Raw genomic sequence first — 57671 nt, 5'->3', positions numbered from 1 at the left:
GCGCCCGGTAGCCGGTGGCGTCGGGGACGCCGCCGCTGACCGTACCGAGGCCGGCGGCGAGGGCCTGACCTGCGGTGGCCGTCTGGTCCTCCGCGGCGGCGACCGCCAGCTCGGCGGCGGGCGTCCCGTCGTCGGCGATGGCGAAGACGTGGATCCGGCCGGCCGAGCCGGGGTCACCGGTCTGCGTCGGCAGGGTCACCGAGACCAGCGTCTTGCCGTCCGGGATCTGGTACGGCGCGGTGGCGAAGAGGAACGGCTGGGCGCCGTCCCGGCTCGTGCCGTGCAGCCGGTACGCCGTCTTGGCGACGACCAGGTTGCCGTAGGACGGCGTGCCGTTGGGGTTGCCGCCCAGCGTCCAGTCGCTCATCTGGATCGGGATGGCGGCGGTGCTGCCGTCGCTGAACGTCGCCGTCCCGGTCGTGCTCTGGTTGCCCTGCGTGCCGGCGCCGACGAACGAGATGCTCCGGGCGTCGTCGGGCAGGTCGAGCGCGATCGTGCGTCCGTTGCCGGTGGCGTCGTCCGGCTGCCCCGCCGGGATGGCCGGCAGCGTGAAGTGCAGCGACGTGCCCGGCACCTGGTGCCGCTCGCCCTGCGTCACACCGGCCGCCGTCAGGGCGGCCCGCGAGTACGCCCACTGCTTGGCGTCGCAGTTCGCCGCGAGGACGCCCTCGTCGCCGACGCAGACGGTGTCGAAGGACGCGACGAGGCCGCCGCTCGGGGCGTAGGCCACGTCGACGCCGACGGTCGCGGAACCCTGGCCGTCGCCGTCGGTGATGGTGACGCTCGCCTGGTGGTGACCGGGCGTGGCGTAGGTGTGCGAGCCGCTGACCCGGTAGACGGCGCGCGAGCTGAGGGTCAGGGTGCCCTCGGTGACCGGGGAGCCGTCACCCCAGTCGATGGTGGCCCGGTAGCCCTCGGCGTCGCCGCCGGTGACGGTGGCCAGCGGCACCGAGACGGGCGCGCCGGCGTACGCGTCGACGCTGCCCGCGGCGGTCACCGCGATGTCGCCGCCACCGAGTTCGAGGTCACCGCCGGCGAGCAGCTCGATCTCGGCGAGGTTCGGCTGTGCGGCGCCGACGGTCTTCGTCACGACGAGGCGGAACGCGGCGTACCGGCCCGGCTTGTCGATCTTGAAGGGACGCGTCTGGTTCCGCCACCGGAACACCTCGCCCTTGCGGGAGTCGACGGTGCTCCAGGTGATGCCGTCGTTGGAGCCCTGGAGTCGCCACTCGGCCGGGTCGCCCTGGGCCGCCCCGGAGGTGAGGGTGTAGTACGCCGGCTTCTGCTTCTTGCCGCGGTACGCCCAGCTGACCTGCGGCGTCGCCGAGGTGAAGGTCAGCTGCGTGACCGACGAGTCGTCGAAGAGCTTCGCCGCGTCCTGACCGCCGGTCGCGGTCGCGGTGCCGAGACCCGGTCCGGTGGTGTCCTGCAGCGGCTCGGGCGCGTCGTTGCCCTTGGTCAGCGACGGCGGCGCGTCGTTCTTGCCGCTGCCCCAGGACGACGGGTTGGCGCCCATCCGGAAGTCGATCGTGCCGCCCCGGGCGAACGCGGAGACGTCGACGGAGAGCCCGCGCTGCTTCTTGCCGTTGACCTCGACGTCCTGCACGTAGACGTTCTTGGTGCTGTTGTTCGGCGCGTTGACGACGATGTCGCCGTTCGTGCGGTGCACGACCATCCGGGTGAACTGCGGCGAGCCGATGGCCCACTGGGACGAGCCGGCCTGCAGCGGGTAGATGCCCAGCGAGCTGAGGACGTACCAGGACGACATCTCGCCGTTGTCCTCGTCACCCAGGTAGCCCTGGCCGATCTCGCTGCCGACGTAGAGGCGCTGCAGGATCTCCCGGACGCTCGCCTGCGTCTTGGCCGGCGCGCCCGCATAGTCGTACATGTACGGGATGTGGTGCGACGGCTGGTTGCTCATACCGAGCTGCCCCATCCGCACGGCACGCGCCTCGAGCATCTCGTGGATGATGCCGCCGTAGCCGCCGGGACGGTCGGCCTTCTCCGGGGTGGCGAAGAACTCGTCGAGCTTGCGCTCCAGGGCCTTCTGCCCGCCGTACAGGTTGGCCAGGCCCTGACCGTCCTGCTGCGCGGTGAACGCGAAGTTCCACCCGTTGGTCTCGGTGTAGACGCCACCCCAGTCCAGCGGGTCACCGTCGAGGAAGTTCCCGGCAGCGTCCCGGCCCTGGAAGAGCTTCGTCTCCGGGTCGAAGAGGTGGACGTAGTTGCGGGCCCGCTGCAGGAAGTACTCCGACTCGTCCTTGAGCCGGTCGCGCTCCGACTTCGGCGTGGCCGGATCCTTCGCCAGGGCCGCGGCCATGTTGCCGATGCCGTAGTCGTTGATGAAGCCCTCCAGGGCCCACGACACCGACTCACCGGTGGAGGTCGGCGTGTAGCCGAGGAAGAGCGAGGTCTCCACGCCCTTGCGGCCGACCTCGCTGCGCCCGGACGCGACGGTCGCGTCCTTGACGGCGGCGTCGTACGCGGCGAGCGGGTCGGGCAGCTTCACCCCGCTGAGGTACGCCTGCGCCACCGCCACGTTCGCGCTGGTGCCGGTCATCAGGTCGGCGTAGCCGGGCGACGACCAGCGGGCGATCCAGCCGCCGTCGCGGTAGTGCTGGACGAACCCGTCGGCGATCCGGGCCGCCACGTCCGGGTAGAGCAGCGAGTACGCCGGCCACACGGTGCGGTAGGTGTCCCAGAATCCGTTGTTGACGTAGATCTGCCCGTCGACGATCTTCGCGCCGGTGTGCGTGGCGGTCGAGGAGCCGGTCGGCGCCGACACCGGGCTGGCGTACTGCCAGTGCGGCTTGGCGGCGGTGCCGGTGTTCTCCGACTGCGAGTTCGGGTACAGGTTCAGCCGGTACAGGTTCGAGTAGAGCGTCACCAGCTGCGTCTCGCTCGCGTCCCGTACCTCGATCCGGCCGAGGCGCTCCTGCCAGGTGGCGGTGGCGGCGGCGTGGACCTGGTCGAAGCTCTTCCCGGTGACCTCCAGGTCGAGGTTCTTGCGGGCCTGGTCGACCGAGAGGAACGAGGTCGCGATGCGCATCGTCACCTGACGGTTCGACGAGACGTCGAAGGTGGCGGAGGTCGCGGCGGAGGCGGTCGGCGCCCGGTCGAAGGAGCCGGCCACGAACATCCGGCTGCGACCGGCCGAGAAGCCGCTTCCGTTGTCGACCCAGCCGGTGAACGTGCCGTCCGTGCCGATGGTGAAGGTGCCGTTGTAGAAGACGAGGCTTCCGGTGGCCTGCCCGGACGGGAAGGTGAACCGCATGGCGCCGGCGTGGTCGGTGGGCGACACCTCGGCGACCAGGCCGTTCTGCAACGAGACCCGGTAGTGGTCGGGCCGCGCCGTCTCGTCGTCGTGGCTGAAGGCGACCGCCCGGCTGGCCGGCGACCCGGTGAGGGGTCCGTCGCCGGCGACCGGCATGACCGACATCTGGTTGCGGTCACCCATCCACGGGCTCGGCTCGTGGGAGATCGCGAGGCCCTGCAGGGTGGGCAGGTTGGCCTCGTTGTTGTAGCGGGCGTAGTGGTACTGCCACGAGTCGGAGACCGCGTCGGTCACCGGCGTGAAGAAGTTGAAGCCGTTCGGCACCGAGGTGATCGGCAGGTTGTTGCCGCGCGAGAAGCCGCCCGTCGAGTTGGTGCCACGCCGGGTGTCGACGTAGTTGGTCAGCTTCGAGCCGTCGATCCGCTCCGGCGAGCCGGTCAGCTCGACGTCGTCGAGCCAGCCCTGGAACCGGGTCTTCCCGGTGGCCTGCGGGTTGTCGTACGCGAGCAGGATCCGGTCGATCGTCTTGCCGTTCGCGATCGCGCCGACGTCGGTCTGCACCGCGTTCCACTGCTCGGCGTAGAGCACCTTCGCCGCGCCCTGACCGGCGGCGGTGAGCTGGTAACCGTGCTGGTCGAGCGGGGAGCGACCGCTGAGGTACGTGCCGTCGGTGAAGTGCAGGTCGACGGCCGCGTAGGTCGAGGGGTACTGCCCGTCGTCGCCGGTGAACTCGGGGAAGATCTTGTAGGAGAGGCGGGTCTTCGGCCCGACCGGGATCCGGACGTCGAAGAGCTTGTTGGTCGCGTACGCCCGGCCGTCGCCCTCGGCGCCACCCGCGTAGCGCAGGGCGGCCGTTCCGGTGAAGCCCGCACCCGGCTTGGTGGTGTAGCCGTCGGCCGGACCGCCGCCGAGCACGCTGAACATCGGGTTGGACGGCGGCCGGACGTCCGAGCCGTCGCCGATGTTCCAGTCGGCGAGCTGCAGCAGCGCGTCACCGGAGTTCGCGGTGACGTTCAGCCGGTAGTAGCCGTAGGCGGTCTTGTTGGTGAAGCTGTAGACCTTGGCGGCGTACCGGCCGTCGAACTTCTCGTCGGCGCGCTTGTCCAGGTCGGTCCAGGTCTCACCGTCGTTGGACCCCTGCAGGACGAAGTCCTTGGGGTCGCGGCCCGGTGCGTCGTTCGCAGAGGTCAGCGCGTACCGCGCGACCACAGCGGGCGCGGAGAGCCGGTAGGTCACCCAGCCGGTCTTCTCGAACGCGAGCCACTTGGTCGACGAGTCGTCGTCCTTGAGCATCGCGGCGATCTCGTTCGGCGGGTTGTCGGCGCTCGCGGTCACCGCGGCGACCTTGCCGAGCAGGCTGTCGGGCAGGGTGGCGACCTTGCCGCTGAGGTTCGCCTGGACGGGCTTACCGTCCTTGCCGACCTCGACGGTGCTCGTGACGGGCTGGGGATCGGCGGCCTCGAACGAGGAGCTGAAGTCTCCGGGCGTCGTCGTGGGCGCGGCGTTCGCGAGGGGCGCGCCCACGAGCAGTCCCACCGGCAGCATCGCCGCGGTCACCGCGGCGAGCAGTCGGCGCGACGAGGGGCGCGCGAATGAGGGGTACGACATGCAGGTAGGGCCTTTCGACTCGATCCGCGTCGAGTACGTCGAGGGTGGTGGCGAAGCGGACCGCGATCGCGCGGCCCGTCTGGTGTGGATGGTGTGGCGAGGTGCTCAGGCCGGTCGAACCGACCGTCGGAGTGCACGTCAGGCCGTCATGGCACCGCCGGACAGGATGCTCGCAGTCCTGCTGCGGGACCCGCCGATCTCGGCATGGCGCTCTCCTTCACGGTCGCGGCCTGACATCGTTGTCATGCGGACCGGTGACCCACCGAACGCAGGCCACTGAACCGTCGCTGATAGTCCCGGCCGAAACACCGCCGTGTCAACGAGTTGATCAAACCGCAACATCGGGAACCGTTGTCCGGTCGTTCGCGGCGGGTCCACCGCAGAGGCCTCGAGCAATTACGATCCGACTCCATGCGTCGTGTCGTGCCGGTGTTGGCCTCCGTGCTCCTGCTGACCCTGTCCGGTTGTACCACCGAGCCGGCGGAGTCCGCGCACACCACGGTGACCGTCATCCTGGACCAGGATGTGACACCCGAGCAGAAGAGCGCGGTGGAGCAGCGGCTGCGCTCGATGCCGAGCGTCGAAGGCGTCGCCTTCGAAACGCGCGAGCAGGCGTACGCCCGCCAGAAGGAGACCCTGGAAGACGAGCCCGACCTGCTCGCGCAGCTGAATCCCGAGTACGTGCCGGAGTCGTTCCACGCCACCGTCACCGACCCGCTGGCCGCCGAGGCGATCGAACTCGTCATGGGCACGGTCGACCAGGTCGGCTCGGTCGTGCTCCGCATCGCCGAAGCCGATCCGCTGCCATCGCGGATCGGGGTGATCGTCCGGATGGAAGCAACGGCCACCGCAGAGCAGCTGGGCGCCGTGGAGAGGGCCGTCCGGGCGCTGCCGCACGCGGAGTCGGTCGAGGCCGAGAAGCGCGACGCGGCGTACGAGCGCCTGCGTGAGCAGTGTCAGGGCAAGGGTGATCTGGCCACGCAGCTCGACCGGCAGTCGATGCGCGACTCGGTGCGGTTCGAGCTCCCCCTGGACAAGAAGTCGCCCGGGATGTCAAAGCTGATCGGGCTTGACGGCGTCGACGTCCTGGAGATGGTGCCGGCGACGATGCTCTGACGTACCAGATCTCCTGGTCGTAGTGGGGGCTCAGGTGGGCAGCTCGGTGCCGGCCTGCTCGCTGATCATGTACTGCGCGTACCAGCCGGGCCAGTCCGGGTCCGTCTTCCCGGTGCGCTTCTCGTGCTCGCCGTGGGCGGCCTCCGCCCGACGAAGCGCGCTCGCCAGGTCGCTCTTCGAAGCGAACGACGTCTCCGCGGCCTCGACCCGGCCGGGGAGCCGGGTCGTGATCTCCTGCACCAGCCAGGTGTTGCCGTCGGGGTCGCTGAACGTGGCGCGCGAGAAGTAGCTGCGCCGATCGGGATCCAGCCCACTCGCCGGGCCCTGCGGGGTGACGTGCATGATCTCGCCGACGTCGACCCCGGCGCCGACCAGGGCGTCGCGGGCCGCCTCGAGATCGGACACGACCAGGTAGTTGCTCGCGGAACCGGGTGCGGCCGGCGTGAGGTCCGGGCCGAACTGGACCGAGCACCCGGAGCCGTGCGGCGTCAACTGGACGATCCCGGGCGGAGTCTGGTCGAGCCGCCACCCGAGGCGCAGGTAGAACTCCTTCGCGCGGTCCACGTCCGCGACCGGCAGGATCACGACCTCGAGCTTCATGTCCACGTTCTCGATGCTCGCCGCGTCACTCCGGGCACCCGGCATCGTGGCCTCCCTGGCTCGGTCACCGCACCTTCCGCAACATCAACCTACTGCGTCCGCGGCCGCCGGGTGCCCCGTTCCCCGCATCGCCCCGCCCCCCGCCGGACCGCCCCCCGATCAGGACGGACAGCGGTCGGAGAGGGCGTAACGGACCAGCACCACGTCCCCGATCTGGCGGACCTCCGCCACGGCGGCGCGCCGCCCCGGATGCCACGGGTACCGGCCGTCGGCGACGAACCGCGGCGCCCGGCAGTCGCCCACGAAGAACGGCGCGAGCACCAGGTGCAGCTCGTCCACCAGCCCCGCCGCGAGGAACTGCGCGTGCACGCTGCCGCCGCCCTCGACCATCAACCGGCCTACGCCCCGGGCGGCGAGGTCGGCGAGCACCTCGGCGAGGCCCAGCGGCTCGCCGCCGTCGATCACGGTCGCCAACGCGCCGACCCGTTCGGAGGTCTTCTCCAGCGCGCCCGAGGCGCAGTAGACGAGCCGCTCCGCCTCCCCGGCGGTGAAGAAGCGGGCCGCCGGGTCCAGGTCACCGCGGGCCGTGATGGTCACCTTGGCGGGCGTACCGGGCAGACCGGCAGCCACCCGTTCGCTGCGCCGCCCCGCCGAGCGGATCAGCAGCCGCGGGTCGTCGCGGCGTACCGTGCCCGCGCCGACGAGGATCGCGTCGCAGCCGGCCCGCACCTCGTCGATCCGGTCGAAGTCGTCGTCGTTGGAGAGCAGCAGCCGCTGGTCGGTCGCGTCGTCGATGTAGCCGTCGATGGAGGTCGCGCAGCTCAGCAGCACGTACGGCCGCGCCGGCCCGGCGGTCACCGAACGGCCGGCAGGTCGGGGGTGCGGGCCGCGCGGCTGGCCTTCGCCGCGAGGTACTCGGCGTTGACCGGGGAGAGGTACACCCCGGTCGGCACCCGCTCGGTCACCGTCACACCCAGCCGGTCGAGCCCGGTGGCCTTCTCCGGATTGCTGCTCAGCAGCACGATGCCGGGGACGCCGAGGGCGGCGAGCATCTGCGCGGCGGCACTGTAGTCACGTTCGTCCTCGCCGTGACCCAGCGCCACGTTCGCCTCGTACGTGTCCAGCCCGGCGTCCTGCAGCGCGTACGCGTCGAGCTTCGCGTACAGGCCGATCCCCCGCCCCTCCTGCCGCAGGTAGAGCAGGAAACCCCCGGCCTCGGCGATCCGCTCGACCGCCTCGCGCAACTGCGGGCCGCAGTCACAGCGCTGGCTGCCGAACACGTCGCCGGTCAGGCACTCGCTGTGCGGACGGACCAGCGGCGCGGGGCCGCCGTCGGCGTACCGGTCGAGCGCTCCCGCCCAGTCGCCGAGCCCGAACGCCAGGTGTTCCCGGCCGTCGACCAGCCCCTTGAAGGTGAACACCCGGGCGCTGGTGGCGTACCCGTCCGGGAACCGCAGCGGCACGGTCACCTGGGTACGGATCGTCGCGACTGGGAGTGCTTCCGACATGCGTCTCCTTACGTCCGGCGCGGCCTGGCCCGGCCGCGCGTACCGCCCCGTTCAACACTCAACCACGCTGCGCAGCTTCCCGCCGTCCCAAGAGCGGCAGGGTCCGCCGGCCGAGCTGAAGCGGATTCGGGATCCGTCGACCGAGCAGCACCGCCGCGCCCGGCAGGCTCGCGACCAGCACCAGCGCCCCGTACACCGTCGCGGTCGCCACCCCCTGGGCGGCGGTCAGGCCGGCGGCGCCGAACGCCCAGGCGGCCACGCCCTCCCGGGGGCCGAACCCGGCGACGTTGAGCGGCAGCCCCATCGCCAGCAAGGCGAGCAGAGTCAGCGGCAGCAGCCGCGACAGCGGCGCGGTGGCCCCGGCGGTGCGCGCCGCGAGCAGGAAGGTGGCCAGGTGCCCGGCGACCATGGTCGCGGAGGCGAGCAGGACGCCCAGCCAGGTGCGCCGGGCGAGCAGACCGGCCCGGACGTCGCCGGCGACCGCGCGCGCCGCCCGCGCCCAGCGGGACCTCCCCGCCCGCGGCAGCACCCGGGCCGCCAGCGCCGCGCCGAGCACGGCGGCCACCAGCAGCCCACCCACCACCGGCAGGTACGAGCGCACCGGTGACGGGAGGAGGGCGAGCAGCACCAGCGCCAGCACCACCTGGACGACCTGGCCGGCGGTGCGCTCCCACACCACGGCGCGTACGCCGCGGCCGACGTCCCCCGCGTCCCGCCCGTGGCTGACCGCCCGGTGCACGTCGCCGAGCACCCCGCCGGGCAGCGTCGCGTTGAGGAACACCGCCCGGTAGCTGTGCGCGACCGCGGTGCGCAGCGGCAGCCGTACGCCCAGCCCGCCGGCGACCAGGCTCCACCGCCACGCGCCGCAGACCGTGGTGACCGCACCGATCACGACGGCCGCCGCCAGCGCCCGACCGTCGATCAGCGCCAGACCGTCGAGGACCGCGCCGCCGCCCACCCGCCACAGCAGTACGCCGAGCAGCCCGAGGACGCCGAGTGTCCGCGCCCAAGCCCAGAACATCCGCGCCGGCCCCCCATCGAAAGATCGCTCTCCCTGATAGGCACGGGCGGCGGGCCCGAACGGTTCAGCCGGCCAGCAGGTCCTCGTGCTCGACCAGCACGGTGAGCCGGCCGGCGGCCGCCTCGGCGAGCCGGCGGCGCGCGTACCCGGCCGCCCGTCGCGCCAGGGCGGGGCGCTGCTCACCGGCTGCCGCGAGCCAGCCACGGAACCACTCGGCGGTCAACTCCGCCTGGTCCGGGCCGAGCCGCCACGGGCTGGGTCGAGTCACGACGGGCACGCCGTGCCGGGTGAACGCCTCGACCGCGGCGTCGACCGCGTCCGGTCCGAGCAGCCGCCGGCCGCCGACGCTGCGGCGCTGGTGGTCGTTGAACGCCTCGGCGATCTCCGCGTCGAGCGGGTCCGCCGGGCTGAACCGCACCCGCCCGACCACCGAGATCATGAAGAGGGTGGGCCGGCCCGCGCAGGCCGCCACCACCCGCTCGACCTCCTCGGCGGTGAGCATGTCCAGCAGCGCGGAGGCGGTGACCAGGTCGGCTTGCGCGAGGTCGGCGTCGGTGAGCCGGGTCAGGTCGGCACACCGGGTCGCCACGGTGACCTGGCTTCCGTCGGCGGCGCTGACCCTGGCCGGTACGGCGGCGGTCGTGGCGCCCGCGCCGGCGGTGGTCGCCACCTCCGGGGTGACGGTGGCCGTCCCCACGGTCGGGGCGGTGGCGACGGCCGCACCGGTGGCGGCCAACGAGAGCAGCGCCGGGTCACGGTCGTAGAGGGTCCAGTGCTGCGGGCCGGGCAGGCGCGGGGCCAGCCAGCGCAGCATCGAGCCGGTTCCGCTGCCCAGGTCGTGGATCGTCAGCGGCCCGGCGGGCAACCGCTTCCGGAGCGCGTCGACCAGTTCACCGGAGCGGGCCGCCGCGTCGGCGGCCTCCCGGAGCCCGAGCCACACCGCGAACGGCGACACGACAGTGGTCACGCCGCCACCCCCGCCAACACCGTCGCCACCCGCGACGCCGTCACCGACCAGCCGGTGAGCGTGCCCCGCCGGTCCCGAGCGGCCCGGCCGAGCCGGGTGCGCAGGTCGGCGTCGCCCAGCCAGCGGCGCAGCCCGCCGGCCAGCGCCGTCGGATCGCCCGCCGGGACCAGCAGCCCCGGCGGCTCGCCGCCGGACGTCCGGCCCAGCGCCTCCGGCAGACCACCGACGGCGGTGCCGAGCACCGGGACGGCGCGGGCCAGCGCCTCGGTGACCACCATGCCGTACGTCTCCGCGCGCGACGGCAGCACGAGCAGGTCCGCGGCGTCGTAGGCGGCGTCGAGCCGGTCCCCCGTGCACGGCCCGGCCAGCCGGACCCGGTCGGCGAGCCCGGTGGCGGTCAGCCGCGCCCGCAGCTCGGCGACGAAGCCGGGATCCCGGGTGAGCGCACCCACGCAGACGCACGTCCACGACAGCTCGGCGACCTGCGCCAACGCCTCGACCAGCACGTCGTGGCCCTTCGTGGCGGTGACCGCGGCGACGCAGAGCAGCGCCCCGCCGGTGCCGCTGCCGGTGGCCGGCGACGCCGGGTCCACCCCCGGCTCGGCGACCCGCACCCGGTCGGCCGGCAGGCCGTACCGGTCGAGCAACCGGTCCCGCGTCCAGCCGCTGGTGGCCACCACCGCCCGCGCCACCGCGAGGGCCCGCGCCTCGGTCTCGTCGTCCAGCGGCATGTGCACCAGGACGACGAGCCGCAACCGGTCGCCGTGCGACGCCAGCACCTCCGGCGTCGCCGAGGCGATCAGGCCGTCGGTCAGGACCGTCGCGCCGTCCGGCAGCGCCGCGAGCTCCTCGTCGAGCGCGGCCCGGGCAGAACGGTCCGGCCGGGGCCACTCCCCCGCCACCGCGTGCTCGCGCACCGTCCAGCCCTGCTCGGCCAGGCCCCGGCAGAGCCGCCGGTCGTACCGGTTGCCGCCGCTCGGCGAGCCCGGGTCGTCGATGTCGTTCGGCAGTACGACGTGCACCTCACCGGCGCCCCCGGTGCCACCCGCCGCGGCGGCCGCCCGTGTCGCCGCCCCCGTCACAGTGCGTGCCCTCGGTTCGCGACTGCGGCGCTCGCAAGCTCACTCCTCGCGCTCACCGAACTTGCCCTCCGTTCGCGACTGCGGGGCTCGCAAGCTCACTCCTCGCGCTCACCGAACTTGCCCTCCCTTCGCGACTGCGGGGCTCGCAAGCTCACTCCTCGCGCTCACCGAACTTGCCCTCCGTTCGCGACTGCGGGGCTCGCAAGCTCACTCCTCGCGCTCACAGGGACCGCTCGTAGCTGGCCCACGCCACGTGCGACTCGTGCAGCGTGACGGTGATGCCGTCCAGGTGGCGCGCCCCCGCGCCGAGCTGACCGGCGTGCACCCGCTCGACGAGCCGGTCGGCGACCGTCCGGGCGAGCACCTCGGTGGTGGTGTTCACCCCGGCGAAGGCCGGCTCGTCGTCCAGGTTCCGGTAGGTCAGCTCGCCGAGGACCGCCTTGAGCTGGTCGGTGGCCAGGCCGATGTCCACCACGATGCCGTCCTCGTCCAGCTCGGCGCGGCGGAACGTGGCGTCGACCACGAACGTCGCGCCGTGCAGGCGCTGCGCGGGACCGAAGACGTCCCCACGGAAGCTGTGGGCGATCATCATGTGATCACGGACGGTCACACTGAACACTTATTACTCCTCGTCGTAGGTGATGAGGTGGCAGAGCGCGGGCAACTCGCCCGACGTCAGGCGGCCCAGCACGTCCGGCAGCTCCGCGAAGCGGGAGGTGCCGGTGATCAGGGCGTCGAACACGGGATCGGCGAGCAGGTCCAGGGCGAGACCGAGCCGGTCGGCGTAGCTGCGGCTGGCCCGCCGGGCCGGCGCGACCATGCCCACCTGACTGCCGCGGACGGTCAGCCGTCCGCTGTGGAACGCCCCGCCCAGCGACAGCTCCACGGGCCGGTCGCCGTACCAGCTCAGCTCCACGACCGTGCCCTCGGGCCGGAGCAGCTCCAGCGAGCGTTGCAGCCCGGCGCCGGTGGCGCTGGCGTGCACCACGAGATCCCGCGAGCCGCTCGCCCGCTGCGGCGACACGAAGTCCACCCCGAGCGCCTCGGCGACCCCCGCCCGGCCGGGATCGGTGTCGACCAGTTCGACGTGCACGCCGGGGAAACGGGCGAGCAGGGCCGCGACGGAGCAGCCGACCATGCCGGCGCCCACCACCGTGACCCGGTCGCCGACCAGCGGCGGGGCGTCCCAGAGCGCGTTCACCGCCGTCTCCACCGTGCCCGCCAGCACCGCCCGCCCGGGCGGCACCCCGTCGGGCACCGGCACCACCGCCGAGGCCGGCACCACGTACGCGGTCTGGTGCGGGTAAAGGCAGAAGACGGTGCGGCCCAGCAGGTCGACCGGCCCCTGCTCGACGACACCGACGTTGAGGTAGCCGTACTTCACCGGCGCGGGAAACTCGCCCTCCTGGAACGGGGCGCGCATAACCGCGTACTGGTCGACCGGCACCCGACCGGCGAAGACCAGCGTCTCGGTGCCCCGGCTCACCCCGGAGCAGCGGGTACGCACCAACACCTCGTCCGGGCCGGGATCCGCCAGCCGTACCGGACGGATCTCGCCGTTCCCGGGCGTGTCGAGCCAGAAGGCGTGGGCCTCACGGGTCACCGGCTGCTCCTCACTGCGCGGCCGGTCGAACCGAACGGCCACCAATTCCGTGTCCCCTGGCAGGGGCGTCGATCATAAACACGGAGGCACGGTGCGAACGGTTCGAACTGGTCCCTTGGTCGGTCTGGTCAGCCAGGTCGTCATCCTCGCCGCGCTGGCCGGGACGGTCGGTCTGGGCGGCGCGGGCTGGCTGGCCGGCGTCGGCTACGCCGTCCTGAGCTGCGCCGCGCTGACCCGCGGTATGCGCCGCGCCGGAACCGAGAGACTCGGCCCGGCGGACCGGGTGACGCTCACCCGGTCGGTGCTGGTCGGCGCGGTGACCGCGCTGACCGCGGACGCTATCGGCCGGCCCGCGCCGACCGGGCTGCTGGTGACCCTCACCGCCGTGGCGCTGCTGCTCGACGCCGTGGACGGGAAGGTGGCCCGCCGCACCGGCACCGCCAGCGAGCTCGGGGCGCGCTTCGACATGGAGGTCGACTCGTTCCTGCTGCTCGTGCTGAGCGTGCACGTCGCCCCGTACGCCGGGATCTGGGTGCTCGCCATCGGCGGGATGCGGTACGCGTTCGTCGTCGCCGGCTGGGCGCTGCCGTTGATGCGGGGAACGCTGCCGCCCCGGCACTGGCGCAAGGTGGTCGCGGCCACCCAGGGGATCGTGCTGACCGCTGCCGCCCTGCTGCCGGGCACGCCGACGACGCTGCTGATCGTGGTGGCGCTGGCCCTGCTCGTCGAGTCGTTCGGCCGTGACGTGCTCTGGTTGTGGCGGCACCGCCCGCTGCGCCCCGGCTCCCGCCCGACGCTGCCCGCGCAGCCGCACCCGGAGACCACGTCGGCGCGACCGCCGGCGCTGGCCGGGTCCCGTGGCGACGGGTGGGTGCTGTGATGTCGTCTCGGGCCTCCCGCCGCCGCACCGACGACCGGGTCTCCGAACCGGCGACCGCCGCGCCCGGGGAGGGCGTGACCGTGGCGGACGCGCAGCCCTTCCCGGCCGGGAAGAGCGCGCCCGACGGTGGCGTCGCCCGGCCGCTGTGGCGGCGGATCGCCTCCGGCGCGCTCACCGGGCTCGCCGCTCTCCTGCTCTTCGCGGTGCTGGTCGGGCCGGACCGCGCCGACCGGCTCACCGTCGGCACGTTCCTGCGCATCCCCCTGGAGGGGCTGCTGGGCCTCGCCCTGCTGCTCGCCCTGCCGCCGCGCGGGCGACGGGTGGCCGCGCTGGTGGCCGGCCCGCTGCTCGGCGCGCTGGCCGTGTTGAAGGTCGCCGACCTGGGCTTCCACACGACCCTGGCCCGGCCGTTCGACCTGGTGCTCGACTGGTCGCTGCTGGACGACGCGTTCGGCTTCGTCAGCGAGGCGGCGGGCCGGACGGGCGCGATCGGCGCCGCGGTGGGGGCGGCGCTGCTCGCCGCCGCCCTGCTGCTCTCCATGACTGTCGCGGTGCGGCAGGTGGCCCGCGCGGTCGCGGGGCACGACCGCGCCGCGACGCGGGCGGTCGCCGTGCTGACGGTGGTGTGGGTGGCGTGCGCCGCGTTCGGCGTGCCGGTGGCCGACTCGGGGACGAGCACCCTGGTGGGGGCGCACGCGGCGCAGGTACGGGAGCGGCTGCGCGACCGGGACGCCTTCGCCACCGAGATCGTCGCCGACCCGTTCCAGGACGCCCCGGGCGACCAGCTGCTCACCGGTCTGCGCGGCAAGGACGTGGTGCTCACGTTCGTGGAGAGCTACGGGCGCAGCGCGATCGAGGACCCGGGGCTCGCCTCGGAGGTCAACCCGGTGCTCGACGCCGGGTACGACCGGCTGCGGGCGCAGGGGTACGCGGCGCGCAGCGGCTTCCTCACCTCCCCGACCGCGGGCGGCGGGAGCTGGCTGGCCCACGACACCCTGCTGTCGGGGCTCTGGATCGACAACGAGCAGCGCCACCGGGCCCTGCTCGCCAGCGACCGGCTCACCCTCAACGGCGCGTTCCGCCGGGCCGACTGGCGGACGGTCGGGGTGCTGCCGGCGGCCACCGAGCCCTGGCCGGAGGGGGTCTTCTTCGGCTACGACCGCTACTACGACTGTGCCGCGCTCGGCTACCGCGGCACGAAGTTCGCCTACGCCCCCATGCCCGACCAGTACACCCTGGCACACTTCCAGCGCACCGAGCGCGCCGAGGCGGACCGGCCACCGGTGATGGCGGAGATCCCGTTGATCTCCAGCCACTCGCCCTGGACGGCGGTGCCCCGGCTCGTCGGCTGGGACGAGGTCGGCGACGGTTCGCTCTTCGCGCGGGACGCGAACCGTATCGAGAGCGCACCGGACGAGGCCCGAACCGGCTACCGGCGGGCGATCGCATACTCGCTGGCGACGCTGATCTCCTACGTCGAGACGTACGGCGACGAGGACCTGGTGCTGATCTTCCTCGGCGACCACCAGCCGGCGCCGGTGGTGACCGGCCCGGACGCCGGCCGGGACGTGCCGATCACGATCGTCGCGCGGGATCCGGCGGTGCTCGACCGGATCGCCGACTGGGGCTGGCAGGACGGGCTGCGGCCCGGGCCGGACGCCCCGGTCTGGCCGATGAACGCGTTCCGCGACCGGTTCCTCACCGCGTTCGGGTCGACGCCGGGCGCGGCGCTCGCCCATCCGGGGCGGTGAACTGCCGGCTGTTCCACGGCTCACAGTCTTCAGTCTGGACTGTGCAGTCTGAGCTGATGGTTTTACCGTGAAGCGGTGACCGGGCCCGCGATCTCCGCCGAAGCCGTACGCGCCGCGCACGAGCTGCGCGTCGTGTTCAGCCGGCTCCGCCGCCAACTGCGTGAGGTCGCCGACCGCAACGGACTCACGCCCTCCCAGGTCTCCGTGCTGAGCCGCCTCGCGACCGGTGGCCCGGCCTCCGCCAGCGACCTGGCCGCCGCCGAGCGGGTCCGGCCGCAGTCGATGGCCGCGATCCTCGCCCCGCTGACCGAGCAGGGGCTCATCGCCCGTACGCCCGACCCGACCGACGGCCGGCGGCAGCTCGTGTCGCTGACGGCCGCCGGGCAGGCGCGCGTGGCGGGCGACCGGCAGGCCCGCGAGGAGTGGCTGGCCCGCGCCCTCCAGGAGCGGTACACCGACGCCGAGCGAGCCGCCATCGTCGAGGCGCTCGCCCTGCTCGACCGCCTGACCGGATCGTGACCGCCCCCGCCACCGGAGCGGAGGCGGCGAGGAGGAGCGACCGCCGACCGACCGGCTTCGACCGCCGACTCGTCGCGCCGATGATCCTCGGCGCGGTGCTCAACCCGATCAACTCGTCGATGATCGCCGTGGCGTTGATCCCGATCGGGGCGGCGTTCGGCGCGCCCCCGTCGCGTACGGCCTGGCTGGTCTCGGCCCTCTACCTCGCCACCGCGGTCGGGCAGCCCGTCGTCGGGCGGCTCGTCGACCGGTACGGACCGCGCCGGCTCTACCTCGTGGGCACGGCGCTGACCGGCGTGGCCGGCGTGCTCGGCACCGTCGCACCGTCGCTGGGGGTGCTGGTGGTGGCCCGGGTGCTGCTCGGCATCGGCACCTGCGCCGGCTACCCGGCCGCCATGTCCCTGCTGCGGCACGAGTCGCGGCGCACCGGGCAGGACAACCCGGGCGGGGTGCTCACCGCGCTGGCGATCTCCGCGCAGACCGTCTCCGCCGTCGGGCCCTCCCTCGGCGGCCTGCTGATCGGGCTCGGCGGCTGGCACACCATCTTCGCGGTCAACATCCCGCTCTCGGCGGCCTGCCTGATCCTCGGCGCGATGCGGATGCCGAGAAGCACCGCCACCGCGCCGGGCGGCGGGCCGGACCTGCCGGGGATGGCGCTCTTCGCCGGCCTGCTCGGCGCGGTACTGCTGCTCCTGATGAACCCCCGGGTGGAGTACCTCTGGCTGCTCCCGGTCGCCGTGGCCGCCGGCGCCGGGCTGGTCGTACGCGAACTGCGCACCACCGACCCGTTCCTCGACCTGCGGGTGCTCGGCGGGAACCTGCCGCTGATCGCCACGTACGCACGCAACCTGCTCACCTTCACCGTCTCGTACGCCTGGCTCTACGGCTACACCCAGTGGCTCGAGGAGGGCCGGGGGCTCTCCGCCTCGACGGCCGGGCTGATCCTGCTACCGCTCTTCCTGACCGCGATCGCGGTCTCGGCGTTGACCGGCCGGCGGCGCGGGGTGCGCGGCAAGCTGCTGGTCGGCGCCGTCACCCAGCTCGCCGCCTGCGGCCTGCTGCTCGTGGTGCATCCCGGCAGCGGCACCTGGCTGCTGGTCGCCGTCGCGATGCTCGCCGGCGTGCCCCAGGGGCTGCTCGGCCTGGCCAACCAGAACGCCCTCTACCACCAGGCCGAACCGGCCCGGATCGGGTCCTCGGCCGGGCTGCTGCGCACCTTCACCTACCTCGGCGCGATGGTGGCCGCAGCCGCCAGCGCGGCCACCTTCGGCGACGGCGCGGACACCGCCGGGCTGCACGAGCTGGCGCTCGTGATGCTCGTCAGCGCCGTACTGCTGCTGCTCGTGGTCCTGGTGGACCGCTCGCTGCGGCGGATCGGCAGGCCGACCGACTCGACGACGGCGGCCTGACCCACTTCGGGGCGGCTCCGGCCGGCCCCGCCCACCGAACCGGAAGGAACGAACCGATGGCCCTCACCACTCTCGACCCGCGTACCGCGCTGGTCCTGATCGACCTCCAGCGCGGCATCGTCGCCGCGCCCACCGCCCCTTACCCGGCGGCGGAGATCGTCGCCCGTGGCGTCCAGCTCGCCGACGCCTTCCGCGCGCACGGCGCTCCCGTGGTGCTGGTCCGGGTCACGACCGCTCCCGACGGCGCGGACGCCGCCCCGGGGCGAACCGATCGCGGACCGGCCGGCGGCAGCCGCCCGAAGGGCTGGGACGTGCTCGTCGACGAGCTCGGCGGCCACCCGGGCGACCTCGTGGTCACCAAGCGCAACTGGGGCGCCTTCTACGGCACCGACCTCGACCTGCAGCTGCGCCGCCGGGGCGTGACCCAGATCGTGCTCGGCGGCATCGCCACCAGCATCGGCGTGGAGTCGACGGCCCGCGCCGCGCACGAGCACGGTTACCACGTCACCCTGGCCACCGACGCGATGACCGACCTCGACGCCGAGGGGCACCGCAACAGCGTCGAGCGGATCTTCCCCCGACTCGGCGAGACCGGCACCACCGCCGAGATCATCGAGCTGCTGGCACGTACCCGCAGCTGATCGGCGAAGATTTCCGTCCGGGCGCTGTCCGGAACGGGCCGACCCGTTCGTCACCCTGGTGAAGGCACCACACCGAGGAGTGAGCGATGAAGTACCTGATGTTCGTCTGCACCGACACCGAACCGGACACCGACCCGACCGCGGCGCCCGACATCGAGAAGTGGGTGGCCGAGCGCGACGCGAACGGCCAACGGCTGATGGGCGACCGGCTCGCACCCCCGACCGCGGCCACCACGGTCCGCGTCCGGGGAGGTGAGCTGCTGCTCAGCGACGGCCCGTTCGCCGAGACCACGGAGGTGATCGTGGGATTCGACCTGCTGGAGTGTGCCGACCTGGACGAGGCGATCGACGTGGCCCGTAGCCACCCGATGGCGTACGCGGGCCGGATCGAGCTGCGCCCGTTCTTCGACCCGAACGCCTGATCCGTGTCGGACGCGTCCCGGGCGCTCGCCACGGCAAGTCAGGAGTCGTTCGGTCGGATCGTGGCCGCGCTGATCCGGGTCACGGGCGACTGGACGCTCGCCGAGGACTGCGCCCAGGACGCGCTGGCGCTCGCGGTCGAGCGCTGGCCCCGGGACGGTGTGCCCGCGAATCCGGGCGGCTGGCTCATGACGGTCGCCCGGAACCGGGCCGTCGACGTGCTGCGCCGCGCCGACGTCGAACGCCGCAAGCTGCGCGAACTGGCGCTGCTCGCCGATCAGGAAACCGTACCGCCGGCCACCGGTGAGGAGGATGTGGTGGACGACCGGCTGCGGCTCATCTTCACCTGCTGCCACCCGGCACTCGCGCTGGAGGCCCGGGTCGCACTCACCCTGCGGACCGTCTGCGGGGTGCCCACCGCCGACATCGCGCGAGCCTTCCTCGTGACCGATTCGACGATGACCCGGCGGCTGACCCGGGCCAAGACGAAGATCGCCCAGGCCGGTGTTCCCTACCGGGTGCCGACCGGGCGGACGCTGGTCGAGCGGCTGCCCGGGGTACTGGCCGTGCTCTACCTGCTCTTCACCCGGGGCTACGACGCCGATGGCGAGCCGGCGTTCGCCGACGAGGCGATCCGCCTGGCCCGGATGGTCGAGCGGTTGCTGCCCGGCCAGCCGGAGGTCTCGGGCCTGCTCGCGCTCTTCGTGTTCCAGCACTCCCGCCGCGCCGCCCGCCGCGACGCCGACGGCAACCTGCTCACCCTCGACCGGCAGGACCGCTCCCGCTGGGACCACGCCGCCGTCGCCGAGGGGCTCGACGTGCTGTCGCGGGCCGGCCAGGACGGCCCGTACGCCGTGCAGGCGCAGATCGCGGCCTGCCACGCCACGGCCCGCAGCAGCGCGGAGACGGACTGGACGGCCATCGCCGGCTGGTACGACCGGCTCGTCGAGCGGCAACCCACCCCGGTCGTACGGCTCAACCGCGCCGTGGCGCACGGCTACGCGTACGGACCGGCAGCCGGCCTGGCCCTGCTGTCGGAGGCGCGAGCCGGCGGTGCGCTCGACGGCTACCCGCCGGCGCTCGCCGTCGAGGCGGAGCTGACGGCCCGCCGGGGCGATCGAACGCGGGCCGCCCACCTCTTCCGGGCCGCCGCCGCGATGAGCGACGGGCCGACGGAGCGCCGGGCGCTCAGCAGCCGGGCCGACGAGCTGGCACCCGGTCTTGCGTGACGCCCCCTACGCGAAGCGCAGGTGCCGGCGTCGGCGCAGCCGCACGGCGGCCGCCACCGCGACCAGCAGGGTGAGGACGACCGCGAACGTGATCCCCTGGGTCAGCCCGCGGGTCAGGTACCCGCCGTCGGTGTGGTCGATGGCGTAGGTGCCGATCTCCCGGCTGAACCAGAACGGCAGCGCCCGGGTGGCCTGGTCCGCCGGGTCCATCACCATCTGCAGGCCGACCACGGTCAGCAGCACCAGCGTGCCCTCCAGCTCGCGCGGCAGCACGGCGCTCAGCAGCAGGCCGAACGGCGCGGCCACGACCACGGTCAGCGCCATGATGAGGGCGATCGCGCCGTACCGGACGTCGTGCTGGTCGACCAGGACGAGCACGAAGTACGGCGCGGAGAGCAGCGCCCCGACCGTCCAGAGCGCAAGCAGCCGCCCGAGGACGAGGTGCGCGCTGCGGTAGCCGGAGAGCCGCAGCCGGGGTTCGATGCCGCGCGCCGCGCTGCCCGCGAAGAGCGCCGCGGTGCTCAGCGCCCAGCCGAGGCCGAGGCAGACGAAGCGGATGGACTGGCCGAGGTGGTCACCGCGGCGGCTGAGGTAGAAGGCGAGCGGCAACAGCAGCAGGATGACGAGCACCGACCTGCGGCGCAGCAGCTCACGCAGCGCGGACTCGGCCACTACGAGGATCTTGGTCATGCGGCGCGCTCCCCGGGGGCGGTCAGGTCGAGCACGAGGTCGACCCGGTCGAGCTGGTTGAGCAGGTGGGTGACGACCACGATCGCCTTCCCGGCGTCGCGCCAGCGCCACACCTCGTGCCAGAAGTCGAGGTAGGTGCCCCGGTCGAAGCCCTGGTACGGCTCGTCGAGCAGCAGCACGTCCGGCTCGCCCAGCCGGGCCAGCACCAGGTTCAGCTTCTGCCGGGTGCCGCCGGAGAGGTGCCGGGCCTGCGTACCGGCCGGTGGCGTCCAGTCCAGCGCGGCAGCCCCCGTGCGGCCGGCCCGCCGGGCCGCCCCACGGGACAGGCCCCGGCCCGCGCCGACCAGCACGAAGTGCTCGTCCGGGTCGAGGAACTCGGCGGTGCCGCCGTCCTGCGGGCAGTAGCCGAGCGCCCCGTCGACCTGCACGGTCCCGGCGTCCGGGCTCACCAGGCCGGCGCAGATCCGCAGGAAGGTGCTCTTGCCGGCCCCGTTGGCGCCGACGACGGCCGCGATCTCCCCCGCCCGCACGGTGAGGTCCACCCGGTCGAGGACGGTCCGACCCCGGTAGCGCTTGGTGATGCCCCGCGCGCCGAGCCGTACCGGGCCGGGCCGCCGCCGGGGCGGGCGTTGGTCGGGGCCGCCGAGGCTGTCGGCGACCGCCCGGGCGTACGCCTGCGGCGGGCCGAAGACCGCCAGCGGCGGCTCCCCGCTCTCGGCCAGGTGGGTGGCCGCCTCGGCGACCACGTGTCCGGTCAGGTCGGGACCCACCCCGTGCCGGCGCAGTTCGCCGGTGAGGGCGGCGAGCCAGGCATCGTGGTTCACCGCTTCGCCTCCTCGGTCAGTATCACGCCGACGCTCGTCGCGAAGGCGCTCCAGTCGGTGGCGGCCGCGCGCAGCGCCGCGCTGCCGGCCGGGCTGATCCGGTAGTACTTGCGGGCGGGGCCGGTCCGCCCCTCCCGCCAGTGCGCGGTGAGCAGGCCGGATCGTTGCAACCGCAGCAGCACCGGATAGAGGGTGCCGCCCTGCACGGCGCCGAGCCCGTGGGCCCGCAGCGCCTGGGACAGCTCGTAGCCGTAGGACTCGCCCCGGCTGAGCAGCGCGAGCACGCAGAGGTCGAGCACCCCGCGCAGCCACTGCGCCCGTCTCTCCTGGTCCATTCCGGCCGTTACCGCCGCGCCGCGCGGACGACGGCGGCGGACGCCGCTCCTGAGATCATGAGCCCGGACGATAGCCGCGCCACCTAGGTTGCGCAACTATCTACCGGTCGGCGCGACGCGGAAGGAGGCCGGGCCGCCGAGGTCAGCCCGGCGGGGCGGCGGGCTGGTCGACCGGGCAGGCGTAGGCGGTGCGGGCACCCAGCTCCCAGCGACGCACCGGGGCCCCGCACCGACGGCACTCGGCGCGCTTGTAGACCCACCGCTCGTCCGGCGCAGTCGGGTCACTGACCACCTGACCGGCGTCCCGCCCGAGCGCCAGGTACTCCGCCGCGAGTTCCCAGAGCCGCCGCGCGGCGGGCGCGCCGATCCGCCGGGCGTCGGGGTCGAGACCGGCGAGGAAGAGCAGCTCGGCGCGCCAGGCGTTGCCGATGCCCGCCCAGAGCGACTGGTCGAGTACGGCCGCGCCGACCGCGCCGCCGGCCGTGGCCAGCCGGCGCACCGCCTCGTCGGGGTCGGCATCGGCCCGCAGCGGGTCCGGGCCGAGCGAGGCCCGCAGGGCGCGTTCACCGTCGCCCGGTAGCGGCTCGCACCGGATCGGCGCGATCAGGTCGTACGCGACCGCGCCGGTGGCGATCCGCAGCCGCACCCCCTTGCGGGGCGCGACGGCCGGGTCGTCGTGGCGCAGCCAGAGTCCCCGCATGCCGAGGTGCACGTGCAGGGGCGGGGCCTCGTCGAAGTGGTACAGCAGGTGCTTGCCGTACGCCTCGACCGCCGCGAGGGCACGCCCGGCGTACGGGCCCGGGTCGAAGCGGCCCTGCGGGCTGGTGAGCGTCGGGGTGCTGCCGGCGAGGGCGGCGTGCTGCGCCTGCGCGTACCGATGAATGAGGTGGCCCTCGGGCATGGCCGACGCGTACCCGGCCGTGGTGGCGTTTCACCCCCGGTGCCCGGGTTTCGGACACCGGATCGGGGAACTAAGGGGGAAGCAGGCCCGGCTGGAGGGATACGAGATGACCGTCAACCCGGACGACCCACTGCGCGCGGCACCGGAGGCGGACGCCCTGGAGCAGCGGCAGACGGTGGTGGACGACTCGGCGCAGGACGTCACCCCGACCACGCCACCGCTGGAGGTCAGCGAGGCGGACGTCGCCGAGCAGGGCGCACCACCGGCGGGCGAGCAGGATTCGCTCACCGCCCTGCCCGAGGACGCCAATCCGGCGGACGCCCTGGAGCAGCGCGAGTCGATCATTCCGGCCGACGAGGACCACCGGGACTAGCGCCTAGTCCTCCGGTTCCCAGGCGCGGAGCAGATCGAGCAGCTCCGGGTCCCCGTCGAGCTGCAGGGAGTGCGCCGGAATGCGGTCGTACAGGTAGAGCACCAGATCACTGGCCGTGCCGCGAACGGAGATGCCTGCCGCGTCCGGGTCCTCGCCGGCAGCGGGCAGCCGGGTGGTACGTGCACCGTCGCCGTCGGCCGTGAGGCGCCAGGAGCGGCCCTCGGTGGCGTGGAAGTCGAAGGCGGTGGGCTTGTGCGGCCAGGCGCTCGTGGTGAAGCAGGTGATGAACAGGGTCTCCTCGACACCGTCGAGCGCCACCTCGACCGGCAGTGCGGCCGGCTCGCCCACGGTGAGCTGGGCGTCGTAGGTGTGCACCGCGAACTCCTGGACCTGGTGCCGGGCGACGCCACCGGCGGTGTGCGGCGTCTGCGTGTTACCCCAGCCGGTGAAGCAGCCCTGGTCCGGGCCGGCCTCCCGCAGGGTCGCCAGCAACAGCTCGGTCGAGGCGGCCAGCCAGGTCAGCACGGCCTCGCGCTCCTGCGGCGCGACCGCGTCACCCTGGGCCGGGGTCCTGGACCTGGCGTCCGGCCCGGCGGCGACGGTGGCGGCCCAGCGGCGGCGGCCCTCGCCGATGTGCTGCACCAGGTCGGAGAGCGTCCACCCGGGGCAGGTCGGCACGGGCAGGTCGAGGCTGGGCGCGGCGGCGATCGCGGCGCGGAAGGCGGTGGCACGTTCGTCGATCAGCCGCAGCAGATCGGGAAACTCCAGAGTCTTGTGCACGGCGGTAGTTCATCATCATGACCCATTTTCCCGACAGCGGTTTTTCCCAGCCGGTACGGCGGGGACCTCCGGCCCAGGGCCGGAGGCCGTGCACCGCGACCGCGCCGATCGACCATCCGCGGGTGATCTCTATCGTGGACGTATGTCGATCGAGGACCGGGATCTGGCGATAGCGGCGGCCGAGGCGGGAGCCGCCGTCGTACGGGCGAAGTACGGGGCGTCGCTGGCGCGCGTCGACAAGTCCGGCGGTGACTTCGCCACCGCCGCGGACATCGAGGCGGAGCACGCGATTATCGAGGTTCTGCGCACCGCCAGACCGGACGACGCCGTGACCGGCGAGGAGAGCGGACGCACGGGCGCCGACGACGCGGAGCGCAGGTGGCTCGTCGACCCGCTCTGCGGAACGCTGAACTACGCCGTGCGCAACATGCTGGTGGCGGTGAACGTCGCCCTGCGGACACGCCTCGGCGTCACGGTGGCCGCCTCGGCCGATCCGTTCACCGGCGAGGTGTTCTGGACCGACGGCACGGGCGCGTACGTGCGCCGCGACGGCGTCGACGAGCGGTTGACGCCGTCGGCCGAGTCCCGGCTGGTCGACGTCAACCTCGACCCGCCGTTTCCGAACGATCCGGCGTTCCGGGCCGTCCGGCTGCTGGCCGACCCGGAATTCGTGGCCGCTTTCCGTCCGCGCGTGGTCTCCACCACCCTGGCGGTGGCCTGGGTGGCGGCCGGCCGCCGGGCCGCCTACGTCACCGACGGCCACCTGGGTGACAGCGTGCACTTCGCCAGCGGGATCGCCCTGTGCCAGGCCGCCGGCTGCGTGGTGACCGGCATCCAGGGTCAGCCCCTGCACACCGGGGTGGGCGGGCTCGTCGTCGCGGCGGATCAGGACACGCACGCCGCCCTGCTGGCGCTCGTCGGCAGTCAGTTCGCGGCGGACCCCGCCCGGTAGCGACGCGGACGAGGAGCTGGTTACGACAGACGGTGGAGCCGCGGCCCGCAGGCTCCACCGTCAGGCCGCCGGGTCAGTCGACCGACTCCGCCGTCATCGTCCGCCGCAGCTCCCGCTTGAGCACCTTGTGGCTGGGGCCGATCGGCAGGGCGTCGACGTAGCGCACCTGCCGGGGGTACTTGTGCCGACCGAGGTGCTCCCGCGCCCAGTCGATCAGGTCCGCCTCGCTCGGCGCGCCCGGGCCGCCCGGATCGGGCACCACCACCGCGCAGATCTCTTCGCCGTGACGCGGGTCGGGCAGGCCGATCACCGCGACCTGGCCGACGGCGGGGTGGCGGGCCAGCGCCTCCTCGACCTCCCGGGGGTAGACGTTGAAGCCACCCCGGATGATCATGTCCTTCTTCCGGTCGACGATGGTGACGAACCCGTCGGCGTCCTTGTGGCCGAGGTCGCCGCTGCGGAACCAGCCGTCCACCACCGTCTCCGCGGTCGCCTCGGGCCGCCCGAGGTAGCCGGCGAAGACGTTGTGACCCCGGATGACGATCTCGCCCAGCTCGCCGGTGGGGAGCAGCTCGATCCGGTCGTCGACCTCGGCGCGGGCGATCTCCACCTCCACGCCCCAGACGGGATGGCCGACGGTGCCGGCGCGGGTGCCGAAGTGCGGTTGGTTGGTGGTGGCCGTGGGCGACGTCTCGGACAACCCGTAGCCCTCGAAGACGGCCGCGTCGAAGGTGCGGTGGAAGCGTTCCAGGACGGCGACCGGCAGCGACGCGCCACCGGAGACGCAGAGCCGCAGCCGGGGCAGGTCGTCGCGGCCCCGGGCCGCCTCCAGCAGCGCCACGTACATGGTCGGTACGCCGTGGAAGACGTTCACCCGCTCGCGCAGCATCAGGTCGATGGCGTCCGCTCCGGTGAACCGGGCGAGCAGCACCAGGGTCGCTCCGATGCGGAACGTGCCGTTCATGGCCACGGTCTGGCCGAAGCTGTGGAACAGCGGCAGGCAGCCGAGCACCACGTCGTCGCCGCGCGCGTCGTTCGCGTCGAAGACGTTCACGGTGGCGTTCAGCACGAGGTTGAGGTGGGTGAGCAGGGCGCCCTTCGGCACCCCGGTCGTGCCGCTGGTGTAGAGCACCACCGCGGTCTCCTCCGCCTCGCGGGTCAGGTACGACGGCAGCGGCGGCACCCGCTCGGCCACGTCCTCCAGGCGGGTGGCCTCGACCCCGGGCCCCGCCGGTCCGACCGTCACCAGCCGTACGCCGGCGGCGGCCGCGGCGGCCGCGCCCAGCGCGAGTTGGGAGGTGTGGCAGACCAGCGCCTTCGACCCGCTGTCGCGCAGCACGTACGCGGCCTCGTCGGCGGTGAGCAGCAGGTGCACCGGCACCAGCACCGCGCCCGCGGCGAGCGCGCCGTAGTAGACGCGGGGGAAGTCGACCACGTTCGGGGCGAGCAGGGCCACCGGGTCGCCGGGCGTGATGCCGAGCTCCCGCAGCCCGGCCGCGTAGCTGCGCGCCTCCAGCCACAGCTCGGCGTAGGTCACCCGGCTCTCGCCGTCGACCACGGCGACGGTGTCGGCGTGCCGGCGGGCGGACTCGGCGAGCACCATGGCGAGCGAGAGGGCGGTCATCGGGCCACCGCCCGGTAGAGGCGGCTGACCGTCTCGGCGACGCAGACCGGTTTGCCGCCCGCGTCGGTCTCGACGGTGACCGTGTTGACCACCTGCACCCCGCCGTCCACGGTGGAGACGTCGGTGAAGGTGGCGCTGGCCCGTACGGAGCTGCCGACCCGCAGCGGGGCGGGGAAGCGCACCCGGTTGAGCCCGTAGTTGACCCCCATGCCGACACCCTGCACCCGGTAGAGCGTGCCGGCCAGCGCGGGCAGCAGCGACAGGGTGAGGTAGCCGTGGGCGACCGTGCCGCCGAACGGGCCGGCGGCGGCGCGCTCCGGGTCGACGTGGATCCACTGGTGGTCGTCGGTGGCGTCGGCGAAGAGGTCGACCCGCTTCTGGTCGATCGCCTGCCACGGGCCGGGGCCGACAGTCTCGCCGACCGCAGCGGCCAGCTCGTCGATCGAGGCGAAGGTCCTCATGCCAGCTGCCCTCCCAGCTTGGTGTACCCGCGCAGCAGGTCGCGGGAGATGATGAGCCGCTGCATCTCGTCGGTGCCCTCGAAGATCCGGTAGAGCCGGACCTGCCGGTACCACCGCTCGATGGGCAGCTCGCGGGTGTAGCCCATGCCGCCGTGGATCTGCAGGACCCGGTCCACCACCCGGTTGACCATGCCGGCGCCGTAGAGCTTCGCCATCGAGGAGGCGTGCCGCGGATCCAGGCCCTGGTCGACCGTCCAGGCCGCGCGCAGGATGAGCAGCCGGGCCGCCTCCAGCTCCGTCTCCGAGTCGGCGATCATCCACTGGATCGCCTGGTTCTCGCCGATCGGTCGGCCGAAGGTCTCGCGGGTGTTGGCGTACGCGATCGCCATCCCCAGCGCCCGTTCGGCGATGCCGACCGCGTGCGAGGGGATCGTGTAGCGACCCTTGCCGATCCACTCCATGCCGAGCGTGAAGCCCTGCCCCGGCTCGCCGAGGATGTTGCGGTCGGGCACGCGTACGTCGTCGAAGACCAGCGAGGCCGGGCCGCCCTCCCCCATCGTCTGGATGAACTCGGAGCGCCAGCCCATCTCCCGGTCGACGAGGAATGCGGTGGCGCCGCCGCGCCGGGCGCCCTTCGCCGGGTCGGTGACCGCGATGACGATGGCGAAGTCGGCCTCGTTGCCGCCGGTGATGAAGGTCTTCTCCCCGTTGAGCACCCAGTCACCGCCGTCCCGACGGGCGCTGAGCCTGATGTTGGCCGCGTCGGAGCCGGCGCCGGGTTCGGTGATCGCGAAGCAGCTGAACCGCTCCCCCTCGATGGTGGGCAGCAGGTACTCCCGCTTCTGCTCCTCGTCGCAGTGGAAGAGGATGTTGTCGGCCTCGCCGCCGAAGCGGAACGGCACGTACGAGCGGCCGATCTCGGTCCAGATCAGCGACTGGGTGACGGCCGGCAGGTCCATGCCGCCGTACTCCTGGGGCGTGGCGAGGCCCCAGAAGCCGAACTTGCGCGCCTTGAGCTGCAGTTCGCGCAGCTCGCCGCGGTCGAGGCCGGGCTGGTGGGCGCGTTCGCGGCGCAGCAGCTCCTGTTCGAGCGGGACGACCTCCCGGGTGATGAAGTCGTGGGCCGTGTCGCGGATGGCCCGCTGCTCGTCGGAGAGCGCGAAGTCCATGGTTCCTCCGGGGTGGTGAGGGGTCAGAACGCGGTCACACCGGTGAGCGCGCGGCCGATGAGCAGTTGCTGGATCTGGCTGGTGCCCTCGTAGAGGGTGGCGACCCGGGCGTCCCGCAGGTACTTGCCGACCGGGTACTCGTCGATATAGCCGTACCCGCCGAAGACCTGCACGGCGTTGTCGGCGGCGCGGACGGCGGCCTCGCTGGCGAAGAGCTTGGCCATGGACGCCTCGGTGGCGAAGGGCTGCCCGCTGTCGATCAGGTCGGCCACCTGCCAGACCAGCAGCCGGGCGGCGGCGGTGTCGACCGCGATGGCGGCGAGGAGTTGCTGCACGAGTTGGTGACCGGCGATCGGCTTGCCGAACTGGGTGCGTTGCCCGGCGTAGGTGACCGCCGCGTCCAGGCAGCCCTGGGCGATGCCGACGCAGCCGGCCGCGACCGACATCCGTCCCTTGGCGAGGGTGCCGAGCGCGAGACGGAATCCGGCGCCCTCGTCGCCGAGGCGGGCCGCGTCGGGCACCCGCACCCCGTCCAGGTGCAGCTCGGCGGTGGCCTGCCCGCGCAGGCCCAGCTTGCCGCGGATCTCGCGGCGGGACAGGCCGGGGCTCTCGGTGGGGACCAGGAATGCGGTGATGCCGCGGTGACCGGGGCCGCCGGTGCGGGCGAAGAGGAGCGCGACGTCGGCGGTGGTGCCGTTGGTGATGAACGTCTTCGTGCCGGTGAGCAGCCAGTCGGCGCCGTCGCGGACGGCCCGGGTGGCGAGCGCGGCGGCGTCCGATCCGCTTCCCGGTTCGGTCAGGGCGAAGCAGCCGAGGGCGGCGCCGGAGCAGAGCCCGGGCAGCCACCGCGCCCGCTGCTCGGGGGTGCCGTGCGCGGCGATCGACTTGGCCACCAGGCCCAGCGAGACGGAGACGATGCCGCGTACGGCGGAGTCGCCGCGCCCCAGCTCCTCCAGCACGAGGCAGTACGACAGGTGGTCGCCGCCGGAGCCGCCGTCGGTCTCGGGGACGGTCAGGCCGAGGAAGCCCAGCTCGCCGAGGAGACCGACGATCGCGGGGTCGACCGCCTCGTGCCGGTCCCACCGGGCCGCGTGCGGCCGCACCTCTCGGTCGACGAACTCGGCGGCGAGTCGGCGGACCGCCGTCTGCTCGGCGGAGAGACGCAGGTCCATGAGGCATAAACTAGCGCTGCAAGTTAAAGTCCGTCCAGACCCGGTTGTGGCAGAGTTTCCGGCGGGCCACCGGGCAGCCGGCGACCCCGCAACCGGCCGGCGACCCGCCCGGCGACCGAGCGAAGGAGGAGAACGGGATGCCCCGGCCGCGGCAGGCGCTGCTCAGCCGGCAGCGGATCATCGAGGCCGCCGCCGCGCTGATCGACGCCGAGGGGCTGGAGGCCTTCTCCACCCGCCGGCTCGCCGCCGAACTCGGCGTACGCGGGCCCTCGCTCTACAACCACTTCGCCACTAAGGACGAGATCCTCGACGCGGTCGCGGACAGCATCACGTCCCAGGTGGACGTGTCGTTCTTCGGGAAGGTCGACTGGCGGGAGGCGCTGCGCCGCTGGGGCCTCTCCTACCGGGCGGCGCTCGCCGCGCACCCGAACATCGTGCCGTACCTGGCCCGCGGCCCGGGACGCCGACCGGCCGCGCTGGCCATGGCCGACGCGGTCTACGGCGGGCTCGTCGACGCCGGCTGGCCGCCCGCCCGGGCCACCCACATCGGCGCGCTGATGCGGTACTTCGTGGCCGGCTCGGCGCTTGGCTCGTTCGCCCGTGGCTTCGTCGAGGACCCGGGGCTCTACGCGGAGCAGTACCCGCACCTGACCCAGGCGCACCGGCTCCCCGAGCACCAGCAGCAGGTGGACGAGGGCGCGTTCGCGCTCGGCCTGGACGCGCTCGTCGACGGGCTGTCGCGCACCTACGAGCGCCAGGTCGGGCCGGTGCCGCCCCTCCCGCCGGCCGCTGACGCGTACTAGGGTCAGTCCAAACTTGCACCGCTAGTTTTGTCGACACACGTGAGGGGCGCGATGGATCTCGCACGGACCGACCTCTACCTCGACGGTCGTTGGGTGACCCCCTCCGACGCCTCGCCCCTCCCGGTGCACAACCCCGCCACCGAAGAGGTCATCGCGACCGTGCCGGCGGGCACCGCCGCCGATGTGGACCGGGCCGTGGCCGCTGCCCGGGCCGCCTTCGACGGGTGGGCCGCGACCACGCCGACGCAGCGCGCCGCGCACCTGGACCGGCTGCACGCCGCGCTCTCCGCCCGGGCCGACGAGATCGCCCGCACCGTGGCGCTGGAGCTGGGCGCACCGCTGAAGGTGGCCTCCCGCGTCCAGGCCGGCCTACCGCTCACCGTGCTGCACAGCTACGTCGAGCTGGCCGCCCACTCCGCGGCCGAGGAGACGGTCGGCAACTCCACTGTGGTCCGCGAGCCGGTCGGCGTGGTCGGCGCGATCACCCCCTGGAACTACCCGCTGCACCAGGTGGTGGCGAAGCTCGCCCCGGCGCTCGCGGCCGGCTGCACCGTGGTGCTCAAGCCCGCCGAGCTGACCCCACTCGTGTCGTACCTGCTCTTCGACGCGATCCACGAGGCCGGTCTCCCGCCGGGCGTCGTCAACCTGGTCACCGGCACCGGCCCGGTCGTCGGCGAGGCGATCGCCGCCCACCCCGACGTGGACATGGTCTCCTTCACCGGCTCCACCGCGACCGGCCGACGGATCTCGCACCTCGTGGCGGACCGGATCGCTCGGGTGGCGCTCGAACTGGGCGGCAAGTCGGCGAACGTGATCCTCGACGACGCCGACCTGGTGACCGCCGTGAAGGTCGGGGTCGGCAACGCGTTCCTCAACTCCGGGCAGACCTGCGCCGCCTGGACCCGGATGCTCGTGCACCGGTCCCGCTACGACGAGGCGGTGGAGCTGGCCGGCAAGGCCGCCGCGGGCTACCGGCTCGGCGACCCGTTCGACCCGGCCACCCGGCTGGGCCCGCTCGTCTCGGCCGAGCAGCGGGAGCGGGTGCTCGGGCACGTCACCCGCGGACTCGCCGACGGCGGCCGACTCGTCGCCGGCGGCCCGGACGCCCCGGTGCCCGACCGCGGCTGGTACGTGGCGCCGACCGTTCTCGCCGACGTCGACCCGGAGAGCGCGCTCGCCCAGGAGGAGGTCTTCGGCCCGGTCCTCGCGATCATCCCGGTCGACGACGACGAGCACGCCGTGACCGTGGCGAACAACTCCCGCTACGGCCTGGCCGGCGCGGTCTGGTCGACGGACGAGGAGCGGGCTCTCCGGGTGGCCCGGCGGATGCGCACCGGCGCGGTCGACGTCAACGGCGCCCCGTTCAACCCGCTCGCCCCGTTCGGCGGTTACAAGCAGTCCGGCATCGGCCGGGAGTTGGGCCGCCACGGACTGGCCGAGTTCCTCCAGACGAAGGCGATCCAGCGGTGAGGGCGCTGGTCGCCCGCGGCGTCGGCGAGCCGCCCCGGGTCGAAGAGGTCGAGCTGCCCGCCCCGGCGCCGGGCGAGGTGCGGGTGGCCGTACGGGCGGCCGGGGTCTGCCACTCCGACCTCTCCATGCTCAACGGCACCGTTTCCGCGCCGTACCCGCTCGCGCTCGGCCACGAGGCGGCCGGCGTGGTCACCGAGACCGGTGCGGACGTCACCCGGGTCGCGCCCGGCGAGCACGTGGTGCTCAACTGGGCGCCACCGTGCCGCCGGTGCTGGTACTGCGGGCGCGACGAGCCGTGGCTCTGCGAGCGCAGTGGCGTGCCCGCGATGGCCCGGGGCCGTACGGCGGCCGGTGAGCCGCTGCACGTCACGCTCGGCCTCGGCGCGCTCGCCGAGGAGGTGGTGGTCCCCGAGACCGCCGTCATCCCGGTCCCCGCCGAGCTGCCGTTCGAGGCCGCCGCGCTGCTCGGCTGCGCCGTACTGACCGGGGTCGGCGCGGTCCGCCGGACCGCCGGGGTGGCGCGCGGCGAATCCGTCGTCGTGATCGGCCTCGGCGGGGTGGGGCTGTCGGTCGTGGGCGCCGCCCGGGCCGCCGGCGCCGACCCGGTGCTCGCCGTCGACGTGTCGCCGACCAAGGCGAAGCTCGCGCTCGCCGCCGGGGCGACCGAGTTCCTGCTCTCCGACGACTCGCTCAGCCGCGCCGTACGCGGACGCACCGACCGTCGGGGCGCCGACCACGCCTTCGAGTGCGTCGGGCGGGGCAGCACCATCCGCGCCGCGTGGCGGGCCGCCCGCCGGGGCGGCACGGTGACCGTGGTGGGTATGGGCGCCAAGGACGACGTGGTGCCGCTCAGCGCGCTGGAGATCTTCCACTCGGCCCGTACGCTGCGCTCCTCCGTCTACGGCTCGTCCGACCCGGACCGGGACGTGCCGGCGCTGGCCCGGTCGGTGCTCGACGGTTCGCTGGACCTCGCGCCGCTGATCAGCGACCGGACCGACCTGGACGGCGCGGCGGCCGCCTTCGACCGGATGGCCCGGGGCGAGGGCGCCCGCACCGTCGTCGTCCCGTGATCCCGGCCCGTGGGGCCCGGCCCCGTAGCCGCGGTTGCGGGCCAGGCCGGCGCATCGACCGGTACGCAGGTCTTGGTCGCTGCCGCGTCTGCTGATTGGCTGGCCGCCATGACCGAACTCGGACCCGTCGCCTGGCCGCCCGAGCCCATCCGGACCGAGAGGCTCGTGCTCCGCGAGTCCGCGGCCCGGGACCGCCCGGCGTTCATCGAGCTGCTGGCGTCGCCGGAGGTGAACACCTACCTCGGCGGCCCCCGGCCGCGTGACGAGCTGGAACGCGAGCTGCCCGGAACGCCCGAGCGGTGGCCCGGGAGCTTCGTCGTCGATCTCGACGGGGCGATGATCGGTCAGATCCTGCTCAGGAGAGCGACGGAGCACCGTCGCCCGGCCGCTGCGGGAAAGGCCGATCTCGGTTACCTGTTCCTGCCGCGAGCGTGGGGATTCGGGTACGCCGCCGAGGCGTGCGCGGCGGCCCTCGACTGGTTCGACGGCGTCCTTCCCGGCGAGCCGGTGGTGCTCACCACCCAGACCGCCAACGTCGGCTCGATGCGCCTCGCGGCGAAGCTGGGGTTCACCGAGGTGGAGCGGTTCCGTGCCTGGGACGCCGAGCAGTGGCTCGGCCTGCGGCCCCCGGTCACGCCGTCTGCCTGAACCCGGGCCCGGCGGTGCTGCCAGGCGTGTGTCGAAGTCCTCGGTCGGCCAGGGACTTTGACACCCGCCCTAAGGAAGTGCCCGAGCCAGCTCCGTACGCGACCGGACGCCGAGCCGGTGGAAGATGTTGCGCAGGTGGTGGTCGACCGTCCGGGTGGAGAGGAACATCCGGGCGGCGACCTCGCGGTTGGTGGCGCCCTCGGCGACCAGCTGTGCGATCCGCAGTTGCTGGCCGGTCAACAGCCGCGCCGCGGCCGGGTCCGGCGCGCCGACGGACTCGCCGGCCGCGCGCAGCTCCGCGGTGGCCTGGTCGGCCCAGGCTCCGGCGGCGAGCAGGGTGAACGTCTCCCAGGCGTCGTGCAGGTGGGTACGCGCGTCCCGGGGTCGACGGGCCCGGCGCAGCTCCCGGCCGAACAGGAGCGCGGTGCGGGCCCGCTCGAAGACACCGGTGTCGACGGGGTGCAGCCGCAGCGCGGTGCGGAACCGCTCCTCGGCCTCGTCGCTGCCGCGCGGGGCGAGCAGGGCGTGGCAGCGGGCCGACAGGGCGCGCCGCGACGGGCTCGCCGTGCTGCTGGCCCACCTGTCGAAGAGCGCGAGGGCGGCGACGGCGACCGGTCGGTGCGACAGCTGGGCGGCCTCCACCAGGTGGGGGGTGGCCATCACCTGGACCAGCACCTGACCGCGGCCGGTGCCCGGGCGGGCCAGCGCGGCGAGACGGGCGGCGGCCGCGGCGTGCCGGCCGTCGGTCAGGTCGAGCACCGCGACGGCCCACTGCGCGAGCGCCCAGGGCCGGCTGTACGGTGCGGGCCCGTCGCCGATCTCGCTGAGCCGGCGCAGGCAGACGTCCCGGTCGGCGCGTACGGCGGCGAGCACCGCGAGCATTCCCAGGTGGACCGCCGCCACGTTGGCCTGGCCGGTGGCGCGGGCGATCCGCAGCCCCTCCCGCGAACTATCCGCCGCCGCCGCGTGCCGCCCGAGCCAGTACTCGGCGATCGCCCGCAGCTCCAAGGCGCGTGGCAGTGCCGAGAGTTCCTTGCGCTCCCGGGCCAGCTCGACGGCCCGCTCGGCGAGCCGGTGCGCCGCGCCGTCCACCGCCACCAGCAGGCCCGCCGACGCCGCCCAGCAGAGCAGGGCAGGGGTGAGCGCCGCCCCGGTGAGCTGGCCGGTGAGCACGACGACCCGACGTAACGCGGGGCCGGCCTGCTCCAGGTCACCGCGGAGCGTCGCGCTCACCCCGGCGAGGTAGGTGCCGGTCAGCTCGACCTCGGGCGGATCGCCGGGGCGGGTGAGTACCCGCGCCCGGCGGGCGAGGTCGGCGTACCGGTACTGCGCGCCGGAGAAGCAGAGTGCCTCGCCGGCCCGGGCGAGCGCCGACAGCGCCGCCGGCCGGTCGGTGCCGGCCAGCACGTCCGCGGCGGCCAGCAGCGCGCGGAGGGCGGCGGGCGTCCGGCCGCAGCGCAGCTCGACCTCGCCGCGGAGCAGGTCGGCGCGGCCACCGGCCGGGGGCGCGGCCGGGCCCGGCACCGCGCCGCCGCGCCCCGGACCGGCCGGGCCGGTCCCGGACGGCGCGACCGGGCCGGTCGGGACCCGGCTCAGCAGCAGCTGCGCGCGCCGGGTCTCGCCGGCGGCCCAGGCGTACCGGGCGGCGTCCACCCGCCGCTCGGCGACCCGGGCGGGGTCGTCGCCGAGTTCGGCGGCCCGCTCCAACGCGACCGAGGCGCGCGCCCCGCCGACGGTCACCGCGGCCGCCTCCAGCTCCCCGGCGAGCGCTGGGTCCGGACCCGCCGCGGCCGCCGCGAGGTGCAGGGCCCGAGCCAGCCTCTGCGCGGGGTCGTCGAGCACGCCGGCGAGGCGCACGTGCGCCGCCCGACGCTCGGCGATCGGCGCAGCGGTCACGACCGCCGATCGGGCGACGGGGTGGGGGAACGTGATCCGGTGCGCCTCCACCCGAACCAGTCCGGCCCGCTCGGCGGGGGTGAGGTCGGCGATCGAGTCGCCGCCGGCGCGGGCCGCGCGGACCAGGGTCTCCGGTGCACCGTCCTCGTCGAGCGCGGCGAGCAGGAGCATCCCGCGGGTGTCGTCCGGCAGTCGATCCAGCCGGGACCGGTAGGCGCGCCCCAACGCGCCGTCGGCCGGCGGCGTCGTCGGCGGCGGCTCGTCGCCCCGGCACTGCGCCGCGGTGAGCGTTCCGGCCAGGTCGACCAGGGCCTGCGGGTTGCCTCCGGCGGCCGCGACGAGCGCCTCGGTCACCGGTCCGACGGGCGGCTCGGGCAGCCGGTCGGCGAGGAGAGCCGCGCCGTCGCTCTCGTCGAGCGGGCCGAGCCGGTAGCTCGGCAGCCCGCCGGGGGGCGCGGACGTCGCGGTGAGCACGACGGCGATCGGCAGCCGCCGCAGCCGCCGGGCAGCGAACGCGAGGACCTCGGCGGTCGGCCGGTCACCCAGGTCGACGTCGTCCATGGTGCAGAGCAGTGGCCGGCTCCGTGCGACGACGGCGAGCAGCCGCAGCACCGCGAGACCCAGCGCGAGCTGACGCTCGGGCGGGCAGCCGGAGCCGGCCAGCGCCCGTCGCAGCAGCCGGGAGTCGAAGGCCGGCAGTTCACCGGCGCAGTCGAGCACCGGGTCGAGGAGGCGCTGCAGCCCGGCGTAGGGCAGGCTCGCCTCGTCGGCGAGACCGGTCGAGGCGAGGAGGGCGAACTTGCGCGCGTGCCGGTGGGCGTAGCCGACGAGGGCGCTGCGCCCGGAGCCCGGCTCGCCGTGCAGCACGAGGGCCGCCCCGGCGTCGGTCGGGCCGGCGAGCAGCCGCCGGATCGCCCGGCGTTCCTCATCCCGACCGCGCAGTACGGTTATTTGCATTGGTGATGCAGTAACCATACATTCAGTGTCGCCTATGTGATGCGGGTTGGAAAGAGGCCGGAGAACGCCGGGGCACGGGCCGGCGTCAGTCCCGGACGACCTCCGCCAACAGCGCGCGCACCGTACGCGTCGTGACCGCTCGCGCCTGGTCCACCCCGAGCCCCAGGCCGTCGCGCAGCATCGACCACGCCGGCCACATGCTCGCCGCCACGATCGCGTCGACGAGTTGCCGGCGACCCCGGCCGGCCTGCGCCAACTCGGCGGCGAAGAGCTCCTCGACCTCCTCGCGCACGCGCTCGATGTGCTTGAGCCGGTTGCGGTGCAGCTGGTCGGAGACCGGCTCACGCATCTGCGCGGCCCGGGCCGACGGGGCGATGAGCTGGAGCAGCCGGGCCCGCTGCCGGCAGTACGCGTCGACCCGCTTGGCCAACGGCAGCGTCGGCGAGATCGGCCGGTACGCGGCGTCCTGCCGGCGGAGCACCTCGGCGCCGCTGGCCTCGAAGAGGGTCTCCATGTCCTTGAAGTTGGTCCAGAGCGTCCGCAGCGAGATCCCGGCCCGCTCGGCGATCCGCTCCCCGGTCGGCCGCAGGTCGCCCTCGGAGATGAGGTCGAGGTGCGCCTCGACGATGGCCGCGCGGGTGCGCTCGGAGCGCAGCGTCCGCCCGTCGACGCGGCCCGGAGCCGCCGCCCCGCTCATCCGCTCGCGCCCCCTCACCACCGTCGCGGCCCACCCGACGGCGAGTCTAGACAGGCGGTGATCAGCGCCATCACCTCGGGCCACGACCACGACCACGGCGACGGCGACGGCGACGGCGACGGCGACGCCGGGAGCAGCGACCACGCTGGCGGCAGCGGCGGCGGGGACCCGATCCGACGGGCGACGACCGCCGGCCCGAACGGGGGCGCGGCACGACGCCGGGCGGCCATGGACGCCGCGAACCCGACCGGCTCCGGCCCGCCCGGCGTCGCGGCGACGAGTGCGGCCCGCCCGCCGAGCCGACCAGAAGTTGCATTCACAGTGCATATTTTACGAGGGCCGCGCGGCCCGGTCAACGCTGGCGGCGGGCGCAGCGGGCTACCCTCGCCGGGCGGCCCGGGCCGAACCGGGAACCCGGCAGGACAGGATCGAGCCCGGCCACGGCGTAGGACGTGCCGTGACCGGGCTCGACGGGAGCGCGAAGCGGGTCAGCTGCCGGTCGGCACCCCGTTGGCCGGCGGCTGGACCGGCGTCGCGGTGTACTCGTTGACCGCCCCGTCCGCCTCGTCGGTCTCGTACGCCGGCCCGAAGTAGCTCTGCACTCCCCCGCTGACCCGGGTCAGCCGCTCGCCGCCGTAGCCGGAGTGGTCGTCCGCCGAGAAGCGCAACGGCACGAGGCCCGGCCCTTGGAAGCCGCCCTTGCCGACCGCCTCGAGCACGCCCTCCCGGGTGAGGTCCTTCCCGGCGGCGAGCAGCGCCTGCACGAAGAGGTAGCCGACGGACATGCCGTAGACGGTGTTGCCGTCGAACTCCGCGTTCCCGTTGTGCTCCTTGTTGATCCGGGTGAAGAGCTGGATCCACGGGTTGGCGGCGTCGTTCTGCATCGGCAGGTAGTTGCCCCCGATCATGCCCTCCAGCAGCGGCGCGGCCTCGCCGAGCTGCTTGGCCAGGGTCGGGTGGTCCGCGCCGACGTTGGAGACCACCCACTGCGGCTTGAAGCCGAGGCGGGCCGCGGTGCCGATGGAGAGCGCGGTGAACCCGGGCACGGTGGCGAGGACGACCACCTGGCAACCGGCCGCCTTGAACGCGCCGATCTGCGGCGCCACGTTCGTGTTGCTGGTGACGTACGTCTGCTTGACGGCCACCCCGGCGGCCCCGAGGATCTTCTCCACCCCGGCGAGGCTGTCCCGGCCGAAGTCGTCGTCCTGGCCGAGGAAGCAGACCTTGCGCCCCGGCATGGTGGTCTTCACGTGCTGGGCCAGGATCTTGCCCTCCACCGTGTAGTCCGGGTTGAACCCGAAGGTGCCCGGGTACTTGTCCGGCTGGTCCCAGCTGCGGCTGCCGGAGGCGACGAAGAGGTCGGGCACCCGATTGGTCTTGAGGAAGTCGAGCACGCCGGTGTGCGTGGGCGTCCCGAGTCCGTTGAGGATCGCGAAGACCTTGTCCTGGAGGACCAGCTGGCGCACCACCTGCTGGGTGTTCGCCGGGTTGTACCCGTCGTCCATGATCCTGTAATTGATCTTGCGACCGTGCACCCCGCCGTTGGCGTTTACGTAGTCGAAGTACGCCTTCGTGGCCGGGGCGATCTTCGAGTAGCCGGCCGCCGCCGGCCCGGTGAGCGGCATGTGGGTGCCGACCAGGATCTCGGTGTCGGTGACACCGGGCACGTTCCCGCGGCTGGGGCCGGAACCGCCGTCGTCGCCGCAGGCGGCCGTGGCGATGAGCAGAGCGATGGTGCTGGCGATCACGAGACCGCGTCGCGCCGTACGGTGCATGGGGAACACCGACCTTTCCTCGGTGGGGGTTTCGTGGTGGAGGGTGGGGCGCCCGGACAGGGGGAAGGCCGGACCAGTGGCTCAGGAGCGGCGCGCCCGCCAGCGGGCGAGCAGCGCGCGGCCGAGCCGGGACAGCAGGCCCTGCACGCCGCCGGGGGCGACGAGCATGACCACGACCAGGGTGATCCCGAAGATCGCCAGCGGGAGGTTGCCTTCCAGTCGCTGCGCCGCCGCCGCCGAGAGGGTCAGCTGGTCGGTCACCGAGTGGCTGAGGTCCGGCAACGCGACGAGCAGGACGGCGCCCCACACCGCGCCGGCGAGCCGTCCCAGGCCACCGATCACCACGGCCATGAGCAGGAAGAGCGAGAGGGTGAGCCCGAACGCGCCCGGGGAGACGCTCTGCGCGAGCACCGCCAGCAGCGCCCCGCCGAGGCCGGCGGTCGCGGCGCTGACCACGAACGCCAGGACCTGGGTGCGGGCGACGTGGATGCCGGCGAGGCGGGCGGCCACCTCGTCGTCGCGCACCGCCCGGAACGTCCGGCCGTACCGGCTGCGCACCAGGTTCGCCAGGAGCAGCAGGGTGAGCAGCGTGGCCGCGCCGGCGATCCAGAGCTGCCACCGCTCGTACGGGAAGTACGCGCCGAGCGCCAGCGGCGGCGGCTCGACCGGCACCGACAGGCCCTGCTCACCGTTGAACACGCCGTTGAACGTGACGGTGAGCGCCGGCACCACGACCGCGACCGCGAGGGTGACACCGGCCAGGTAGGGGCCGCGCAGCCGGGCCGCGGCCACCCCCACCACGGCACCCACCGCGACCGTGACGACGACCGCGGCGGCCAGCGAGACGAGCAGCAGCAGACCGCCGGTGGCGCCCCGGTCGTAGAAGGCGTTCTGGCACAACGCGACGGTGTACGCGCCGGTGGCCATCAGCGCCCCGTGCCCCAGCGACAGCTGCCCGTTGAGCCCGGTGAGCACGGTCAGCCCGGCGGTGGCGCAGAGGTACGCCGCCACAGTGGCGATCTGGAAGTTGCGGAACGGCTCGACCGCGTAGCTCAACCCGAGCAGCAGCAGGCCGGCCACCGCCGCGACGGCGAGGTGACGCAGCAGGGTGCTGCCCCGGCGCGGATCGGCCGGCCGACCGGCCCCGCCGGTCGCCCGCTGCTGTGGCGGCGTCGCCGCCGAGGTGGCGCTCACACCCGCCTCGCCGCGACCGGGGCGAAGAGACCGCCGGGACGGACCAGGAGCACCGCCAGCAGCAGCACCAGCACCGCCAGCGGGGTGAGATCGCTGCCGGCGTAGCCGCTCACGTAGGAGAGCACCAGCCCCACCACCAGACCACCGACCAGCGCGCCTGGTGGGCTGTCCAGCCCGCCGACCACCGCCGCGGTGAACGAGGAGACGAAGACCAGGTCCATGGCGTGCGGATGCAGACCGAGCTCGGTCGGGATGACCAGCATCGCGGCCAGCGCGCCCACCCCCGACGCGAGCGCCCACCCGAGGGTGAGCATGCCGCCGACGTTCACCCCGAGCAGGCGCGACACCTCGGGAGCGAACGCCGCGGCCCGCATCCGCAGGCCGATCGCGGTCCGCGCGAAGATCCACGCGAGCGCGCAGACCACCACCGCGACCGCACCGAAGACGAACAGGTCGTACGGGGAGAGCACGGCGAACCCGCCGACGGTGAACGCGCCGCGGGAGAAGGGCACCTCGGCGGGGCGGAACTCGCTGCCGTAGACCATGCCGAGGACGGCCTGGATCAGCAGCACCAGCCCGAGCGCGACGATCACCGGGTTCAGCGGTGAGGCGTGGTCGACGTACCGCATCACGGCCCGGTCGACCAGCGCGCCGAGCGCCAGCCCGGCCACGAGCGCGACCACGAAACCCAGCCAGTACGAGCCGGTGGCCGAGGCGACGCTGTAGGCCACGTACGCCGCGGCGACGGCCATCGCGCCCTGGGCGAAGTTGACGACCCGCGCGGCCCGCCAGATCAGCACCAGGGCGAGCGCGAACGCGGCGTAGACCGCTCCCCGGGACAGGCCGTCCAGGGTGAGGAAGACGAAGCGGTCCAAGGTTCTCCCTCCAGGATGGTCAGAAACCGAGGTAGGCGTGACGCAGGTCGACGTCGTCGCGCAGGTCGGCGGCGGGGGCGGTGGTGACGACCCGGCCGAGGGACATCACCACGCCCTGGTCGGCCACGGAGAGCGCGCTGCGGACGTTCTGCTCGACGAGCAGCACGGTGAGCCCGGTGTCGTCGCGCAGCTGCCGCAGCAGGGCCATGATGCGGGCGACCACCCGCGGCGCGAGCCCGAGCGACGGCTCGTCGAGCAGCAGCAGGCGGGGCCGCCCGACCAGCGCCCGGCCGAGCGCGAGCATCTGCCGCTCACCACCGGAGAGTTGGTGACCGAGGTGACGCCGCCGCCGGGCCAACGGCTCGAAGAGCTGGTAGACCTCCTCCAGGGCGCGAGCGGCGTCGGCCCGGTCGCGCCGCCACAGCCCGCCGAGGCGCAGGTTCTCGTCGACGGTGAGCTCGCCGATCACGCCGCGCCCCTCCGGCACGTGCGCCATGCCGCGCTGCACCAGCCGCTCCACCGGGACGCCCCGCAGGTCCTCCCCGGCCAGCTGGATCCGGCCGGCCTGCGGACGCAGCACGCCGGAGATCGTGCGCAGCAGGGTGGTCTTGCCGGCGCCGTTCGCGCCGACCACCGCCGCGATCGTGCCGGCGGGCACGGTGAGGTCGATGGCGTGCAGCACCGGGGCGGCGCCGTAGCCCGCCACCACGTCCCGCACCATCAGCAGATCGCCGCGCTCGCTCATGCCGCCACCTCCCTCCGGTCGGCGACGCCACGAGACTCAACCGCACAGCACCGAATGATTCGCTCGCCGCGTTCGCTCATGCCGCCACCTCCCTCCGGTCGGCGACGGCACGAGACTCAACCGCACAGCACCGAATGATTCGCTCGCTGCGCTCGCTCATGCCGCCGCCTCGTCGACGGAGGCGCCGAGGTAGGCGTCGGTGACCGCCGGGTCGTCGCGGACCTCGTCGGGGGTGCCGGCGGCGATCACCCGACCGAAGTCGAGCACCACCAGCTCGTCGCAGACCGACATCACCAGGTCCATGTGGTGCTCCACCAGCAGCACGGCGCACGGGTCGGCGTCGCGCTGCGGCAGCTGCCGGATCAGCTCGGCCAGCTCGGCGATGTCCTCGCCGCCGAGGCCGCCGGCGGGCTCGTCGAGCAGGAGCAGCCGGGGCCGGGCGGCGAAGGCGCGGGCCAGGGCGACCCGCTGGCGTACGGCGAAGGGGAGCGTGCCCGGCGCGGCGTCGGCGTGCGCGGCGACTCCCAGCTCGTCGAGGACGTCGAGGGCGTGCCGGCGCAGCCGGGCCTCGTCGCGGTCGCTGCGCGGCAGCCCGAGCAGGGCCGGGAGGAAGCCGGCGCGGGCGGTGTGCGAGGCGCCGGCCATCACGTTCTCCAGGACGGTCAGTCCGGCGAAGAGCCCGGTGCCCTGCAGCGTCCGGGCGATGCCGAGCCGGGTCAGCCGGTGCGGACGCGGCCGCAGCGGCCGACCGTCGAGGGTGATCGAACCGGTCTCCGGCGCGACGAATCCGCAGATCACGTTGAACAGCGTGGTCTTGCCGGCGCCGTTGGGGCCGATCACGCCCACCACCCGGCCGGGGGGCACCCGCAGGGAGACGTCGTCGAGGGCGGTGAGGCCGCCGAAGCGCACTCCGATGTGGTGCAGCGCGAGGCCTTCCTCCATCACCCATCTCCCGGGTCGTGGCGGGTCGCTATTTACACTCGCAGTGTACTTTTCTCGGATACCGCGTCAATACTTTCGATGTTTCGATCCAATCGCCGTTTCGAGCGGCGCGCCAGCCTCCGGACGGCCGAACCACCAGAACTTCCGACCGGACGCACACCGGCGAGCTCCCGCCCCCGCGGATCACCTCGTTGATCATGAAGTTGTTACCGCGACACGCCGTCGCCGAGCGCAATAACTTCATGATCAACGGGGCGGGGCAGGGGCGGGGCGGCCGGGGTTCGGCCGCCCCGCCCCTGGATGGTCAGGTGCTGGGGCAGGTGTTGCGGTACTCCTCGATCTGCACCCCACTCGGGCCGGGGCACAGGAACTGCTCGTAGCGGGTGTCGTCGTCGACGAACCGCTTCAACCAGGCCACGGCCTGCCGGGCCGTCGGCGTGTTCACCGTCTGGGGGAAGAAGTGGCTCGCGCCGTTCAACTCCAGGTAGGCCTTCTCCGCCGACGCCGGGATGCTGTTGTAGAACGGGATCGAGTGACTGGCGACCGGGGCGACGGAGTCGTTCTCACCGCCGACGATCAGCGTGGGCACCTGGAGCGTGTTCCAGGTCTTGTCCAGGTTCCACGGAGCGAGCGGCACGGCGGCCTGCAGCGACGGCCGGGACGCGGCCGCCTCCAGGCTGCCGCCGCCGCCCATCGAGTGACCGGCCACGGCGAGCCGCGAGCCGTCGATGCGAGTGCGCACCGAGCTCCGCTCGACCAGGTAGTCGAGCGCGGCGAGCAGCTGCCGACCTCGACTCGCGGGCTGGTCGAGCCGGGAGTTGGTCTCGATGCCGATCACCACGAAACCGTGCGAGGCGATTCGCGGCCCGAGCCAGCTGATGCTGGACCAGGCCGCGGTGTAGCCGGGCGAGATGGCGATCGCGCCGAAGGTGCCCTGGCTGGTGTCGGTCGGGTAGTAGATGACGCCGCCGCCGAAGCCGGTGACGCTCAGCGAGGAGACGGTCTGGGAACCCGTGCTGAAGGGGCCACGGCTCGCCTCCAGCAAGGCGACGGTCGGGGCCGGGCCGCGCTCGTACGGGTTCTCGGCGGCCTGGACCGGGCCGGCCGACGCGGCGAGGGCGCCCGCCGCGACCAGCGCGGCGGCCATCGCCGTACGGGCGACGCGGGACAGCACGGAGCGGGGGTGGGTGGTGGGTGAGGACACGTCGGGCACTCCCTGGCGGTCGGAGGTATATCGACGTGCATCAGTCTCAGCGACGATGCTGCTCAACGCATCGGCGAAATCACCGGTCCCGCGGGGGTGACGAGCAGCGTTCCCGGTCCGCCACCCGGCGGTGGTGGATACGTTGGCAGTGGCCCTCACCGGTCACGGCGTCCACGGTGCGCGTCAGAGGAGGCAGACGCGGTGACCTCTGCTCCGCTCCCCCGCATCCTGCGTCGGCGCGGCGAGCCCGGGTATCCGACCTTCCTGGAGCTCTTCTTCGACGTCACCTACATCTTCATGCTCTCCCGGATCGCCGCTGGGCTCGCCGAAGACCTCACCCTGCGGGGCGCGGCCGAGACGGCCGTCCTACTGATGGCGGCGTGGTGGGTCTGGGTGCTCACGGCGTGGCTCACCGACCTGTTCAATCCGCGGCTGCCGATCATCCAGGCGACGGTCCTGCTGGTCATGTTCGGGACGCTGGTGATGGCGATCGCGGTGCCGCAAGCTTTCGACGGGTACGGCTGGCTCTTCGTCACCGGGTACTTCGGCATCCACGTGGTCCGCGACGCCGTGCTGATCCCCGGAACGCGGGTGAACCATCCGATCCAGGCGCGCAGCGTACGGGTGTTCTTCTGGTTCATCGTCACCGCCACCCCCTGGGTGGTCGGGGCGCTGATGGCGGGGACGGCACGGCTGGCGCTCTGGGCGGTCGCGGTCGCCGTCGACCTCGGCTCGGCCCGAATCGGTTGGCCGACCCCGAGACTCGGGCGCACCGAGCTGGCCAGTCAGATCTTCACCGGCTCGCACCTGTCGGAACGGCACCAGCAGATCTACCTCATCGCGGTCGGTGAGCTGATCCTCACCATCGGCCTCGGGCTGAGCACGAGCGACTTCACGGCAGCGGAGGTCACGTCCGCCGCTGTCGCGTTCAGCGGCGGGATTCTTTTCCTCCGGCTCTACTTCCAGCGGGCGCAGCAACTCCTCGCCCCATCCGGGCTCACGGCGGTCGAACGGGTGCGGCCCGGCACCTCCACGTCGTACAGCCATCTCGTGATGGTGGCCGGCGTGCTGGTGACCTCGATGAGCTTCTCGCTGGTGATCGAACGGCCACTCGGCCCCACGCCGGCCGCATGGACGGCCGTCGCCCTCGGCGGGCCGGCGATCTTCCTGGTCGGCAGCTGCCTCTTCGACGCGGTGCTGACCGGCCGGCTGCTCTGGTCCCGGGCCCTTGGCGTGGTGGCGCTCGGCGCCCTCGCTCCGGCGGTGGCCATGCTCCCGCCGTTGGGCGTCCTCGTGGTGCCGAACCTGGTTCTGCTGGTCATCCTGGTCGGAGAGTCGGCGGCGCCCCGCTCACGGCTGGTCGGCGTCCCGACCGGTTGACCCGCCGAGTCGGCCGGACGTTCCGACCGACCGGTGGCCGTGGGAGCAGGACGCTCAGCCGAGCGCCGGCGGCGCCGGCGTGCGGGCGTGCAGCCGGGTGGAGACCAGGTTAGCCGCGGCGATCAGGGCGAGGACGACCATGGCGAGCAGCGCGACCAGGATCGGCGGGAGCAGCGCCGAGGCCGGCGCGATAGCGCACAGCAGCACCAGCCCGACCACCCGGGAGCGGGAGATCCTCCCGAACACGGTGTAGTCGAGCAGCGCCCGGCCGATCAGGTACAGCGCCGGTCCGCCGAGGAGGACGGCGGCCCAGGACGGCGGCGTGTCGCCGAACGGGCGCGCCACGACGAGTTCGCCGGCCACCGCCCCGCCGACGATGCCGGCCACCATCGCCAGGTGGCAGACCGCGGCGGCGCGGATGAGCAGGGCCGGGTCCGCCGACCGGGCGATCGCCTCGGTCAGCAGTTCGCCCGCCCGGTAGATGTAGATCCGCCACATCAGCACCACGATGGTGAAGACCACCACGAGGGCATAACCGCGGTCCAGCGTGTACTCGTGCTGGCTGAACGTCGTCCCGGTGGTGAGGACGGCGGCTCCGAAGGCGACCACGATGAACTGCCGGTACCGCTCGGGCACCCGCCCGCCCCCCAGCCGCCATTCCAGCGACTGCGAGCGACCGAGCCCGGGGACCGGCCAACCGAAGGCGCCGGCAGCGTACTCGATCGCGATCGCCAGCGCCCAGAGCCCCAACCGCGCCGGGCCGTCTGAGAGCGCGCCGGTGATCCAACCGATCGCCGCCACCGCCTCCCAGAAGGCGATTCTGCCGCTGCGCCGTGGTCCGGCCGGGTCCCTGGCGAAGAACAGGAAGTAGGAGATCGAGCCGAAGTGGATGAAGAGATAGGTGCCCGCGAAGAGCAACCCGCGATCGTGGAACGCGCCGGGCACGACAGCGGCCAGCAGCAGACTCGCCGCCGCCACGCCGATGATGTGCGACTGTACGGACGCGCGCTCCAGGCCCGAGGTGCCGCCGACCCACGTCGTCAACGCCCAGATCAGCGCCAACGCGAAGAGCAGCACCAGCGTCCGGGCGATGCCCGTCCAGCTCAGGTCGTTCACCAACGTCTTGGCCAGCGAGACCAGCGCGAAGACGTAGACCAGGTCGAGGAAGAGCTCCACGAAGAACGGGCGTTCGGATTCCCGAGCCGTCTCGGCGCTGCCGTCCGCCGCCATCGCCATCGCGTGTCACCCGGTCCCACCCGCGCCGTCCCCTACCCGCCGACAGTACGGCTCATCGACCCCGTGGACGCATCTCATCCACTTCTTACAACGCGGCCGACGTGATCTTTCATAAGGCAGTCGGGCTATTGCGATGCAAAGTCGCGGGCTGGCATGATGGCCGTCAATTCCTCCGACCGGCGAAGGAGCCATCCCCATGGCACTCACCCGTCGCACCCTGATCGGCTCCGTGGCGGCGGGATCCGCGCTCGCCACCCTTCCCGACCTGACCGCGCCCGCCCCGGCCACCGCGGCCAGCCCGCCCGGCGACGTGGTCGGCAAGATCACCGTCGGCTACCAGGGCTGGTTCAGCTGCCCGGGCGACGGCGCGCCGATCGGTGGCTGGTGGCACTGGAGCCGGGATCGCTTCCAGCCCCCGTCACCGGCGAACACCACCATCGTGTCCTGGCCGGACCTGCGGGACTACACCCACGGCTACACCACCGCCTACCCCGACCTCGGCAACGGCCAGCCGGCCCAGCTCTTCTCCTCCTACGACCAGCAGACGGTCGACACCCACTTCCGGTGGATGCAGGAGCACGGCTGCGACACCGCGGCCCTCCAACGGTTCAACCCGTTCGGCGACGAGGGGCCGACCCGCGACGCCATGACGGTGAAGGTCCGTAGCGCCGCCGAGCGGTTCGGCCGCAAGTTCTACATCATGTACGACGTCACCGGCTGGACGTCGATGCAGTCCCAGATCAAGCAGGACTGGACGACGAAGATGTCGGCGCACACCGCGTCGCCGGCGTACGCGCGGCAGAACGGCCGACCGGTGGTCTGCGTCTGGGGGTTCGGCTTCGACGACGACGGGCGCCCGTTCGCCCCCGCGCCCTGCCTCGACGTGGTCCAGTGGTTCAAGGCGCAGGGCTGCTACGTCATCGGCGGTGTGCCCACCTACTGGCGGCAGGGCATCAACGACTCCCGGCCGGGCTTCGGCGAGGTCTACCGCGCCTTCGACATGATCTCCCCCTGGATGGTCGGGCGGACCGGCACCCTCGACGGGCTGGACTGGTTCCACACCAACGTCAACGTGCCCGACCTCGCCGACTGCGCCTGGCACGGCATCGACTACCAACCCTGCGTCATGCCCGGTGACCTCTCGTCCGGGCACCGCCGGCACGGCGACTTCTACTGGCGGCACCTCTACAACCTGACCCGCCTCGGCGCGCAGGGGCTCTACGTCTCGATGTTCGACGAGTTCAACGAGGGCAACCAGATCGCCAAGACCTCCGAGACGCAGGAGAGCACGCCCGCCGGGGCGGGCATCCGCGCGCTCGACGAGGACGGCACCTTCTGCTCGTCCGACTACTATCTGCGGATCACCGCCGACGGTGGGGGGATGTTCAAGGGGCAGCTCCCGCTCACCCCGGTACGCCCGACCCCGCCGGTCATCGGAGGCGGTCCGCCGCCGAGCGGCAACCTGGCCGCCGGCCGACCGGCCACGGCGAGCAGCCAGCACGGGCCGTACGTAGCCGGCAACGCGGTCGACGGCGACCGGGGCAGCTACTGGGAGACGACCAACAACGCCTTTCCCCAGTGGTGGCAGGTCGACCTCGGCGCCGGCCATCCGGTGAACCGGCTCGTCCTCGCGGTGCCCGCGGGGTGGGAGGCGCGGACCCAGACGATCTCGGTGCAGGGCAGCGCCGACGGGTCGTCCTTCAGCACGCTCGTCGCGACGACCGGGATCCGGTTCGACCCGGCCACCGGCAACACCGCCACCGTCGCGCTGCCGGCCACCCCCACCCGGCACGTCCGGGTCACGGTCACCGGGAACACCGCATGGCCCGCGGCGCAGCTCTCCCAGGTCGAGGTGTACGCCGCCGGCGGCACACCCACCCCACCCACCGCCCCCGGCAACCTCACGGTGACCGGCCGGACCGCCACCAGCGTCTCGCTCGCCTGGTCCGCCTCCACCGACGCCGACGGGGTGGCCGGCTACCAGGTCCGTCAGGGCACGACGACAATCGCCTCGGCCAGCGGCACCTCGGCCACCGTCACCGGGCTGAGCCCCGCCACCGGGTACACCTTCACGGTCGTGGCGCTGGACCCGGCCGGCACCTCGTCGCCGCCGTCGAACGCGGTCACGGTGACCACCGACCCGGCGGCGCAGACCGACCTGGCCCGGGGTCGGCCGACCGCGCAGAGCAGCCAGACCCAGTCGTACGGCAGCGCGAACGTGGTCGACGGCAATCCGGACAGCTACTGGGAGAGCGCGAACAACGCCTTCCCCCAGTGGGTGCGGGTCGACCTCGGCGCGACCGGCACGATCGGGCGGGTCGTGCTGCGGCTGCCTCCGGCCGCGGCCTGGTCGGCGCGGACCCAGACCCTCTCGGTGCAGGGCAGCGCCGACGGCAACGGCTGGAGCGACCTCGTCGCCTCCGCCGGCCGACGCTTCGACCCGGCCACCGGCAACCAGGTGACGCTCACGTTCCCCGCTGCCTCGGCCCGGTACGTACGCGTCCACGTCACCGGCAACACCGGCTGGCCCGCCGGGCAGCTCTCCCAGCTCGAGGTCTACACCGCCTGAACCCCGGCCTCCGTGGCGAGGCCGGGCCCCGCACCACCCCCACCACTGAGAAGAGATGAGCCCTGCCATGAACCGGAGCATCCGCGCGGAGCTGCCGCTCCCGCGCCACCGGCGCCGGCGGGCGGCGGTCGCCGCCGTGACCGCGCTCGCCACGGCGCTCGGCCTCCTGGCCGGCGCGCCCGCCGGGGCCGCCACCAGCCGGGACGCCGCCCGCGCCGCCGGTCCGGTGGTGACCCGGGCCGCCCTCGACCCGCAGCTTGTCGCCGGCCGGGGCGCCCGCGTCGCCTTCCTGGAGCAGGAGGCGGAGAACGCGGTAACGAACGGCCAGCTCATCGGCCCCGACCGCAACGCGTACACGCTGCCCTCGGAGGCGTCCGGGCGGCGGGCGGTCCGGTTGACCCCTGGCCAGCACGTCGAGTTCACCCTGCCGGCGGCGGCCAACGCGATCACGGTGCGCTACAGCATTCCCGACGCGCCCACCGGCGGTGGCATCACCGCGCCGCTGGACGTCGCCGGCAACGGCAAGCGGATCCGCACGATGACGCTGACCTCGCAGTACGCGTGGCTCTACAACCAGTACCCGTTCACCAACGACCCCGACGCGGAGCTGCTGCACCCCGACTGGTGGATCACCGAGTGCTCCTGCGTGCCGGCGGAGACCACCCCGTACCCCGTGATCCAGAAGCCCTTCCGGCCCAGCCACTTCTACGACGAGCAGCGGCTGCTGCTCGGCCGCACCTACCGGGCCGGTGACCGGATCCGGCTCACCGTCCCGGCGGGCAGCAACGCCGCGTGGACCGTCATCGACCTGCTCGACTCGGAGCTGGTCGGTCCGCCGAAGGTACGCCTGCTCGCCGCGAACGTGCTGGCCTTCGGCGCCGACCCGACGGGCCGCCGGGACGCGGCCCCCGCCATCGAACGAGCCATCGCGTTCGCCCGGCGCACCGGGCTGCCCGTCTACCTGCCACCGGGCACCTACCAGGTCAACCGGCACATCATCGTCGACGACGTGACCATCGAGGGCGCCGGCAACTGGTACACGACCGTCAAGGGCCGCGAGGTCGCCCTGCCCACTCCGGCGCCGGACGGCTCGGTGCACACCGGCGTCGGCTTCTACGGCCGGGACGCGGCCGACGGCGGCAGTCGCAACGTCCACCTCTCCGACTTCACCATCGAGGGTGACGTGCGGGAACGGATCGACACCGACCAGGTGAACGCGGTCGGTGGGGCGATGAGCGACTCGACCATCGACGGCCTGTACCTGCGCCACACCAAGGTGGGCCTGTGGTTCGACGGGCCGATGCGCAACGTACGCGTCACCGACAACATCATCGTCGACCAGATCGCCGACGCGTTGAACTTCCACACCGGCGTGACCGATTCGCTCGTCGAGAACAACTTCGTCCGGAACACCGGTGACGACGGCCTGGCGATGTGGTCGGAGCAGACGGCCAACGCGCGCAACACCTTCGCCCGCAACACCGTGCAGTCACCGGTGCTCGCCAACGGCATCGCCGTCTACGGCGGCGCCGACAACACGGTGACCGGCAACCTGATCGCCGACCCGGTACGGGAGGGCAGCGCCATCCAGGTCGGGTCCCGCTTCGGCGCGGAGCCGTTCACCGGTCACCTGCGGATCAGCGACAACACGACGGTCCGGGCCGGCACCTGGGAACTGAACTGGAAGATCGGGCTCGGCGCGATCTGGTTCTACGCCCTGGATCGCAGCATCGACGCGCGCGTCGAGGTGACCGGTGACGCGTACCTCGACAGCACCTACAACGCGGTCATGCTGGTCAGCGAGTGGGCGGTGAAGGACCTCTACTCGATCAGCGACGTGCACTTCCGCGACATCCGGGTCGACGGCACCGGCACGTCGGTGGTCAGCGCCCGTACGGCTGGCTCCGCCTCCTTCCAGAACGTCGACGCGCGGCACGTCGGGGCGGTCGGCGTCAACAACTGCGGCTCTTTCCACTTCACCCCGGCCGGTTCGGAGTTCGGCCTCACCGACCTCGGTGGCAACGACGGTGGCTGGCTCGCCGACTGGCAGTTGCCGAACACCATCACCTGCGACGACCGCCCGCCGGTGACCCCGCCACCCCCGCCCACCCCCTGGACCACCCCCTGACCGCCCCCTGACCCGGCGCCCGCCCGCCCAGTCGTGTCGATCATGAGGTTGGCGGGGGATGTGGAGATCCACTCCCCCGTCAACCTCACGATCGACGGGGACAGGCCCCCGAGGGGGTCAGGGGGTGGTGTGGGCGCTGTCGCCTGCGGTGGCGGCGAAGGCGGTGCCGCTGACCATCCGGGCGTCGTCCGAGGCGAGGAAGACCACCAGCGGCGCCACGTCCTCCGGCGCGACCCACGGCACGCCCAGCGGCGTACGGGCGCGCAGCGCCTCCACCGCGGCCGGCTCGTCCCGGGTCACGTCACCCGACGGGGTACGCCCCGCCTCGGCGAGCGCCTGCGCGTACCGGTCCTGGTGCCGGGTCAACGCCGTGTCCACCAGCCCCGGGATCACCGCGTTGACCGTGATGCCGTACGCGCCGAACTCCAGCGCCGCCGACTTCATCAGACCGATGATGCCCCACTTCGACGCCGAGTACGCCGCGCCGAACTTGGTGCCGTGGTGGCCCTGGGTGGAGGAGGTGACGATGATCCGGCCGCCGCCACGGCGCAGCAGCAGCGGCGCGAAGACCCGCAGCACGTTTGCCGTACCGGTCAAGTTCACGTCGATCTGGTCGTGCCAGTCGGGGTCGGTCATCTCCAGCAGCGGCTTGAACGCCTGGATGCCGGCGTTGGCGAAGACGATGTCCACCCCGCCCCACCCGTCACTGACCCGGTCGGCGACCGCCCGCACCTGCCGGACGTCGCGCTGGTCGGCGGTGAGCACAAGCCAGCGCCGCCCGTACGCCTCGACCTGCCGGCCCGTCTCGTCGAGGTCCGCGCCGGTGGCCGGCGGGTAGTCCAGGATCGGGCTCACCGGCCCCGCGATGTCCACTCCGGCGACGTCGGCGCCGGCCCGGGCCAACGCGACCGCGGCGGCCCGCCCGATGCCGCGCGCCGCACCGGTGACCACGGCGACGCGCCCGTGCAGCGGCGTGCTGCTCCCCGCCTCGTCCACCGTGCTCTCCTCTCCTTCACCGACCCGTACCCTCCGCTACTGCGGCGCCTCCGGCCCGAGCAGCCGGATCTCCTCGATGTCCAGCGCGGCCTGGAGGTCACGCAGCACGACGTCGTCGATCTCGTTGGCGTCACGCATCCGGGTGATCTCCCGGCGTTTGTGCTCGATCAGGCCCAGCCGCAGCTGCCGCTCCCGCTCGCTGGCCCGTGGCGGGCCCCCCTCCTGCTCCGCGCTCTGGATGTCCTCGAGGAGGGCCTCGTAGTCCGTGCGGACCCGACCCGCCACGTCGTCGTCCGCGCCGACCCGCGCGGCGATCTCCGGCAACGCCGACAACCCCGCCTGTCCGGCCCGTACGCGGGCCCGCCGCACCTCCTCGAACCGCTTCGGATCCCCGGTGAGGCCCGCCCAGCGGATGATCAGCGGCAGGGTGGTGCCCTGAACCAACATGATCGCCAGGATCGCCGTGGCGGTGCAGAAGATGATCAGATCTCGCTCCAGGACCTGGTGCCCGTGTGCGGTCAGCGGGACGGCCAGTGCGGCCGCGAGCGAGACCGCGCCGCGGAATCCGGTCCAGGTGGCGACGATCCGGATCCGGTACCCCACCCGGGCAGCGCGCTGCGACTCGCGGCGGTCGACCGCGCGCAGGGCGTACGGCGACAGGAGGATCCACGCGCCCCGGGTCAGCACCACCACCAGCGTCACGACCGTCGCGATGACCGCCGCCCGCCCGAAGGAGACGCTGGTGACGCTGCGGATCGCCCGGGGAATCTGCATTCCGAGCAGCACGAAGAGCGCGCCGTTGATCAGGAACGTGGAGAGGTCCCAGAAGGAGAACGCCACCAGCCGGGAACGGGCCCGGATCACCCGCGGCCCGGCGTACGAGAGCACCAGCCCGGCCACCACCACCGCCAGTACGCCGCTCGCGTGCGCCTGCTCGGCCAGCAGGAACGCGGCGAACGGGGTCAGCACGCTGAGCGCTCCCTCGCGCATCGGGTCGTCGATGCGGCGGCGCGCCAGCACCACCAGACCGCTGACGACCAGCCCGGCGACGATGCCACCGACGAACGAGAGGCTGAACTCCCCGGCCAGTTCCAGCGCCGACGGCACGGTGCCGCCGGCGAGCAGGCCGACGGTGACGGAGAAGAGCACCAGCGCCGTACCGTCGTTGATCAGGCTCTCCGCGTGCAGGGTGGTGAGCAGCCGGCGCGGCATTCGCTTGGCGAGGCCGGAGACCGCGGCGGCGTCGGTGGGGGCCAGCACGGCGCCGAGCACCCAGGCCGCCGCCGGATTGACGCCGAGCGCCTGCGCGGCGAACGACACGGTGAGCATCGTGAGCCCCACCAGCACCACGGCGAGCAGGCTGATGACGACCAGGTTGGCGCGGATCTCGCGCAGGCTGGTCGTCAGGGCCTCCCGGTAGAGGATCGCCGGCAGGAAGAGCACCAGCACCACCTCGGGCTGGAGCACCACGTGCGACAGCGGCGGGATCAGGGCCAGCAGCGCGCCCATGCCGATGAGCAGGACCGGCGGCGCGACCCGGTACCGACCGCCGATGGTGGTTCCGACGATCACGGTGACGGCCAGCACCACGAGAAGCACCAGCCCCTCCACGTAGCACCCCCCGCCGTCGCCGCGGTGACCGTTCCGTCACCACTGTGGCGGTTGGGCACGGGTCGGGGAGGCCGAACGGGCGCAGCGCGCGGCGGATCACCGGTGCGGGTGCGGGGCTCGGTGGGGACGGGGAGGTCAGCGTCGCGCGCGCCCCGTTGGCCGGTACGGGGCCGGGACGGGTTCGAAGCCCGGCGGGACGGTCAGCAGAACCAGCCGTCCTGGACCCAGCCGCGTCGGTTGATGTGCCCGTAGGCGAAGCCGTAGACGTAACCGCCGCTGCGCGGCCCCTCGACGAGGAACGTCTGGCCCTGGTACAGGGTGCCCATCCAGGCGCCGTTGGGTTGGGTACGGACGAAGAGGTCGACCGCGCAGACGGTCTCCCGCTCGCCGACCGTGCCGTACGCGGCCCGCGCCGGGGTAGCGGCCGCGCTCGCGACCAGCGCGGCGGCGGTGACGACGACGCCCGCGCGCCGATGCGCTCTCACCACGAGTCGTACCCCCCGACGCACTCGATGCGCAGATAGCCCCAGTCGTTCGGACCGAAGTCGAAGGAGGCGGCCCAGCCGTTGTAGACGGGGTGGGCGCCCGGCGTGTGGCCGATCTTGTCGCCGTGGCCCAGCACCCGCTTCAGCCCCACCGGCCCGCCGGCGGAGTCGTAGTTCGCGTAGAAGCTGGCGCTCTGGCAGGTGACGACGGCGTGCCGGGGCACGACCGGATCGGCGTGGGCGGCGCCCGCCCCGAGCGGAACCGACAGCACGGCCGCCACGGCCACGGCGGCGGCGCGCAGGAGCGTTCCCGGCATCGAGCCTCCCTCTTCGCGCGGACTCGCCGACGCTACCAAACCGATCCAGATTCATCTATCCAGCGGCGTGTCATCTTGGTCAATGCCGCCACGGCGGCGGGGCGCCCGGACATAGGGTCGCGGTAAGGGCAGGCTCGGTACCGCCGGCTGGGGGGCACGTGACGGCTGCGGAACGACGACGCACACCGGCGCAGCCGTGGCCGGACGTGGACTCCGTCGAGCGGGTGGCCAGCGGGGCCTGCCGCGACCTGCCGCCGGAGCTCGGGCCGGACGCCGTGGGCGTGCTCGAGGGCCGCACGTTCATGTTCTCCAACGCCTCGGGGGACGTGCCGAAGGGCACCATCGGTGGGCTGGTGCACGACGACACCCGCTTCCTCGACCGGTGGGAACTCACCCTCGACGACGCGCCGCTGCTGGTGCTGGGCTCCGGAACCGTCGACCCGTTCTCCGCCGCCTTCTTCCTCGCCAACACCGAGCTGCCGGACCTGCCGCCGAACCGGGTGGGCGTCCGTCGGCAACGGTTCGTCGGCGACGGCATGTACGAGCGCATCGAGCTGCGGTACTTCGGCTCCGACCCGGTCGAGCTGCGGCTGCGGCTCGCCGTGGGCACCGACTTCGCCGACCTGTTCGAGATCAAGGAGTCCGGCCGGGACCGCTCCCCGCAGATCGTCCGCCGGCACGAGCGGGACGGCTCCTCGCTCTGCTTCGCCTACCGCAACGGCAGCTACTACGCCCTGGTGCGGGTGGAGGCCGAGCCGGCGGCGACCGAGGTCGACGGGGACTCGCTCGTCTGGCACCTGCGACTGTCCCGAGGTGAGGCGTGGCGGTGCGAGCTGCGGGTGCCCCTGCACTGCGGCGAAGAGCAGTTCCAGCCGGCCGCCCGCAGCTTCGGCGACGTCTTCGAGCGTGACGCCGAGGACCCCTCGGCCCGCTGGCTGGCCTCCGTGCCGAGGCTGGACGCCGGCTCGGACCGGATGGTCGCGATGTACCGCAAGTCCGCCGCCGACCTGGCGTCGATGCGCCTGGAGAAGCGCATCCGGGGCGAGCCGGTGGTGCTGCACGCCGCCGGGCTGCCCTGGTTCATGACCGTGTTCGGCCGGGACACGTTGATCACCGGCTACCAGACCGTCGCGCTCGGCAACGCGATGGCGCGGGGGACGCTGCTGGTGCTCGCCACCCATCAGGCGCAGGATCACGACGACTTCACCGACCGGGAGCCCGGGAAGATCTTCCACGAGTTCCGCAGCGGCGAGCTGACGCAGCTCGGCTTGAAGCCCTACCAGCCCTACTACGGCGGCGCCGACACCACCGCGCTCTGGCTCGTCCTGCTCTCCGAGTACTGGCGCTGGACCGGTGACGAGGAGCTGGTGCAGCAGCTGTGGCCGAACGCCCTGGCCGCCCTGCGCTGGATCGACGAGTTCGGGGACCTGCACGGTCACGGCTACGTCGGCTACGCGACCCGGTCCCGGGAGGGGCTGGGCAACCAGTGCTGGCGGGACTCGCCCGACGGGGTGCAGTTCGCCGACGGGACCATCCCGACGCTGCCGATCGCCACCTGCGAGACGCAGGGCTACACGTACGACGCGAAGATCCGCATGGCGGAGCTCGCCGACGGGCCGATCCGGGACCCGGCCTCGGCGCAGCGGCTGCGCGCCGAGGCGGCGGCGCTGCAGGAGCGGTTCGACCGCGACTTCTGGGTGCCGGAGCGCGGCGGCTACTACGCGGTCGGCCTGGACGGCGACGGCCGCCAGATCGACTCGATGACGTCGAACATGGGCCATCTGCTCTGGAGCGGCATCGTGCCACCGGAGCGGGCGCGGCTGGTGGCCGCCCAGCTGATGTCCGACGAGATGTTCTCCGGCTGGGGCGTACGCACTCTCTCCACCGCGGAGAGCGGCTACAACCCCATCGGCTACCACGTCGGCACCGTCTGGCCGCACGACAACTCGATCATCGCGGCCGGGCTCGCCCGCTACGGCCAGCACGAGGCGGCGCAGCGCATCGTCGAGGCCATGATGGAGGCGTCCGCCTACTCCGAGCACCGGTTGCCCGAGGCGTTCTCCGGCTACGACCGCAGGTTCGGGCGGCGGCCGGTCCCCTACCCCACGGCGTGCAACCCGCAGGCCTGGGCCAGCGGAGCCCCGCTGCTCTTCCTGCGTACGCTGCTCGGGCTGGAGGCGGTCGACGGCCGGCTGGTCCTGGCGCCGCGCCTCCCGGAGTCGATCGGCCCGATCAGGCTGCTCGGCGTTCCGGCGTTCGGCCGCCACTGGGACCTGCACGCCGAGGGTTCCCACGGCGAAGTACGCCCCGCCGAGTGACCGGGCGGACGCTCCCCGCCGGCCCGTGCGTCACCCGGCCGGCTGGACTCCCCGCCACAGGCCGTTGAAGGCGGTGCTGTCGAAGAAGGCGGTCCCGTCGACCACCTTGCCGTCGCGGAAGGTCAGGAACCACGCGACCGTGTCGGAGTAGGCGTCCCCGGCTACCGTGACACCGGCGCCGTCCCAGATCACCACCACCGTGTCGGCGTCCTCGTAGATCGCCCGCACGGTCACCGGACGGAACGGGCTGTCGGCGCCGAACCGGGCGTCGAACGGCCGCAACGCCTGCTCGACGAACTCCTCGGCGGACCGGTAGACGCGGGAGGCCGCCGAGTTGCCGGTGATCTCCCAGCGCATCTCCGGGGCGAAGAGGTCGGTGATGCCGGCGGAGCCGGCGGACCAGTCCGCGAAGGCCCGGGAGACGATGTCCCGGTTCGCTGCCATGACGTCACCACCCCTCCACGGGCCCGACCACCGGCGGCCCGCGACCGCGCCGCGGCGTCGGGCTCCCCGCCACCTTATCGAGCCGACCGCCCCGAATCCGGGCGTTCCCGGCGCCTCCCGCCACCGTCGGGCCTTTCCGCTCCGTTCGATCCGCGACGGCGTGCCGACCCCGGGCGGGTGCAGGAGCCCCGGCGATCACCGCGTGCGTGAGAGTCGTCATAACGGCTGGACGACTGTCCGTACCGGGCTGTTAACCTCTTGCGCAGGTCATGAGTGCCAGCGTCAAGCCCCGGCTTGCTGGCCGGCAACCCTCCTCCGCGGTGGGGTGCCCCGGGTGAGGACCGGGCACCGGAGTCGATCCGGTGCAAGCGTGGCCTGGTTCCCAGGTCAGCAACGACCTAGGAGAGCCAATGTCGTTCCCGCACCCCATCTCGGTCGGTCTCCCCGCGTCCGTTCGGCGGCCCCGGCCGCCGGCGCTGACCCGACGCCGGCACGTCGACATGATGTGGGTGTGCAGCGCCGGCTGTCCCGCCGGCGCGCGGCGCTGACCGCGACCTCTCCCGCCAGTCCGAACTTCCCACCGGTGTGCCCGTCCGGCGCACCGTCGGCGGCGCACGTCCGTGCCCCGCCGCTTACCGACACCCGGAGACACCTGTGCGATTCCTTCCTTCCCTGACCCGGTTGGTCGCCGTCGGCGCGGTCGCGATCCTCGGCGCCGCCACCCTCACCGCCTGCGGCGACGACTCCTCCGCCGGCGCGGACAACCCGTACGACCTGCTCCAGCCGGGGGTGCTGCGCGCCGGCACGCTCAGCGACGCCCCGCCGAACGTGTACCTGAAGGACGGCAAGTTCACCGGCTTCGACAACGACCTGCTCAGCGCGGTCGCTGCGAAGATCGGCCTGAAGGTGGAGTTCGTGGGCACCGACTTCTCCGCGCTGCTCGCCCAGGTCAACAACCACAAGTTCGACGTGGGCAGCTCCTCGATCACCATCACCGAGGCC

At 73.3% G+C, this 57671-nt stretch carries 50 protein-coding genes, 1 pseudogene and 1 riboswitch (2 of these 52 running past the window's edge); of the genes and pseudogenes, 19 read left to right on the top strand and 32 right to left on the bottom strand.

Annotated elements, in window-relative coordinates; genetic code table 11:
• Positions 1-4882: the 5' portion of a GH92 family glycosyl hydrolase gene (locus tag D7044_RS19155; protein ID WP_120689729.1), read on the bottom strand. It extends 737 nt beyond the left edge of the window; the window shows 4882 of its 5619 coding nt (coding positions 1-4882); its start codon is at positions 4880-4882; the stop codon falls past the left edge of the window.
• Positions 4883-5293: 411 nt separating this feature from the next.
• Here D7044_RS19155 and D7044_RS19150 point away from each other — a divergent pair, with 411 nt between their 5' ends.
• Positions 5294-5998, top strand: coding sequence for a permease-like cell division protein FtsX (locus D7044_RS19150; RefSeq protein WP_120674991.1), 705 nt, complete (start codon positions 5294-5296; stop codon positions 5996-5998).
• A 30-nt stretch (positions 5999-6028) separates the two neighbouring features.
• Here the strand turns inward: D7044_RS19150 and D7044_RS19145 are convergent, their stop codons facing one another.
• The 8 genes from D7044_RS19145 to D7044_RS19110 form a co-directional block, all read right to left on the bottom strand.
• The gene (locus tag D7044_RS19145) at positions 6029-6643 is read right to left on the bottom strand and encodes a VOC family protein (protein ID WP_120674989.1); all 615 of its coding nucleotides are present in this window, start codon (positions 6641-6643) and stop codon (positions 6029-6031) included.
• A gap of 114 nt (positions 6644-6757) precedes the next feature.
• A complete protein-coding gene (locus D7044_RS19140) occupies positions 6758-7456 on the bottom strand; it encodes a RibD family protein (RefSeq protein WP_120674987.1) in 699 nt (232 codons plus the stop codon).
• Positions 7453-8106 carry a GTP cyclohydrolase II gene (locus D7044_RS19135; protein WP_120674985.1) on the bottom strand — a complete coding sequence of 218 codons (654 nt, stop codon included), beginning with the start codon at positions 8104-8106 and terminating at the stop codon, positions 7453-7455. The genes D7044_RS19140 and D7044_RS19135 overlap by 4 nt, the downstream gene beginning before the upstream one ends.
• A 58-nt stretch (positions 8107-8164) precedes the next feature.
• Positions 8165-9127, bottom strand: a complete 963-nt coding sequence (locus D7044_RS19130; protein WP_120674983.1) for a lysylphosphatidylglycerol synthase transmembrane domain-containing protein — start codon at positions 9125-9127, stop codon at positions 8165-8167.
• Between the two features lie 64 nt (positions 9128-9191).
• Entirely contained in the window at positions 9192-10094 is a 903-nt protein-coding gene (locus D7044_RS19125) for a class I SAM-dependent methyltransferase (protein ID WP_120689728.1), read from the bottom strand.
• Positions 10091-11116 carry a glycosyltransferase family 4 protein gene (locus D7044_RS19120; RefSeq protein WP_120689854.1) on the bottom strand — a complete coding sequence of 342 codons (1026 nt, stop codon included), beginning with the start codon at positions 11114-11116 and terminating at the stop codon, positions 10091-10093. Before D7044_RS19120 ends, D7044_RS19125 begins: the two co-directional genes overlap by 4 nt.
• Before the next feature lie 280 nt (positions 11117-11396).
• Positions 11397-11795, bottom strand: a complete 399-nt coding sequence (locus D7044_RS19115; protein WP_120674979.1) for a 6-pyruvoyl trahydropterin synthase family protein — start codon at positions 11793-11795, stop codon at positions 11397-11399.
• 3 nt (positions 11796-11798) lie between these two features.
• Positions 11799-12779: a zinc-dependent alcohol dehydrogenase gene (locus D7044_RS19110; protein WP_120689853.1), complete on the bottom strand. Its 981-nt coding sequence runs from the start codon at positions 12777-12779 to the stop codon at positions 11799-11801.
• Positions 12780-12870: 91 nt separating this feature from the next.
• Between D7044_RS19110 and D7044_RS19105 the strand changes: the two are divergent.
• The 7 genes and pseudogenes from D7044_RS19105 to D7044_RS19075 all read left to right on the top strand — a co-directional run.
• Positions 12871-13596: pseudogene (locus tag D7044_RS19105) on the top strand (CDP-alcohol phosphatidyltransferase family protein); the annotation flags it as partial.
• Positions 13597-13658: 62 nt separating this feature from the next.
• Positions 13659-15410 carry an alkaline phosphatase family protein gene (locus D7044_RS19100; protein ID WP_411710991.1) on the top strand — a complete coding sequence of 584 codons (1752 nt, stop codon included), beginning with the start codon at positions 13659-13661 and terminating at the stop codon, positions 15408-15410.
• 75 nt (positions 15411-15485) lie between these two features.
• Positions 15486-15929: a MarR family winged helix-turn-helix transcriptional regulator gene (locus D7044_RS19095; RefSeq protein ID WP_233565044.1), complete on the top strand. Its 444-nt coding sequence runs from the start codon at positions 15486-15488 to the stop codon at positions 15927-15929.
• On the top strand, positions 15926-17338 hold the full coding sequence (locus D7044_RS19090) for an MFS transporter (protein WP_233565043.1): 1413 nt from the start codon (positions 15926-15928) through the stop codon (positions 17336-17338). The genes D7044_RS19095 and D7044_RS19090 overlap by 4 nt, the downstream gene beginning before the upstream one ends.
• A 56-nt stretch (positions 17339-17394) precedes the next feature.
• Entirely contained in the window at positions 17395-17979 is a 585-nt protein-coding gene (locus tag D7044_RS19085; RefSeq protein WP_120674973.1) for a hydrolase, read from the top strand.
• Positions 17980-18065: 86 nt separating this feature from the next.
• A complete protein-coding gene (locus D7044_RS19080) occupies positions 18066-18401 on the top strand; it encodes a YciI family protein (protein ID WP_120689726.1) in 336 nt (111 codons plus the stop codon).
• Positions 18402-18404: 3 nt separating this feature from the next.
• Complete coding sequence (locus D7044_RS19075) at positions 18405-19628, top strand: RNA polymerase sigma factor (RefSeq protein ID WP_120689725.1); 1224 nt, start codon at positions 18405-18407, stop codon at positions 19626-19628.
• Between the two features lie 6 nt (positions 19629-19634).
• Here the strand turns inward: D7044_RS19075 and D7044_RS19070 are convergent, their stop codons facing one another.
• The 4 genes from D7044_RS19070 to D7044_RS19055 form a co-directional block, all read right to left on the bottom strand.
• Positions 19635-20318 (bottom strand): ABC transporter permease, encoded by a 684-nt coding sequence (locus D7044_RS19070; protein ID WP_120674966.1) that lies wholly within the window; start codon positions 20316-20318, stop codon positions 19635-19637.
• Entirely contained in the window at positions 20315-21142 is an 828-nt protein-coding gene (locus tag D7044_RS19065) for an ATP-binding cassette domain-containing protein (RefSeq protein ID WP_120689724.1), read from the bottom strand. The genes D7044_RS19070 and D7044_RS19065 overlap by 4 nt, the downstream gene beginning before the upstream one ends.
• On the bottom strand, positions 21139-21477 hold the full coding sequence (locus D7044_RS19060; RefSeq protein ID WP_120674962.1) for a PadR family transcriptional regulator: 339 nt from the start codon (positions 21475-21477) through the stop codon (positions 21139-21141). The genes D7044_RS19065 and D7044_RS19060 overlap by 4 nt, the downstream gene beginning before the upstream one ends.
• A 142-nt stretch (positions 21478-21619) precedes the next feature.
• Positions 21620-22378, bottom strand: a complete 759-nt coding sequence (locus D7044_RS19055) for a DNA-formamidopyrimidine glycosylase family protein (protein ID WP_120689723.1) — start codon at positions 22376-22378, stop codon at positions 21620-21622.
• Positions 22379-22484: 106 nt separating this feature from the next.
• Here D7044_RS19055 and D7044_RS19050 point away from each other — a divergent pair, with 106 nt between their 5' ends.
• Positions 22485-22751 carry a hypothetical protein gene (locus tag D7044_RS19050; protein WP_147434689.1) on the top strand — a complete coding sequence of 89 codons (267 nt, stop codon included), beginning with the start codon at positions 22485-22487 and terminating at the stop codon, positions 22749-22751.
• Positions 22752-22754: 3 nt separating this feature from the next.
• Here D7044_RS19050 and D7044_RS19045 read toward each other — a convergent pair whose 3' ends face one another.
• Entirely contained in the window at positions 22755-23531 is a 777-nt protein-coding gene (locus tag D7044_RS19045; RefSeq protein WP_120689722.1) for a maleylpyruvate isomerase family mycothiol-dependent enzyme, read from the bottom strand.
• Positions 23532-23673: 142 nt separating this feature from the next.
• Here D7044_RS19045 and D7044_RS19040 point away from each other — a divergent pair, with 142 nt between their 5' ends.
• Positions 23674-24483, top strand: a complete 810-nt coding sequence (locus D7044_RS19040; protein ID WP_120689721.1) for an inositol monophosphatase family protein — start codon at positions 23674-23676, stop codon at positions 24481-24483.
• 73 nt (positions 24484-24556) lie between these two features.
• Here D7044_RS19040 and D7044_RS19035 read toward each other — a convergent pair whose 3' ends face one another.
• From D7044_RS19035 to D7044_RS19020, 4 genes are read right to left on the bottom strand one after another with little or no spacing between them, the layout of a single operon-like run.
• Complete coding sequence (locus tag D7044_RS19035; RefSeq protein WP_120674952.1) at positions 24557-26107, bottom strand: long-chain-fatty-acid--CoA ligase; 1551 nt, start codon at positions 26105-26107, stop codon at positions 24557-24559.
• Positions 26104-26568: a MaoC family dehydratase gene (locus tag D7044_RS19030; protein WP_120674950.1), complete on the bottom strand. Its 465-nt coding sequence runs from the start codon at positions 26566-26568 to the stop codon at positions 26104-26106. Before D7044_RS19030 ends, D7044_RS19035 begins: the two co-directional genes overlap by 4 nt.
• Positions 26565-27737 carry an acyl-CoA dehydrogenase family protein gene (locus tag D7044_RS19025; protein ID WP_120689720.1) on the bottom strand — a complete coding sequence of 391 codons (1173 nt, stop codon included), beginning with the start codon at positions 27735-27737 and terminating at the stop codon, positions 26565-26567. The genes D7044_RS19030 and D7044_RS19025 overlap by 4 nt, the downstream gene beginning before the upstream one ends.
• Positions 27738-27760: 23 nt before the next feature.
• On the bottom strand, positions 27761-28909 hold the full coding sequence (locus tag D7044_RS19020; RefSeq protein ID WP_120689719.1) for an acyl-CoA dehydrogenase family protein: 1149 nt from the start codon (positions 28907-28909) through the stop codon (positions 27761-27763).
• 137 nt (positions 28910-29046) lie between these two features.
• Here D7044_RS19020 and D7044_RS19015 point away from each other — a divergent pair, with 137 nt between their 5' ends.
• The 4 genes from D7044_RS19015 to D7044_RS19000 all read left to right on the top strand — a co-directional run bounded on the left by D7044_RS19015 (position 29047) and on the right by D7044_RS19000 (position 32900).
• Positions 29047-29712: a TetR/AcrR family transcriptional regulator gene (locus D7044_RS19015; protein ID WP_120689850.1), complete on the top strand. Its 666-nt coding sequence runs from the start codon at positions 29047-29049 to the stop codon at positions 29710-29712.
• Between the two features lie 51 nt (positions 29713-29763).
• The gene (locus tag D7044_RS19010) at positions 29764-31182 is read left to right on the top strand and encodes an aldehyde dehydrogenase family protein (protein WP_120689718.1); all 1419 of its coding nucleotides are present in this window, start codon (positions 29764-29766) and stop codon (positions 31180-31182) included.
• Entirely contained in the window at positions 31179-32252 is a 1074-nt protein-coding gene (locus tag D7044_RS19005; protein ID WP_120689717.1) for an alcohol dehydrogenase catalytic domain-containing protein, read from the top strand. The genes D7044_RS19010 and D7044_RS19005 overlap by 4 nt, the downstream gene beginning before the upstream one ends.
• Before the next feature lie 108 nt (positions 32253-32360).
• A complete protein-coding gene (locus D7044_RS19000) occupies positions 32361-32900 on the top strand; it encodes a GNAT family N-acetyltransferase (RefSeq protein ID WP_120674938.1) in 540 nt (179 codons plus the stop codon).
• 69 nt (positions 32901-32969) lie between these two features.
• On the opposite strand, the gene D7044_RS18995 is transcribed toward D7044_RS19000, so the two are convergent.
• The 8 genes from D7044_RS18995 to D7044_RS18955 form a co-directional block, all read right to left on the bottom strand.
• On the bottom strand, positions 32970-35753 hold the full coding sequence (locus D7044_RS18995) for a LuxR C-terminal-related transcriptional regulator (RefSeq protein WP_233565042.1): 2784 nt from the start codon (positions 35751-35753) through the stop codon (positions 32970-32972).
• A gap of 85 nt (positions 35754-35838) precedes the next feature.
• Positions 35839-36450, bottom strand: coding sequence for a TetR/AcrR family transcriptional regulator (locus tag D7044_RS18990; RefSeq protein ID WP_120675342.1), 612 nt, complete (start codon positions 36448-36450; stop codon positions 35839-35841).
• A 488-nt stretch (positions 36451-36938) separates the two neighbouring features.
• Positions 36939-38225: an ABC transporter substrate-binding protein gene (locus D7044_RS18980; protein WP_120689715.1), complete on the bottom strand. Its 1287-nt coding sequence runs from the start codon at positions 38223-38225 to the stop codon at positions 36939-36941.
• Positions 38226-38306: 81 nt separating this feature from the next.
• Complete coding sequence (locus D7044_RS18975) at positions 38307-39419, bottom strand: branched-chain amino acid ABC transporter permease (protein ID WP_120689714.1); 1113 nt, start codon at positions 39417-39419, stop codon at positions 38307-38309.
• Complete coding sequence (locus tag D7044_RS18970) at positions 39416-40294, bottom strand: branched-chain amino acid ABC transporter permease (protein ID WP_120689713.1); 879 nt, start codon at positions 40292-40294, stop codon at positions 39416-39418. The genes D7044_RS18975 and D7044_RS18970 overlap by 4 nt, the downstream gene beginning before the upstream one ends.
• Before the next feature lie 19 nt (positions 40295-40313).
• A complete protein-coding gene (locus D7044_RS18965) occupies positions 40314-41039 on the bottom strand; it encodes an ABC transporter ATP-binding protein (protein WP_199716686.1) in 726 nt (241 codons plus the stop codon).
• Positions 41040-41195: 156 nt separating this feature from the next.
• The gene (locus D7044_RS18960; protein ID WP_120689712.1) at positions 41196-41981 is read right to left on the bottom strand and encodes an ABC transporter ATP-binding protein; all 786 of its coding nucleotides are present in this window, start codon (positions 41979-41981) and stop codon (positions 41196-41198) included.
• A gap of 304 nt (positions 41982-42285) precedes the next feature.
• Positions 42286-43128, bottom strand: a complete 843-nt coding sequence (locus D7044_RS18955; RefSeq protein ID WP_120689848.1) for an alpha/beta hydrolase family protein — start codon at positions 43126-43128, stop codon at positions 42286-42288.
• A 258-nt stretch (positions 43129-43386) separates the two neighbouring features.
• Between D7044_RS18955 and D7044_RS18950 the strand changes: the two genes are divergently transcribed.
• On the top strand, positions 43387-44565 hold the full coding sequence (locus D7044_RS18950; RefSeq protein WP_120689711.1) for a low temperature requirement protein A: 1179 nt from the start codon (positions 43387-43389) through the stop codon (positions 44563-44565).
• A 54-nt stretch (positions 44566-44619) separates the two neighbouring features.
• Here D7044_RS18950 and D7044_RS18945 read toward each other — a convergent pair whose 3' ends face one another.
• Positions 44620-45801 (bottom strand): low temperature requirement protein A, encoded by a 1182-nt coding sequence (locus D7044_RS18945; RefSeq protein WP_120689710.1) that lies wholly within the window; start codon positions 45799-45801, stop codon positions 44620-44622.
• Positions 45802-45997: 196 nt separating this feature from the next.
• Between D7044_RS18945 and D7044_RS18940 the strand changes: the two genes are divergently transcribed.
• On the top strand, positions 45998-48370 hold the full coding sequence (locus D7044_RS18940) for a galactose-binding domain-containing protein (protein ID WP_120689709.1): 2373 nt from the start codon (positions 45998-46000) through the stop codon (positions 48368-48370).
• A 67-nt stretch (positions 48371-48437) separates the two neighbouring features.
• Positions 48438-50498: a glycosyl hydrolase family 28-related protein gene (locus D7044_RS18935; protein WP_199716685.1), complete on the top strand. Its 2061-nt coding sequence runs from the start codon at positions 48438-48440 to the stop codon at positions 50496-50498.
• Between the two features lie 117 nt (positions 50499-50615).
• On the opposite strand, the gene D7044_RS18930 is transcribed toward D7044_RS18935, so the two are convergent.
• From D7044_RS18930 to D7044_RS18915, 4 genes are all read right to left on the bottom strand, one after another.
• Entirely contained in the window at positions 50616-51494 is an 879-nt protein-coding gene (locus D7044_RS18930; RefSeq protein WP_233565041.1) for an SDR family NAD(P)-dependent oxidoreductase, read from the bottom strand.
• A 36-nt stretch (positions 51495-51530) separates the two neighbouring features.
• Positions 51531-53093, bottom strand: coding sequence for a Na+/H+ antiporter (locus tag D7044_RS18925; RefSeq protein ID WP_120675336.1), 1563 nt, complete (start codon positions 53091-53093; stop codon positions 51531-51533).
• 212 nt (positions 53094-53305) lie between these two features.
• Positions 53306-53593: a hypothetical protein gene (locus tag D7044_RS18920; RefSeq protein ID WP_120689707.1), complete on the bottom strand. Its 288-nt coding sequence runs from the start codon at positions 53591-53593 to the stop codon at positions 53306-53308.
• Positions 53587-53907, bottom strand: a complete 321-nt coding sequence (locus D7044_RS18915) for a hypothetical protein (protein WP_120689706.1) — start codon at positions 53905-53907, stop codon at positions 53587-53589. Before D7044_RS18915 ends, D7044_RS18920 begins: the two co-directional genes overlap by 7 nt.
• Positions 53908-54113: 206 nt before the next feature.
• On the opposite strand from D7044_RS18915, the gene D7044_RS18910 reads away from it, so the two are divergent.
• The gene (locus D7044_RS18910; protein WP_233565040.1) at positions 54114-56225 is read left to right on the top strand and encodes an amylo-alpha-1,6-glucosidase; all 2112 of its coding nucleotides are present in this window, start codon (positions 54114-54116) and stop codon (positions 56223-56225) included.
• A gap of 30 nt (positions 56226-56255) precedes the next feature.
• On the opposite strand, the gene D7044_RS18905 is transcribed toward D7044_RS18910, so the two are convergent.
• Positions 56256-56669: a nuclear transport factor 2 family protein gene (locus D7044_RS18905; RefSeq protein WP_120689705.1), complete on the bottom strand. Its 414-nt coding sequence runs from the start codon at positions 56667-56669 to the stop codon at positions 56256-56258.
• 265 nt (positions 56670-56934) lie between these two features.
• Positions 56935-57046, top strand: a riboswitch (SAM riboswitch).
• Positions 57047-57323: 277 nt separating this feature from the next.
• On the opposite strand from D7044_RS18905, the gene D7044_RS18900 reads away from it, so the two are divergent.
• Positions 57324-57671 carry the start of an ABC transporter substrate-binding protein gene (locus tag D7044_RS18900; RefSeq protein WP_120689704.1) on the top strand. 522 nt of this gene lie beyond the right edge of the window, so only the first 348 of its 870 coding nucleotides appear in the window; its start codon is at positions 57324-57326; the stop codon falls past the right edge of the window.

This window comes from Micromonospora musae (assembly GCF_003626635.1).
GTDB lineage: Bacteria > Actinomycetota > Actinomycetes > Mycobacteriales > Micromonosporaceae > Micromonospora > Micromonospora musae.
Note: the sequence above shows the minus strand (reverse complement) of the source record. Positions and strands in the feature narration are given on the sequence as shown.

Coding starts and splice junctions, on each gene's coding strand:
- D7044_RS19150 (WP_120674991.1), top strand. CDS start 5,294: ATGCGTCGTGTCGTGCCGGTGTTGGCCTCCGTGCTCCTGCTGACCCTG.
- D7044_RS19145 (WP_120674989.1), bottom strand. CDS start 6,643: ATGCCGGGTGCCCGGAGTGACGCGGCGAGCATCGAGAACGTGGACATG.
- D7044_RS19135 (WP_120674985.1), bottom strand. CDS start 8,106: ATGTCGGAAGCACTCCCAGTCGCGACGATCCGTACCCAGGTGACCGTG.
- D7044_RS19130 (WP_120674983.1), bottom strand. CDS start 9,127: ATGTTCTGGGCTTGGGCGCGGACACTCGGCGTCCTCGGGCTGCTCGGC.
- D7044_RS19100 (WP_411710991.1), top strand. CDS start 13,659: ATGTCGTCTCGGGCCTCCCGCCGCCGCACCGACGACCGGGTCTCCGAA.
- D7044_RS19085 (WP_120674973.1), top strand. CDS start 17,395: ATGGCCCTCACCACTCTCGACCCGCGTACCGCGCTGGTCCTGATCGAC.
- D7044_RS19080 (WP_120689726.1), top strand. CDS start 18,066: ATGAAGTACCTGATGTTCGTCTGCACCGACACCGAACCGGACACCGAC.
- D7044_RS19070 (WP_120674966.1), bottom strand. CDS start 20,318: ATGACCAAGATCCTCGTAGTGGCCGAGTCCGCGCTGCGTGAGCTGCTG.
- D7044_RS19060 (WP_120674962.1), bottom strand. CDS start 21,477: ATGGACCAGGAGAGACGGGCGCAGTGGCTGCGCGGGGTGCTCGACCTC.
- D7044_RS19055 (WP_120689723.1), bottom strand. CDS start 22,378: ATGCCCGAGGGCCACCTCATTCATCGGTACGCGCAGGCGCAGCACGCC.
- D7044_RS19050 (WP_147434689.1), top strand. CDS start 22,485: ATGACCGTCAACCCGGACGACCCACTGCGCGCGGCACCGGAGGCGGAC.
- D7044_RS19040 (WP_120689721.1), top strand. CDS start 23,674: ATGTCGATCGAGGACCGGGATCTGGCGATAGCGGCGGCCGAGGCGGGA.
- D7044_RS19035 (WP_120674952.1), bottom strand. CDS start 26,107: ATGACCGCCCTCTCGCTCGCCATGGTGCTCGCCGAGTCCGCCCGCCGG.
- D7044_RS19030 (WP_120674950.1), bottom strand. CDS start 26,568: ATGAGGACCTTCGCCTCGATCGACGAGCTGGCCGCTGCGGTCGGCGAG.
- D7044_RS19025 (WP_120689720.1), bottom strand. CDS start 27,737: ATGGACTTCGCGCTCTCCGACGAGCAGCGGGCCATCCGCGACACGGCC.
- D7044_RS19020 (WP_120689719.1), bottom strand. CDS start 28,909: ATGGACCTGCGTCTCTCCGCCGAGCAGACGGCGGTCCGCCGACTCGCC.
- D7044_RS19015 (WP_120689850.1), top strand. CDS start 29,047: ATGCCCCGGCCGCGGCAGGCGCTGCTCAGCCGGCAGCGGATCATCGAG.
- D7044_RS19010 (WP_120689718.1), top strand. CDS start 29,764: ATGGATCTCGCACGGACCGACCTCTACCTCGACGGTCGTTGGGTGACC.
- D7044_RS19000 (WP_120674938.1), top strand. CDS start 32,361: ATGACCGAACTCGGACCCGTCGCCTGGCCGCCCGAGCCCATCCGGACC.
- D7044_RS18995 (WP_233565042.1), bottom strand. CDS start 35,753: ATGCAAATAACCGTACTGCGCGGTCGGGATGAGGAACGCCGGGCGATC.
- D7044_RS18990 (WP_120675342.1), bottom strand. CDS start 36,450: ATGAGCGGGGCGGCGGCTCCGGGCCGCGTCGACGGGCGGACGCTGCGC.
- D7044_RS18980 (WP_120689715.1), bottom strand. CDS start 38,225: ATGCACCGTACGGCGCGACGCGGTCTCGTGATCGCCAGCACCATCGCT.
- D7044_RS18965 (WP_199716686.1), bottom strand. CDS start 41,039: ATGAGCGAGCGCGGCGATCTGCTGATGGTGCGGGACGTGGTGGCGGGC.
- D7044_RS18960 (WP_120689712.1), bottom strand. CDS start 41,981: ATGGAGGAAGGCCTCGCGCTGCACCACATCGGAGTGCGCTTCGGCGGC.
- D7044_RS18955 (WP_120689848.1), bottom strand. CDS start 43,128: ATGGCCGCCGCGCTGGTCGCGGCGGGCGCCCTCGCCGCGTCGGCCGGC.
- D7044_RS18945 (WP_120689710.1), bottom strand. CDS start 45,801: ATGGCGATGGCGGCGGACGGCAGCGCCGAGACGGCTCGGGAATCCGAA.
- D7044_RS18940 (WP_120689709.1), top strand. CDS start 45,998: ATGGCACTCACCCGTCGCACCCTGATCGGCTCCGTGGCGGCGGGATCC.
- D7044_RS18935 (WP_199716685.1), top strand. CDS start 48,438: ATGAACCGGAGCATCCGCGCGGAGCTGCCGCTCCCGCGCCACCGGCGC.
- D7044_RS18915 (WP_120689706.1), bottom strand. CDS start 53,907: ATGCCGGGAACGCTCCTGCGCGCCGCCGCCGTGGCCGTGGCGGCCGTG.
- D7044_RS18905 (WP_120689705.1), bottom strand. CDS start 56,669: ATGGCAGCGAACCGGGACATCGTCTCCCGGGCCTTCGCGGACTGGTCC.